Source organism: Rheinheimera sp. B2H12 (assembly GCF_059620065.1).
Map to the genome: position 1 here is coordinate 4667864 of NZ_CM184363.1, position 57671 is coordinate 4725534.

General features: G+C 51.3%; 48 protein-coding genes (2 of these 48 running past the window's edge). 19 read left to right on the forward strand and 29 right to left on the reverse strand.

The window, feature by feature from the left end:
• Together AC53GJ_RS19920 and AC53GJ_RS19925 are read left to right on the forward strand one after the other, a co-directional pair.
• A protein-coding gene (locus tag AC53GJ_RS19920; RefSeq protein ID WP_496730142.1) for a GNAT family N-acetyltransferase crosses the window boundary here: on the forward strand, positions 1–1306 show its 3' portion. It extends 887 nt beyond the left edge of the window; the window shows 1306 of its 2193 coding nt (coding positions 888–2193); its start codon lies off the left edge, out of view; its stop codon occupies positions 1304–1306.
• A 95-nt stretch (positions 1307–1401) separates the two neighbouring features.
• Complete coding sequence (locus AC53GJ_RS19925; RefSeq protein ID WP_496730143.1) at positions 1402–2541, forward strand: ABC transporter substrate-binding protein; 1140 nt, start codon at positions 1402–1404, stop codon at positions 2539–2541.
• Here AC53GJ_RS19925 and AC53GJ_RS19930 read toward each other — a convergent pair.
• The 3 genes from AC53GJ_RS19930 to rfbD form a co-directional block, all read right to left on the reverse strand.
• On the reverse strand, positions 2538–3794 hold the full coding sequence (locus tag AC53GJ_RS19930; RefSeq protein ID WP_496730144.1) for a M23 family metallopeptidase: 1257 nt from the start codon (positions 3792–3794) through the stop codon (positions 2538–2540). The genes AC53GJ_RS19925 and AC53GJ_RS19930 overlap by 4 nt on opposite strands.
• Before the next feature lie 129 nt (positions 3795–3923).
• On the reverse strand, positions 3924–4469 hold the full coding sequence (gene rfbC, locus AC53GJ_RS19935; protein ID WP_496730145.1) for a dTDP-4-dehydrorhamnose 3,5-epimerase: 546 nt from the start codon (positions 4467–4469) through the stop codon (positions 3924–3926).
• Between the two features lies 1 nt (position 4470).
• Entirely contained in the window at positions 4471–5397 is a 927-nt protein-coding gene (rfbD, locus tag AC53GJ_RS19940) for a dTDP-4-dehydrorhamnose reductase (protein WP_496730146.1), read from the reverse strand.
• A 227-nt stretch (positions 5398–5624) separates the two neighbouring features.
• Here rfbD and atcJ point away from each other — a divergent pair, with 227 nt between their 5' ends.
• From atcJ to AC53GJ_RS19965, 5 genes are all read left to right on the forward strand, one after another.
• The gene (gene atcJ, locus AC53GJ_RS19945; RefSeq protein ID WP_496730147.1) at positions 5625–5915 is read left to right on the forward strand and encodes a cold adaptation protein ActJcold adaptation protein ActJ; all 291 of its coding nucleotides are present in this window, start codon (positions 5625–5627) and stop codon (positions 5913–5915) included.
• 15 nt (positions 5916–5930) lie between these two features.
• On the forward strand, positions 5931–6491 hold the full coding sequence (atcA, locus tag AC53GJ_RS19950; protein ID WP_496730148.1) for a cold adaptation protein AtcA: 561 nt from the start codon (positions 5931–5933) through the stop codon (positions 6489–6491).
• A complete protein-coding gene (gene atcB / locus AC53GJ_RS19955; protein WP_496730149.1) occupies positions 6491–7252 on the forward strand; it encodes a cold adaptation protein AtcB in 762 nt (253 codons plus the stop codon). The genes atcA and atcB overlap by 1 nt, the downstream gene beginning before the upstream one ends.
• A gap of 38 nt (positions 7253–7290) precedes the next feature.
• The gene (gene atcC / locus AC53GJ_RS19960) at positions 7291–8187 is read left to right on the forward strand and encodes a cold adaptation protein AtcC (protein ID WP_496730150.1); all 897 of its coding nucleotides are present in this window, start codon (positions 7291–7293) and stop codon (positions 8185–8187) included.
• 290 nt (positions 8188–8477) lie between these two features.
• Positions 8478–10436, forward strand: a complete 1959-nt coding sequence (locus AC53GJ_RS19965; protein WP_496730151.1) for a hypothetical protein — start codon at positions 8478–8480, stop codon at positions 10434–10436.
• Between the two features lie 87 nt (positions 10437–10523).
• Here the strand turns inward: AC53GJ_RS19965 and AC53GJ_RS19970 are convergent, their stop codons facing one another.
• The 7 genes from AC53GJ_RS19970 to AC53GJ_RS20000 form a co-directional block, all read right to left on the reverse strand.
• Positions 10524–10826 (reverse strand): cell division protein ZapA, encoded by a 303-nt coding sequence (locus AC53GJ_RS19970; protein WP_496730152.1) that lies wholly within the window; start codon positions 10824–10826, stop codon positions 10524–10526.
• Between the two features lie 3 nt (positions 10827–10829).
• The gene (locus AC53GJ_RS19975; RefSeq protein WP_496730153.1) at positions 10830–11084 is read right to left on the reverse strand and encodes a hypothetical protein; all 255 of its coding nucleotides are present in this window, start codon (positions 11082–11084) and stop codon (positions 10830–10832) included.
• 245 nt (positions 11085–11329) lie between these two features.
• Entirely contained in the window at positions 11330–14365 is a 3036-nt protein-coding gene (locus AC53GJ_RS19980; protein ID WP_496730154.1) for an efflux RND transporter permease subunit, read from the reverse strand.
• Positions 14362–17436, reverse strand: coding sequence for a multidrug efflux RND transporter permease subunit (locus tag AC53GJ_RS19985; protein WP_496730155.1), 3075 nt, complete (start codon positions 17434–17436; stop codon positions 14362–14364). The genes AC53GJ_RS19980 and AC53GJ_RS19985 overlap by 4 nt, the downstream gene beginning before the upstream one ends.
• Positions 17437–17439: 3 nt before the next feature.
• Positions 17440–18675 (reverse strand): efflux RND transporter periplasmic adaptor subunit, encoded by a 1236-nt coding sequence (locus tag AC53GJ_RS19990; RefSeq protein WP_496730156.1) that lies wholly within the window; start codon positions 18673–18675, stop codon positions 17440–17442.
• A gap of 215 nt (positions 18676–18890) precedes the next feature.
• Positions 18891–20009: an HDOD domain-containing protein gene (locus AC53GJ_RS19995; RefSeq protein WP_496730157.1), complete on the reverse strand. Its 1119-nt coding sequence runs from the start codon at positions 20007–20009 to the stop codon at positions 18891–18893.
• Positions 20010–20176: 167 nt separating this feature from the next.
• Positions 20177–21601: a DUF3612 domain-containing protein gene (locus AC53GJ_RS20000; protein ID WP_496730158.1), complete on the reverse strand. Its 1425-nt coding sequence runs from the start codon at positions 21599–21601 to the stop codon at positions 20177–20179.
• Between the two features lie 233 nt (positions 21602–21834).
• Between AC53GJ_RS20000 and AC53GJ_RS20005 the strand changes: the two genes are divergently transcribed.
• Positions 21835–22359, forward strand: coding sequence for an aldolase/citrate lyase/malate synthase family protein (locus AC53GJ_RS20005; protein ID WP_496730159.1), 525 nt, complete (start codon positions 21835–21837; stop codon positions 22357–22359).
• An 85-nt stretch (positions 22360–22444) separates the two neighbouring features.
• Here AC53GJ_RS20005 and AC53GJ_RS20010 read toward each other — a convergent pair whose 3' ends face one another.
• A complete protein-coding gene (locus tag AC53GJ_RS20010; RefSeq protein WP_496730160.1) occupies positions 22445–24082 on the reverse strand; it encodes a S41 family peptidase in 1638 nt (545 codons plus the stop codon).
• A gap of 199 nt (positions 24083–24281) precedes the next feature.
• Entirely contained in the window at positions 24282–26120 is a 1839-nt protein-coding gene (locus AC53GJ_RS20015; protein ID WP_496730161.1) for a M4 family metallopeptidase, read from the reverse strand.
• A gap of 575 nt (positions 26121–26695) precedes the next feature.
• Here AC53GJ_RS20015 and AC53GJ_RS20020 point away from each other — a divergent pair.
• Positions 26696–27322: a trimeric intracellular cation channel family protein gene (locus tag AC53GJ_RS20020; RefSeq protein WP_496730162.1), complete on the forward strand. Its 627-nt coding sequence runs from the start codon at positions 26696–26698 to the stop codon at positions 27320–27322.
• A gap of 86 nt (positions 27323–27408) precedes the next feature.
• Here AC53GJ_RS20020 and AC53GJ_RS20025 read toward each other — a convergent pair whose 3' ends face one another.
• From AC53GJ_RS20025 to AC53GJ_RS20050, 6 genes are all read right to left on the reverse strand, one after another.
• Positions 27409–28152 (reverse strand): TerC family protein, encoded by a 744-nt coding sequence (locus AC53GJ_RS20025; protein WP_496730163.1) that lies wholly within the window; start codon positions 28150–28152, stop codon positions 27409–27411.
• A gap of 139 nt (positions 28153–28291) precedes the next feature.
• Entirely contained in the window at positions 28292–29899 is a 1608-nt protein-coding gene (locus AC53GJ_RS20030) for a FimV/HubP family polar landmark protein (protein WP_496730164.1), read from the reverse strand.
• Between the two features lie 35 nt (positions 29900–29934).
• Positions 29935–30750: an outer membrane lipoprotein-sorting protein gene (locus tag AC53GJ_RS20035; RefSeq protein WP_496730165.1), complete on the reverse strand. Its 816-nt coding sequence runs from the start codon at positions 30748–30750 to the stop codon at positions 29935–29937.
• Between the two features lie 2 nt (positions 30751–30752).
• Complete coding sequence (locus AC53GJ_RS20040; RefSeq protein WP_496730166.1) at positions 30753–33068, reverse strand: efflux RND transporter permease subunit; 2316 nt, start codon at positions 33066–33068, stop codon at positions 30753–30755.
• A gap of 2 nt (positions 33069–33070) precedes the next feature.
• Positions 33071–33835 carry a TetR/AcrR family transcriptional regulator gene (locus tag AC53GJ_RS20045; protein WP_496730167.1) on the reverse strand — a complete coding sequence of 255 codons (765 nt, stop codon included), beginning with the start codon at positions 33833–33835 and terminating at the stop codon, positions 33071–33073.
• A gap of 89 nt (positions 33836–33924) precedes the next feature.
• Positions 33925–35382, reverse strand: coding sequence for a TrkH family potassium uptake protein (locus tag AC53GJ_RS20050; protein WP_496730168.1), 1458 nt, complete (start codon positions 35380–35382; stop codon positions 33925–33927).
• A 170-nt stretch (positions 35383–35552) separates the two neighbouring features.
• Between AC53GJ_RS20050 and AC53GJ_RS20055 the strand changes: the two genes are divergently transcribed.
• Positions 35553–37055, forward strand: a complete 1503-nt coding sequence (locus AC53GJ_RS20055; RefSeq protein WP_496732828.1) for a YifB family Mg chelatase-like AAA ATPase — start codon at positions 35553–35555, stop codon at positions 37053–37055.
• A gap of 13 nt (positions 37056–37068) precedes the next feature.
• On the opposite strand, the gene AC53GJ_RS20060 is transcribed toward AC53GJ_RS20055, so the two are convergent.
• Entirely contained in the window at positions 37069–38361 is a 1293-nt protein-coding gene (locus AC53GJ_RS20060; protein ID WP_496730169.1) for a mechanosensitive ion channel family protein, read from the reverse strand.
• Positions 38362–38364: 3 nt separating this feature from the next.
• Entirely contained in the window at positions 38365–41616 is a 3252-nt protein-coding gene (locus AC53GJ_RS20065) for a DEAD/DEAH box helicase (RefSeq protein ID WP_496730170.1), read from the reverse strand.
• A 209-nt stretch (positions 41617–41825) separates the two neighbouring features.
• On the opposite strand from AC53GJ_RS20065, the gene AC53GJ_RS20070 reads away from it, so the two are divergent.
• Complete coding sequence (locus AC53GJ_RS20070; protein WP_496730171.1) at positions 41826–43931, forward strand: amidohydrolase family protein; 2106 nt, start codon at positions 41826–41828, stop codon at positions 43929–43931.
• 47 nt (positions 43932–43978) lie between these two features.
• Here AC53GJ_RS20070 and AC53GJ_RS20075 read toward each other — a convergent pair whose 3' ends face one another.
• Entirely contained in the window at positions 43979–45184 is a 1206-nt protein-coding gene (locus tag AC53GJ_RS20075) for a hypothetical protein (RefSeq protein WP_496730172.1), read from the reverse strand.
• Positions 45185–45351: 167 nt separating this feature from the next.
• Here AC53GJ_RS20075 and AC53GJ_RS20080 point away from each other — a divergent pair, with 167 nt between their 5' ends.
• Complete coding sequence (locus AC53GJ_RS20080; protein ID WP_496730173.1) at positions 45352–46266, forward strand: AraC family transcriptional regulator; 915 nt, start codon at positions 45352–45354, stop codon at positions 46264–46266.
• A gap of 50 nt (positions 46267–46316) precedes the next feature.
• Here the strand turns inward: AC53GJ_RS20080 and AC53GJ_RS20085 are convergent, their stop codons facing one another.
• The 5 genes from AC53GJ_RS20085 to AC53GJ_RS20105 all read right to left on the reverse strand — a co-directional run bounded on the left by AC53GJ_RS20085 (position 46317) and on the right by AC53GJ_RS20105 (position 50455).
• A complete protein-coding gene (locus AC53GJ_RS20085) occupies positions 46317–46937 on the reverse strand; it encodes a DUF642 domain-containing protein (protein WP_496730174.1) in 621 nt (206 codons plus the stop codon).
• Positions 46938–47072: 135 nt separating this feature from the next.
• A complete protein-coding gene (gene msrA, locus AC53GJ_RS20090; RefSeq protein WP_496730175.1) occupies positions 47073–48404 on the reverse strand; it encodes a peptide-methionine (S)-S-oxide reductase MsrA in 1332 nt (443 codons plus the stop codon).
• Positions 48405–48499: 95 nt separating this feature from the next.
• Positions 48500–48916, reverse strand: coding sequence for a DUF3429 domain-containing protein (locus tag AC53GJ_RS20095; RefSeq protein ID WP_496730176.1), 417 nt, complete (start codon positions 48914–48916; stop codon positions 48500–48502).
• Between the two features lie 114 nt (positions 48917–49030).
• Positions 49031–49894: a 4-hydroxybenzoate octaprenyltransferase gene (gene ubiA, locus AC53GJ_RS20100; protein ID WP_496730177.1), complete on the reverse strand. Its 864-nt coding sequence runs from the start codon at positions 49892–49894 to the stop codon at positions 49031–49033.
• Positions 49895–50455 carry a chorismate--pyruvate lyase family protein gene (locus AC53GJ_RS20105; protein ID WP_496730178.1) on the reverse strand — a complete coding sequence of 187 codons (561 nt, stop codon included), beginning with the start codon at positions 50453–50455 and terminating at the stop codon, positions 49895–49897. It abuts the gene before it with no gap.
• Positions 50456–50662: 207 nt separating this feature from the next.
• Here AC53GJ_RS20105 and AC53GJ_RS20110 point away from each other — a divergent pair, with 207 nt between their 5' ends.
• Positions 50663–51076, forward strand: a complete 414-nt coding sequence (locus AC53GJ_RS20110; protein ID WP_496730179.1) for a flagellar basal body-associated protein FliL — start codon at positions 50663–50665, stop codon at positions 51074–51076.
• A gap of 50 nt (positions 51077–51126) precedes the next feature.
• Here the strand turns inward: AC53GJ_RS20110 and AC53GJ_RS20115 are convergent, their stop codons facing one another.
• Together AC53GJ_RS20115 and glpE are read right to left on the reverse strand one after the other, a co-directional pair.
• Positions 51127–51966, reverse strand: a complete 840-nt coding sequence (locus AC53GJ_RS20115; RefSeq protein ID WP_496730180.1) for a rhomboid family intramembrane serine protease — start codon at positions 51964–51966, stop codon at positions 51127–51129.
• Positions 51967–51972: 6 nt separating this feature from the next.
• Positions 51973–52296: a thiosulfate sulfurtransferase GlpE gene (glpE, locus tag AC53GJ_RS20120; RefSeq protein ID WP_496730181.1), complete on the reverse strand. Its 324-nt coding sequence runs from the start codon at positions 52294–52296 to the stop codon at positions 51973–51975.
• 163 nt (positions 52297–52459) lie between these two features.
• On the opposite strand from glpE, the gene AC53GJ_RS20125 reads away from it, so the two are divergent.
• From AC53GJ_RS20125 to AC53GJ_RS20145, 5 genes are all read left to right on the forward strand, one after another.
• A complete protein-coding gene (locus tag AC53GJ_RS20125) occupies positions 52460–53050 on the forward strand; it encodes a LemA family protein (RefSeq protein ID WP_496730182.1) in 591 nt (196 codons plus the stop codon).
• A 5-nt stretch (positions 53051–53055) separates the two neighbouring features.
• Positions 53056–54909 (forward strand): M48 family metallopeptidase, encoded by a 1854-nt coding sequence (locus AC53GJ_RS20130; protein ID WP_496730183.1) that lies wholly within the window; start codon positions 53056–53058, stop codon positions 54907–54909.
• A 105-nt stretch (positions 54910–55014) separates the two neighbouring features.
• On the forward strand, positions 55015–55479 hold the full coding sequence (locus tag AC53GJ_RS20135) for a hypothetical protein (RefSeq protein ID WP_496730184.1): 465 nt from the start codon (positions 55015–55017) through the stop codon (positions 55477–55479).
• 69 nt (positions 55480–55548) lie between these two features.
• Positions 55549–55683 carry a DUF2256 domain-containing protein gene (locus tag AC53GJ_RS20140; RefSeq protein ID WP_496730185.1) on the forward strand — a complete coding sequence of 45 codons (135 nt, stop codon included), beginning with the start codon at positions 55549–55551 and terminating at the stop codon, positions 55681–55683.
• A gap of 145 nt (positions 55684–55828) precedes the next feature.
• Positions 55829–56701 (forward strand): HDOD domain-containing protein, encoded by an 873-nt coding sequence (locus AC53GJ_RS20145; protein ID WP_496730186.1) that lies wholly within the window; start codon positions 55829–55831, stop codon positions 56699–56701.
• A 45-nt stretch (positions 56702–56746) separates the two neighbouring features.
• On the opposite strand, the gene AC53GJ_RS20150 is transcribed toward AC53GJ_RS20145, so the two are convergent.
• On the reverse strand, positions 56747–57163 hold the full coding sequence (locus AC53GJ_RS20150) for a hypothetical protein (RefSeq protein WP_496730187.1): 417 nt from the start codon (positions 57161–57163) through the stop codon (positions 56747–56749).
• A gap of 353 nt (positions 57164–57516) precedes the next feature.
• On the opposite strand from AC53GJ_RS20150, the gene AC53GJ_RS20155 reads away from it, so the two are divergent.
• Positions 57517–57671, forward strand: the start of a protein-coding gene (locus AC53GJ_RS20155; RefSeq protein ID WP_496730188.1) for an MFS transporter. Its footprint extends 1363 nt past the window's final position; the window shows 155 of its 1518 coding nt (coding positions 1–155); it begins with the start codon at positions 57517–57519; its stop codon lies beyond the right edge, outside the window.

Sequence of the window (57671 nt, forward strand, 5' to 3'; positions counted from 1 at the left end):
GGCAGAAAAACCGGCGCTGGATTTATTGCTGATTGACGAAGCAGCCGCAGTGCCGGCACCCCAGTTACAAGCGCTGGTGCAGCATTACAGCCGAGTGGTATTAGCCAGTACCGAACATGGTTATGAAGGCACAGGTCGCAGTTTCCAGCTGAAGTTTCAGACGTTTTTACAACAACATTGTCCGGGCTGGCGTAAACTGGAACTGCAACAGCCGATCCGCTATCAGGCGGAAGACCCACTCGAGCAATTGATCTTTCAGCGTTTTTTACTAGCCTCTCACCAATTGCCAGCGCTGGAGCTGACCCCATCACAACCAGCAGCATTGCCACAACTTCGGCTGGTGAGTCAGCAGGAATTACTGCAACAACCCGCTTTATTACATCACTGTTTTGCCCTGCTCAGTCTGGCGCATTATCAGACCGATGTGCTGGATCTGGTGGCCTTACTGGAAAATCCGGCGCTGCAGTTATGGCTGCTGCAACAACAGCAGCAGATCCTGGGCTGTGCTGTGGTCAGTTGTGAAGGCGAGCTCTCTGGCGCGTTATGTCAGCAGATTTATCAGGGTGAGCGCCGGGTACAAGGGCATTTACTGGCACAGAGTTTATGTTTTCATCTGGCCAGTCCGGCGCTTGCCAGCTTAAGCATGGCCAGAGTGCAACGTATTGTGATCAGACCTGAGCTGCAACAGCAAGGCTTAGGTACTTTGTTGTTACAACAACTGCAGCAACATTACCGCCAACAGGGCTTTGCCTTGCTTGGCAGCAGTTTTGGCGCCACCACTGAGCTGTATCATTTTTGGCAGCGACAAGGCTTGTTGCTGCTAAAAGTCAGCCCGCAGCCGGATGCCAGCAGTGCACAAGTATCTATTTTAATGGCGCAGGCGTTGCAAGCTGACTATCAACCGGAGCTGACAGCACTCAGTCAGCAATGCCGGCAGCAGCTGTACTGGCAACTGGCGAGCAGTCAGCGCCAGCTCACCGCTGAACTGGCACTGTGCTGGACCTTGCCGCCAGTCAGCGCCCTGACTGGCGCCGAATTACAGCAATTGCAACTATTTGCCACCGGACAGCGGCCTTATCCGCAGGTCGAAGTGCTGTTACTGTATTGGCTGCACCAGAGTTACCAGCAGTTACCAAGCAGTGACGCCCAACTATGGCTGAGATTATTGTGGCAAAAACACAGTCTCAGCGAACTCTGTGACAGCGGCCTGGCCAGTGGTAAAACGGCACTGCTGCAACAACTCCGGCAAAGTGTCCGCAATTGGTTCTGTCTTGTCCAACCCGCAGCGACAGGACCAACAATTTGAACCCAAAAATGATACATGATCCAGATCAAAGTTCAGTTGGCGCAAAGGGGTTAGACTATACTGCGGTATATCTGTGCGGCAGGGTCTGGCGTTTCATGTTACATCTGATGTTGGGTTGCCTGGCATTACTGACTGCACTGACCATTCAGGCGGCTTTACCACCGCTGAAACTTGGCATGTCGGCACCACTGACCGGAACTGCCATTCGCTTAGGCCAGGACTATCAGGCTGGTGCACAATTGGTATTAAGCAGCATCAACCAGCAAGGTGGGATTGCTGGCCGTCAGTTGCTACTGATCTGTCTGGATGATGGCTACGAACCCCTCAGAACTGTTGCCAATACCAGAAGTCTGCTGTTTGACCATCAGGTGATGGCTTTATTTGGCTACATTGGTACACCGACTTCGAGTGCAGTCCTGCCGATGCTGCGACAACTGCAAATACCCTATCTGGCCACCTTCAGCGGCGCCGATTTGTTACGTCAGTCGCAAGATCAGTTTATTTTTAATTTCCGCGCCAGTTATGCCCAGGAAGCGGCAGCACAAATCCGTTATCTGGTCGATCAACAAAAATTACGTCGTATCGCTTTATTGATCCAGGCCGATGAATTTGGCGCCACACTGGAACAACATTTCCTGCAACAGTTGCAAGCTCGGGGTATCACCCCAGTGTTGACCAGTCGGTTTGCCCGCAATACCACGGATGTCAGCAAAGTTGTCGCAGAGTTACAACAAGCCGCGCCTGAGCTGGTGCTGACTGTCGGTACTTATCCGGTGCTGAGTAAAGTGATCCATAGTGCCAGTCAGCAAGGTTTTCGGCCGGTGTTTAGTGTGGTGTCTTTTACCGGTGTATCTGAACTGGCGAAGTTACTGCCAGCCGGCAGTCAGGTGCTGGCCTCTATGGTCGTGCCGGATCCGACCACTGATCAGTCAATGCTGAGCCAGGCTTACCGCACGGCAGCGCTGGCCGCTGGACAACAAGCCAACGATGTCGGACTGGAAGCATTTGCCGCTGCGTCACTCTTGGTGCAGGCACTGCAAAGTTGTGCGCCAGAACTCAGCCGCGGTTGTGTATTACGCCAATTGCCACAACAGCAGCTGTTTGATTTTCCATTGCAGTATGACGCTCAGCGGCATCAGGCTTCACAACAGATTTATCTGGTGCAGGTGACTGCCAAGCGGCTGCAGCCCATCCAGCCGTTGGCAGTACTGACCCAACCGCAACCGAAACCTTAGTGATTAAAATAACCAGCACATTTTTTGGTGCCGTTTTTCGTCAGATAATACCTGTTACAGTTGGTATCATAACTACTGCCGGTGGCGGTAATTTGCCAGCCTGAAACATATACACCATGTAAATGAGTCCAACTGCCGTTTTGTTTTAAGCTCCAGTGCTGATGAGGTCCGGTGGAGGCTCCGCCATTACAGAGCGCCTGCCCCTGGGTGTTGGCCGGATTGGCAATAGCCGTATTTTTCTGCACATTGGCACCGGTGTTGTATTGCACATTCATCAAGTGATAATAAGTGGTAGACCAGCCACCACTATGCACCACTTCGGCAAAACAAGAAGAGTGACGTTTAAAACTGCCTGCAGCCGAAGCCGATACCCATTTATTTGACTGATTACTACCCCAACCGCCGCCTTGGCTCATATCCAGCGACGACATCGGATAGTTACCACTGCCGGTGTTGGTATGAGCGCCCCCGACATGCCAGGATTGCCCGAGTGGAAAAGGAAACTGCAAAAAGCCATTGGCCGGCCCCGCCAGCGGCACTGCTTGTCCAGTACCGCTCTGGCTTGACTCAGTCCGGCGCAATGCCGCAGGCGCCGCGGCACGGAATTCCTGCTGGAATAATTCCTGATACAAAGCCGCAAAATCAGCGCTGGCCTGCTGCAACATGGCTTGCTGAGGTTGTGCGCTCAAACGACTACTGCCATCGGCTGGCACAAATAAAAAATCCAGCACCGAAGCTGCTGCAATACCCGCAAATTCACGGCTGCCATCAGCACCAGGTTCTGCATACAGCCGTCGCGCCAGTTGATCCGCCACATCCTGATACTGGCTGGCAAAATCAGTTTTCTGTGATAAACCGGCAAAGGGCCGCAGCAATTGCTTTTTCTGGGTCGGGGCGGCGCGTAATAAACCTGACTGCTGTTCGATTAACGTCAGCATCACTTTCGGACTGATGCTGCTATAACCAGACCAGTGCGATATCACTTCGGCATAAGGCAATAAATGCGGCGCCTGTACCGCCAGATAAGCATCCAGATCAAACTGAAACATTTCATCGTAACTGTAAATCAGGGTGGCAGCGTTGCCAGTGTCAGACCAGTTGGGGCTCGTTGTTTCGGCCTGCGATGCACTGACGGCAGGCTCTGTCGCCAGCACCGCCGGACTTGCCAGCAGCGCCAACAATGACAGGACCATCGGTAACGAAGCCATTGCCACAGGTTTGATGGAAGATTTCAACAAAGGAAGATGATTCATAGGGTCGCTCGCTTATTGTGGGTTAATCTGCCCCACCACTGTAGCTAACCTGCTGACGGATAAAATATGACCAGCAAAATATCAAAAATTTGTCAGCTTGGTGTCATTCATTTGTCAACTGAGTAAAAATTAACCAAAAGTTGGGCTGTCCGTCAATAATTTACCTTGTTGATCTTTCGCCGATAACAGCGGCGGTTTGCCATGGCAAGGCCAGGTAATAGCCAGCGTTGGCTCCTGCCAGTGAATACAATGTTCATCGCCAGGCAGATAATAATCGGTACATTTATACTGCACTTCAGCTTCAGCCGAACAGACATAAAAGCCATGCGCAAAACCAGGCGGGATCCATAACTGCTGATGTTGCTCAGCATGCAAATACAGCCCAAGCCACTGAGCAAATGTGGGCGAATTGCGACGTAAATCGACGACTACATCAAAGACCTCGCCACTATTGACCCGGATCAGTTTACCCTGTGGCCGCTGCCATTGGTAATGCAAACCACGCAAAACGCCCTGAACAGATCGACTGAGATTATCCTGCACCAGTTGATAATCACCACAATGACGGACAAACTCCTGCTGACGAAAAGTTTCCAGAAAAAAACCACGTTCATCGGCATAACGGCTTGGCGTAAATAACATCAGGCCTGGCAAAGCTAAAGGTTGGCAATGCATTTCAGGACTCCAGCCGGTATTGCGACAACACCTGCACTAACTGACTTTGCCAGTCGGGTAATTGCAGACCAAAATGTTGTTCGACTTTGCCAAGTGCTAATCTGGAATTAAATGGCCGCGCCGCAGCTTGCGGATACAATTGCCGATAACGCGCGGTTGAGACTGCTGCGACTTCGGCTTGCAGCGCCATGCCCTGTTGTTGTAACTGCTGCAAAATAGCACAGGCAAAACCATACCAACTGGTTTCGCCCTGGCAGGCCAGATGATACAAACCGCCAGCCTCGCTGCGACCAGACAGTAACTGGCGCAATATCAACACAGCTTGTTGCGCCACCACACGGGCAGGTGTGGGGGCACCAATCTGATCGTCCACCACTTGTAAGCCTTGATTGTTGAGCATCCGCGGCAACACCGCCTGTAAAAAATGCCGGCCATGACTGTCATACAACCAACTGGTGCGCAGGATCAGCGCTTTGTTGCATAGCGCCAGCACCGCCTGATCACCCGCCAGTTTACTCGCGCCATACACCGACAGCGGTGCAGTGTGATCCTGTTCGGACCAGGGCAGTCTCCCTGCACCTGAATAGACATAATCACTGGAAATATGCACCAGCCAGCACTGACGACGGGCCGCTAGTTGCGCCAGCGCTTCCGGCAAGCTGGCATTGAGCAAAAAAGCCTGTTCAGTGGCACTTTCGGCTAAATCGACAGCGGTAAAACCGGCAGCATTGACAATCACAGTTGGCGCCAGCGCCGCGACCCGGATGGCAGTCGCGGTGGTATCGGCAAAATCGACTTCAGCCCGGCTTAACGTCAGCACCTGACCCAAACCAGTTAAACTGCGCGCCAGTTCGGCGCCAAGTAAGCCATAAGGCGCCAGCAGCACAATGCGCTGTAAGGCAGCACGGGATGAGGTCGGACGTGGCATTGCTGACCTTTTGACTGAAGCAGCGTCAGCTATCTAGCAGCACCGCAGTGAATGAAAGGGGGTCATTTTTCACAATCTACCGGCAAAAGGCAAGACAGTTTCAGCCAGTTACAAATGCCTGACGTTTGCAGGCAGCGCAGCCTTGCAGTTTCTGCTATGATCGCCGCGTTATTTTCAGCAGTTTCCATTCGAACTTTTATTGCTGTGACCGGCCAGACAGGACCCTTATGATTAACTATTTTCGTGTGTTAGGTGTCAAAGCCAACGCTTCTGAAGACGAAATTAAAAAAGCCTATAAGCGGCTTTCCAACAAATACCATCCGGATAAATTACTGGCATTGTCCGACGATGAAAAAGAACAGGCTGGGTTGCAGTTACATCGGGTGAAAGAAGCCTATGATGTGTTATCTGATGCGAAAAAGCGCGCCGCTTTTATTAAAGATTTTAACAACGTGATAGTGACGGATCCGGCCGCAGCGATGAAAGAGCTGTGGGACCAATATTATCCGGCAATCTGACGACAGGACAGGCCAATGAGCAAAAAATTTGATTCAAACCGGTTACAGCAGTTAAAAACCGATGCCTTTGAAAACATCGAATCTTACAACGATCCGGACACGCCAAAAGCACTGGCAAATTTTACCAGCCAAATCAAGAAAGTACTGGAAGCCGATCCAGAAATGTTGCAATCAGTGCCCGAATATTTGCCGGTGGCTTTATATGGCCGGGTCAAGTTCACTCCGGAAGCCAAACTGAAATGGGCGCAATGGCTGAAAACCAATCAACAACCAGACTGGGATCAGTTTAAAACTTCAGTCGCCTTTAACAATGATGATCTGCCGCTGGTGAAAACAGTGCGGGCCTACAGTGAAAGTTTGCTGATTGAAGCATGCGCCGTGTTATATCTGTTGTCGTTTGAAAGTTCGACCCCGCAGCCACGTAGCAACAGCGATGAAGATGGCTATGAAGAAGACGAAGATCAGCATGATGAACGCGATCAGGTGGCGGATGATTATGAGGGCCGCGATGATGAAGACGAAGACGGTTATGATGATCAATATGATGAAATTACCTTTAAAGGGGAAGGTCGTTAATGAACAGTCTGATTGAAATTGCAGTGGCCGAAATCAAACAACTGGCCGTGGTGGAACCGAAACAGGCCAGCAAAAAATTCGAGCTGATGGCCAATACCATGTCTGATGCGCAACTGGTTGAAGTGATTGAAAATATTGATATTGTCACCTTAACGCAAATCAACAGCCAACATGATATCTCTTTCCCTTCTATTATTTCTGAACTGATGACGGCGGAAAAAATCCGCGACATCGTCTGTCAGCAGCCTTTGTACTGGGAAGAAAAAATCAAAAACAATGCCGATGAATTAAAACAGCATACCTTTGATTTTTTGACCTATTTGATCCGCACTCAGGACAGTGAAGATAAACAAGCCGAAATCTTAGAATGCATTGCCGAAGATCCGGCCGGTTTGTTTTATTTATCCATTCCGTTTATTGAACTCTATCGCGGCGAAATCGTCGAGGATGAGGATGAAGTGCATGATTTATTACATGAAGAAGAGCAAGATCTGGAAGAAGCGGTCAGTTATACCGAACGCCATCTGAATGAAGAAGTGCATGGCCTGGGTTTTGATGACCCACGCAGTTTACTGGCACTGATCAGACAACTGACACCTCAGGTCGAGCAATCGATTAAGAGTTTGATCCGTAATGAAAACTCCGGTTGGGAGCACATCATTAATAAATTTGCCACTGAGCTGGTGATGCAGGCAAAAGAGAAAAACCAGGCCACTGACGAATACGCAGAAGTGGATGATATGTTTAGTTTTCTCGACTAAGTCCGGCCAAACATCGCATAGGCAGCAAAGGAAATATCATGCAGTTAGTATTAAGGGAAGCCGGCCAGGGTCCGTTTTTGACCAAGGTGATCCACTATGGTCTGGCCCAGCAAAAAATCAGCGCGGTGCAGCTTGAGCAAATCAAGAGTAAAGCAGTGCTGATGAGTTTAAAGTTTGCCGATAAATTTTATAACAAATACAAAATGCATCTGCTGGAACAAGCGTCCCACGATATTATCGGGGTCGCCAGTTTGGGCCTGGCCGAGTTATCTGGCCAGGATCCGGATAAAGCCTTAGAGTTGCTGCTCAGTCCGGAAGGTATTGTCAAACCCTTTCAGAAAGGCTGGAGTATGCTCAGTCAGGTCAGTTGGACCAGTGCGGGCCGCAAGTCATTATATGGCGAAGTGGAAGCCCAACTGCTGTCAGATATTGCCAGTCCACCGGATGCCGAAGAATGGCAAGGACCTGGCAGTTACCAGCATGCTTTGCAGGAATGGCTACGCCGCCAGGCTATCACCGTGATGAAACAAACCTTTTTTTATCACACCCAACTGGATGAGTTTGAACATTTCAGTCTGGAAGGTATGTTGGCTGAAGTGGTGTTGTACCGGCTCTGTTGCAATGGAGACAAAGTGAAACAGGATTTAAAACAACGGCTGCGCCATGTGCAATTGCAAGACAGCTGGTTTGATGTTGAGTTCCTGTTACAACAAACTCAGCAGGTACTCAGCCTGCTGCCAGCCGGCTTTGCCAGCGCCGTCAGCACAGATCTGGGCAGCAACTTCGCGCCAGCTTTGCTGAAAACGCTGAATTTTGCCCGTAGTTATCAAAAATTGCTGGCCGAAAACGCCTCACCGGAGCGCCGCGATGCCTTTGAACATAAACAAGGTTTGCAGAATCCGTTATTAGGCTGGCCACAGTATCTGGAAATGTAACCTCAGCTATTGCAGCTGAATTTCAAATCATTTAACGAGCACCACCGGTTCGATCAAACCGCCAGTCGGACCGGTTTCAGCGCTTTGCAGCCGGCCTTTGTTAACAAACCCCCTGCCTTGAAAACTGTCAACATAACATGCCTTAAACTTTGCTAACTTCTGTCGAGAAAATCATATATTTTTCGACCGAAAATGCGTACTATTTTGCCGCAACCTGCTAACCAGGCTGCTACACAAGTCATTCAAAAATAAAAATTGCACCAGCAAATCAATGTTCTCATGGAGAGATAATGAAATTATCCCATATTGCACTAGCCACTTCTGCTTTACTGGCATTAAATGGCTGTTTAAAAGTCAAAGACAATAATAACAGTGAAATGGTTGCACAAGCTATTGATAAGCAGACAACTGCTCAACAACAACTTGCCGCTGAACAACAAAAAAAACAACAACTGACATTAAATGGTTTAGTGCGCGGTTATCAGGATTCCGTCGATTTAACCAATGCGCAAGTGCGTTTACTGATTGGCAATACTCTGACTGAACCGGTGAAAGTGGTCGATGGTAAATATAGCTTCAGTAATGTGCCGAAAGGCTCAAGCATTGCAGTTATCGTTGAAAATAAAGAAAAAAATGTTAACTTTGTCACTGAGGTCGTCACTTTATCCACCACCTCAGCGGTCACAGAAAATGCCGTGCAACAAGTCCCCCTGATCACCGTGGCTAAACCAGTTAGCTATAAATTCCAAGTGTTGGATCAGAAAACCAACTTGCCACTGGAATTACCGAAGGTCTATGCCAATACCAATGCAGCAACCTCTTCATTACTGCTGGATGACTATGTGCTGAAAGCAAGTTTTGACAAAGCCAGCGGCGACTATAGCATTACCTTACCCGGCAATTTCCAAAACATGATTTTGGCTGAGCTGGATCTGGATAAAGACGGTCTGAAGGACTATAAGTCTGAAGAAGGTACAAACGTGCTCTTTACCCGCAGCACTCTGAGCGATGGTTATATCTACCTGGAGCCTGTGGTGCAAAACTATCAGGAAGTCGCCTTTAAGATGGTGTTTGCGGACTCAGTGAGTTCGACCTTCCTGAACGTCCCTTTTATGCTGGTGAACAATAACAAACAACCTGTACAACGGATCGCTTCAACCGCCAATGACAGCTTTAACGGCAAAGTCAGATTTTATGGCTCAATTGTGCATGTGCAAATTCCACAATTTGATACAGAAACAAAACGTTATGAATCAACTTGGTTGACTATTACCAAACTTGATAATGAGCGTTTTGACATTAATGGTACTCAGTATAAAATTGCCAACGGCATCTTAAATCTGAGTGCGGTATTAAGCGGTGACGATAAATCAGTTGCAGCTAGTTTGCGTGTTGTGAATGCACCGCAACAAGTCGTGAATAATAGCTTAAATTACTTGTTTAACCTGCCAGTCGGGCTGGAAGCAAACAGCTTTACTCTGCAATCCTTAGGTGAAATTACCGTCACACCAGGTTCAGATCTGCCTGGGGCCCCAGCCAAAGGCACCACCAGAATCGCACCTGCTGCCAGCGCATCGGTCCCTTTTACCATGTTACATAATGACACTGTTGCCAGTCTGAATTTAACGGCTTTGATTAAACCTGGCCAGCAACAACGCCTCCACCTGAACGAAGCAGGAACCCTCGGCAATGCCCGCAACAAGCTAAGTGGTGCGCTGGAAACACTGACCAGTGACACTATGCTCATCGAATCGGCTGTCACGACAGAATTTAAACCTGAAGATATTCGCATCGATAATATGAACTACTTTAGCGGCGGCAACTTAGTAGTGCCGACCACCACTGCCGGTGTGATGAATAGCGCCTGGCTGAATAATTATGCGTGGCGATTTGCGGTGTTGTTGCCGGAATCTGCCTTGTCGTTGTCGCAACTGGAGTATAAGTTAAGCTATAACAACCGCCAACTTACGCGAAATGTGGTGTCACCAAGCGCGCATCAATACAAAGTTGCAGTGCCATTAGCGGAAAATGAACAGATCGCGATCCAAGGTAATGTCTGGGATGGCTATTTGGGGACGGAAAGTAAAGGCATGGCAACTGCCGGTCGTTTTTATCAGGAGATCGTTTATTTTTATGACAATCTGCCGGATCACACTGCTGCTGCACCGGTGCTGATGACGCTGGACTACAGCTATCTGACCAAAGCTGGTGTGAAAGTATCTGGTACAGTGCAACTGCCGGTATTGTAACCACAGTCTGATATTAATCAGCCCCTTTGAAATGCAAATGGCCCTGTGATACAGGGCCATCTTTTTATTTAATTTCAGCTGATACTGTCAGTTGTCTAACCAGGCCGACTCCGCCAATCGCTGTAATTGTTGTAACTTTTGCTGCAGCGCTTCTCTCTCCTGCGCCAGCATTTCCCGCTCGGTCAGCAGATCATAACTGAGATTTAGCGCGGCCAGCACTGCCGCTTGTTCGGCATTCAGTTGCCGGCTGCGTTCTTTCATCGCCGCAATCTGCTGATTCAGCAACACTGCAGCTTCTTCTAATCCTGCTTGCTGCTGTGCCGGTACCCGCAACTTATAATTGCGACCGGCGATGTCCAGCGCCAGTTCAATCATGGCAGGCGACTGCATCCCTTAACGGCCAGCCGGGATCAGCGCCAATAACGCGTCCAGTTGTTGCGCTGTGGCTTGTTGTTGTTCTTCCGCTTCCATCGCAGCCAGTTGCAGTGATTCCAGCTCGTCTTGTTTTTGCGCCAGTTGTTGCTGTAAAGCGGCCAGTTGTTGCTCAGCTTGCTGCTGCTGTTGCTGCAACTGCTGTTGTAACTGTTGGTTCTGGCTGATTAAACCTTGAATAGCACTTTCTAACTGACTGAATTGATTATTAAACATACAAAAAAATATCCGATAAATAGCAAAGCTGACAAAGGGCGCAGGATAGCAGCAATGCCGGTAAAAGACAGCCGCTTTCTGTCATTCATTTGCAACAACCCATGGGGTTGTTTTACGGTAACCATAGCCTTGCTTGTTGCGCCTTCAGCACAGATGAGATGCCCACTCTGTTGGGCATCGCAGGTGACCTGCAGGGTCGGCTGCAATAGCCAACACTGCAGATTATTGCCAATGACGCTGGCACTTTAAACCTTGCGCCGGAACCGACTCAGCAACAAATACACCACAGGTGTACTGTACAAAGTCAGCAACTGACTGATCAGTAAACCACCGACGATAGTAATACCCAGTGGCTGGCGTAACTCCGAGCCTTCGCCCAGCGCCAGTAACAAAGGCACAGCCCCCAACATAGCGGCGGTGTTGGTCATCAGAATAGGTCTGAGCCTGGCACTGGCCGCCTGCACTATCGCCTGTTGCGGTGTCAGTCCCTGCTGCCGCTCGGCCTGCAAGGCAAAATCAATCAGCAAAATGGCATTTTTCATCACAATACCAATCAGCAAAAATAACCCAAGCAGCGCAATCAGACTCATGGTGGAGCCGGTCAGGTACAAGGCGATCAAGGCCCCCACCGCAGCACAAGGCAAGGTGGATAAAATGGTCAGCGGCTGTAACAGACTTTCATATAAAATCCCCAGCACCAGATAGACCGCCAACACCACGCCAAGCATCAACCAATAGTTATCTTCGGTTTTAAACATCGCGTCGCGCTGATCTTCACCATTCACACTATGCACTGAACCAGGCAACATCAGTTTTGCCAGCAATTGATCAATAGCCGCAGCGGCCTGTTGCGCCGTGACGCCGGGAGCCAGACCGTAACCAATACCCATTGAGGCAAACTGACCATCGTGCCGCACCCTGTCACTGACCAGACCATAACCATAACTGGCGATACTGCTGAGCGGTACCCGATCGCCGGTCCGACTGATCAGCATCAGCTGTTTCAGTACTTCCGGTTGCGCGGTGTAACCAGGTGCCAATTCCATCACCACCCGGTATTGGTTCATTTCATCATATAAAGTTGCCACCTGACGCTGCGAAAAGGAGTTATTCAGCATAGTGGCAATGGTCCGCATATCGACGCCGAGCCGTTGGGCAGCTTCACGGTCAATTTGCAACACCACTTGCTGGGCATCTTCGCCACCTGGCGCGTCTACATCGACCAATTCTGCTAATTCTTTCATGCCCTCGGCGACTTTTTTACCCCACTCCCGCAGCGGCGCCAGCTCACCGGACAATAACAACAGTTCATAATCACTGCTGCCAAAAGGCGACGACAAGCGGATATCCTGATCCACGCTTAAGAACAGCATAGCACCCGGCACTTTGGGCGCATTGAGCCGGATGCGGTCAACAATTTGCTGCGCCGAAGCACCGCGCTCTGCCAGCGGTTTTAACCGCACCCGCATCCAGGAGTTACTCAGCCCCATAGCACCGCCACTGGCACCGGTGATATCGGCAATGGCAGGATCCTGCAGCAGATATTGCCGGAATACTTCAATCTTCGGCTGCATCACCTGATAGGAAAAACCATCATCACCGCGGACAAAACCGTTTAACTGGCCGGTATCCTGTTCCGGCAACATACCACCGGGTAATTGCAGATATAACCAGATATTACCGCCGAAAATCAGCGCCATCGCCAGCACCACCCAGCGTTTATGCGCCAGCACCAGCACCAGACTGCGCTGATAACGCCGTTGCAGCCTGGCAAAAAAGCCAGGTTGGGTCTTGTCCCGCGGCTCGGCCTGCAGTAACAAGGCAGACAAACTCGGTGTCAGTGTCAGCGAAATCGCTAAACTGATCAGCATGGCCCCCGCCAGGGTAATGGAAAACTCGCGGAACAGCCGCTCCACTAAGCCGCCCATAAACAGAATGGATAGAAACACCACAATCAGCGCCGAGTTCATCGCCAGCAGGGTAAAACCAACTTCACCGGCGCCCACTTTGGCGGCCTGCAGCGGCGTCAGGCCACGTTCAATATGGCGTTTGATGTTCTCCAGCACCACGATCGCATCGTCCACCACCAGGCCTGCAGCCACAATCAGTGCCATCACCGATAAATTATTCAGTGAAAAATCACACAGATACATCACGACAAAAGCACCGATCAAGGAGACCGGGATTGCCAATGTCGGGATCAGCGCGGTGCGGAAACTGCGCAGGAACAGCCAGACCACCAGCACCACCAGCAGCACCGACAACATCAGGCTGAACTGGGCCTCTGACAAAGTGGCGCGGATACCGGGCGATCTGTCCATCACCACGGCCAGATCGGCATCTGCTGGCATCAAAGCGCGCAATTGTGGTAATTGCTGATTAATCGCATCAATAGTGGCAACAATGTTGGCACCATTACGGCGGCTGATTTGCAGGATCACCGCGCTTTTTTCGTTATGAAAACCAGCGCTGTAGCGATTTTCCGTCGAATCGCTGATGGTGGCGACATCGGCCAGCCGGATCGGCGCGCCATTGACATACTTAATCAGCAAATCCTGATAATCACTGGCCCGACGCATGGTCTGACTGGTGGCCAGTTGCCAGCGCTGGGCATCATGTTCCACTAACCCCAGCGGCACTGTGGCATTGGCACCGCTGATCGCAGAGCGCACTTCATCCAGTGCCACGCCAAAATGACTCAGCATCGCCGGATTCAGTTGCACCCGCACGGCGGGCAAGGAAGCGCCAGTCACTTCAACTTCACCGACGCCCTGGATTTGCAGAATTTTTTGTGCCAGCACTGTCGACGCCGCATCATACAATACGCTGGCGGCCAGATTTTCTGAACTAAGCGCCAGCGCCATCACCGGTTGTTGCGATGGGTTAAATTTACGATAACTCGGATTGCCTGGCATGCCGGCCGGTAATTGCGCCCGTACTGCATTGATGGCCGCCTGCACATCGCGTGCGGCATCATCAACATTACGGTCCAATTCAAATTCCAGCCGCACTTGCGTCGAACCCTGATTACTGTTGGAACTGATGCGGTTAATGCCAGCAATACTACCGAGCGCCCGTTCCAGCGGCGTCGCCACTGTGGCCGCCATACTCTCCGGACTAGCACCCGGCAAACTGGCGGTGACCACAATCATCGGAAAATCGACAGCTGGCAACGGAGCCACCGGCAACAGCCGCCAGCACAGCAAGCCCAGCAGCAGAATAGCACTGGCGATCAGGCCGCTGGCGACCGGTTTTTCAATAAAAGGTTGCGCCAGATTCATCCTGCCACCATCTCAGTTGCGGCTGGTGCAGAGCGGCTGAAATGACGGTCAAACCACAAATACACCACAGGTGTGGTAAACAAGGTCAGAATTTGACTGACAATCAGGCCACCGACCATCACCAGCCCGAGCGGCTGGCGCAGTTCAGCGCCTGAACCACTGGCCAGCAACAACGGAATAGCGCCAAATAAAGCCGCCAGAGTGGTCATCAGAATAGGTCTGAATCTTAACAACGCGGCCTGATAAATGGCCTCACGCGGTGTTAAGCCCTGATTGCGCTGCGCTTCCAGCGCAAAGTCGACCATCATGATGCCGTTTTTCTTCACCAGACCGATCAACAGTACGATGCCAATCACCGCAATCAAATCCAGTGGTTGATCCAGCAGTAGCAGAGCCAGCAAAGCGCCCACGGTCGCCGACGGCAAGGTCGATAAAATGGTCAGCGGATGGATCAGGCTTTCATACAAAATGCCGAGCACTATATACATCGTCAGCACAGCCGCCAGCACCAGCCACAAAGTATTGCCAAGCGAAGCACGGAACGCTTCAGCTGCCCCTTGAAAACTCAGTTCAATTTCGGCCGGTAATTGTAACTCTTGCTGCACTTGTTCAATGGCGGCCACGGCTTCACCCAGCGAATAACCAGCGGCCAGGTTAAAAGACAAGGTCACAGACGGGAACTGGCCCTGATGGTTAATCAACAAGGTGGCAGGGCGCTGACTGACGGTGGCGACTGACGACAGCGGCACTGTAGCCCCTGCGCTGGTGGTCAGATACAGCTTGTCCAAAGCGCTGATGCCTTGCGCCTGCGCCGGATCCACTTCCAAAATGACCCGGTACTGATTGGCCTGGGTAAACAAGGTGGTGATCTGGCGTTGACTGTAAGCACTTTGCAACACAGCTCCAATCTGACTGGCGGTAATGCCAAGCCTGGATGCTGCGGTGCGGTCAATATCGATATAAGCCTGCAAACCCTGTTGCTGCAGATCATGCGCCACTTCCGACAAGGCCGGCTGAGCGCGCAGCGCCGCTAACACATCCGGTAACCAGGCCGCCAACACCTCGCTATCTGGCGTGGTCAGACTGAACTGGTACTGGGTGCGACTGACTTTATCTTCGATACTGAGCTCCTGCACCGGCTGGAACCAACCTTTAATACCACTCACTTGCGCCGAGCTCTGTTCCAATTGCCGGATAATCTCAGTGGCACTTTGTTCGCGCTGGGCATGAGGTTTCAGATTCAGCAAAATCCGGCCACTGTTGATACTGTTATTGCTGCCATCGACGCCAATAAATGAACTTAAGCTAGCCACCGCCGGATGCTCCAGCAATTGCGTCGCCAGTTGTTGCTGGCGCTGGGCCATCGCCTGAAACGAAATATCCTGCGGCGCTTCCGTCACCACCTGGATCACACCGCTGTCCTGCACCGGGAAGAAGCCTTTGGGCACCGCCAGATAGAGCACAGCCGTTAACGCCACAGTGCCCAGCATCACCAGCATCGCCAGTCGTTGATGACGCAACACCCATTGCAGCATCTGGCCATAACGGCGGATGATCTGTGCCATCCAGTCATGCTCTTCGTCATGGGCAGGCATCTTGTGCAGTAATTTGGCGCATAACATCGGCGTCAGCGTCAGCGACACCAGCAACGAAATCAAAATAGCCACCGCTAGGGTGACGGCAAATTCAAAAAACAGCCTGCCGACGACATCGGCCATAAACAGCAGTGGGATCAACACGGCAATCAGCGAAAATGTCAGGGAAATCAACGTGAAACCAATTTCCTGCGCGCCTTTTAATGCAGCCTGTAACGGGGAAGCCCCTTGCTCACGGTGCCGGGCCACGTTTTCCAGCATCACGATGGCATCATCCACCACAAAACCAGTGGCGATGGTCAGCGCCATCAGCGTCAGATTGTTGACCGAGAAATCCAGCAGATACATCACAGCAAAAGTGCCGACCAGACTCAGTGGTACCGCCAGACTTGGAATAATAGTGGCCGGAATAGTGCGTAAAAAGACAAAAGTCACCAGTACGACCAAACCAATGGCAAACAATAACTCCATCTGCACATCGTGCACTGAAGATCGGATACTCTGGGTGCGGTCTGTCAACACCTGCACCTGCACAGCTGCTGGCATAGTCGCCGTCAATTGGGGTAACAACTGCTGCACCCGATCCGCCACATCGATGACATTGGCGCCCGGTTGACGCTGGATATTCACCAGTACTGCCGGTTGCTGATTAGCCCAGGCCGCCAGAAAACGATCTTCTGCGCCATCACTGATGGTCGCCACATCCTGCAACCGGATCGGCGCGCCACTGCGCCAGGCCACAATCAGCTCCTGATATTCTTTGGCGCTTTTGATCTGATCATTGGCATCGAGCATGGTCGAACGGAATGGCCCATCAAAACTACCTTTTGGCTGATTGGTATTGGCCGCGGTAATGGCCGATCGCAATTGCTCCAGACTCAGTCCCAACTGCGCCAACGCTGCTGGATTGGCTTTCACCCGAATGGCTGGCCGCTGGCCACCCGCCAGACTGACCATGCCAACACCTGATACTTGCGCCAGTTTTTGCGCCATCCGGGTATCGACCAAATCATAGACCTGCGGCAGTGGTAAAGTGGCTGAACTGACCGCCAGCGTCAGAATAGGCGCATCTGCCGGATTCACTTTGCGATAAATTGGTGGCGCCGGTAAATCATTTGGCAATAACGAACCCGCGGTATTAATTGCCGCTTGCACTTCCTGCTCTGCCACGGCCATGTCGACCACCAGCGCAAACTGTAAAGTCAGCACCGAGGCGCCATTTGAACTGGCGGATGACATTTGTTTCAAACCGGGAATTTGCCCCAGCCGCCGTTCCAGCGGCGCAGTAATAGTACGGGCGACAATGTCGGAACTGGCACCAGGCTGAAAGGTAAATACCTGAATAATCGGGTAATCAACCTGGGGTAACGCCGCCACCGGCAACAAACGCCAGCTCAGGATCCCTGCCACCAGCAGCGCCAGCATCAATAAAGATGTTGCCACCGGCCGCAAAATAAAGGGTTTGGACATATTCATCGGTTATTCCTGCCCGCTGTCAGTCATCACCTGAACATCCCGGCCTGGTCTGAGCCGATCCAGACCTTCCAAAATCACCGCATCACCGGCTGCCAGACCCGCCTCCACCGCGACCAGGCCATTATCAACCGGGCCCAGTGTCAGCATTTTCAACTGTGCTTTGTTTTTACTATCAACGCTATAAACATAAGTGCCTTGCGAGCCATACTGCACGGCATCCTGTGGAATGGTGACGGCGCCATTTTGCACTGCCACATTCAGCCGCACATTAACAAACTGGTTCGGGAATAATTGTTCTTGCTCGTTAGCAAACAGCGCTTTGAGTTTTAACGTACCTGTGGCCAAATCGATCTGGTTATCTAAGGTCGTGAGTTCCCCACTGCTGATCAGCTGTTGCTCAGCACGATCCCAGGCTTCAACACTGAGTTTGGCGCCTGAACGCACCGCAGCACGCACCTGCTCAAGTTGAGTTTCCGGAATGGTGAACTGCACCGCGATCGGTGAACTCTGGGTAATAGTCACCAGACCTTCACTACTGTTGGCCTGCACCAGGTTGCCCGGATCTACTTTGCGTAAGCCCAGCCGGCCACTGATGGGCGCTTTGATTTGGGTATAAGACAGTTCTAACTTGGCAGCATCAATTTGCGCCTGATTGGATTTCAGCGTGCCTTTAAGCTGATTCACCAGCGATTGCTGCTGATTGTATTGCTGCGCTGAGATCGAGTTTTGTTGTTTTAATTTTTCATATAACGCCAGATCACTCTGGGCATTTTGCAATTGCGCCACATTTTGTTGTTGCTGACCTTCAGCCTGCGCCAGTTTGACTTGATAAGGGGCGGCATCAATTTGCGCCAGCAAATCACCGGCGGTCACTTTTTGCCCTTCCTGGAAAAACACTTGCTGTAAAGGTCCGCTGACCCGGCTTTGTAACACCACAGTATTGAGCGGCGTAACTGTGCCGATGGCTTTAATCTGTACTTTTAAATCTGTGGTGCCAGCTTTGACTACCCGCACCGGGACGGGTTGCATCCACGGATTGGCAGCAGCAGCAGCAGCCCCTGGCCCGCCAGGCTTGCGAGGACCTGCGCCCGGACCACGCGGTCCGCCCGCGGCTGCTTTCGCCTGAGCTGGCGTTGCCGCAGCTTCATTACTGGCTGTTGTGGTCAACCACCAAAATGCCCCTGCCAACGCAGTAAGGGTAAATCCGGTAATCAGGAGACGAGGAGATAACTTCGACATGTTCATATTCCCTGCAAATGCTCATGACAATCTAAGGTCGAGCAAAAATGTGAGTGGTTGATATCAATGATAATTTTCTTTTTTAATTCATTCTGGCGTGTTCGGTGTTGCAGCATAACCCTATCGCAGTTGCGCTGCGACCAGCGTCTGTCGCACGAGTGCCAACCTTCACAACTGTTGCCCGCGCACCGGGCAACAGTTGGCTGTCGGCGCCTTTAAACCTCTCCCACCAGCAGCATGGCGCTGGCAAACGGGGAATGGGCAATCGCTTGTTTATGTTCTTCCGGCAATAAACTCCATTGTTCTACCGTTAAACCAGCCAGAAACAGACAATTACTGGTCAAAGCTTCCAGGCTGTGATCATCTAGCCATTGGTGCTGATCCAGCATCGGTGCCAGCAAGGTTTGCGGAAAACTCCATAACGTCAGCAAATAGACGGCAATCGCCACATCTGGCGCAATCTCCAGCCGGCTTGGTTCCTGCTCTGTTGGCACCACAGGCCAGCCATTTTGTAATAACAGCAACTGACCAACCCCGCGAAACAGCACGGCCATAAAGACATGATCCTGCACTGTCCGTCCCAACTGACTATCGCGTGCCAGTTGACGGGCCTTGCCAGCGGTCTGCAACGACTGATCCAGCAATTGCTGATGCTCGCGCGCATGCAAACCCTGATTATTGCTCTTCAGCGATAACATCAGCGCCAGCGTCTGCACCAGCTGTAACCCCAGTCGGCTGACCGCAGTTTCCAGTGATAAGGTTTCACTGGCAAAGCCCATATAAGGCGAATTCACCAGTTGCATCAGCCGCGAGACAATCACCGGATCCCGTTCCAGCACGGCGGCCACTTTGCCAATGTCGACTGCCGGATCTTTCAGCACCTGCCGTAATTCAGCGCAAATGGATGGAAACACCGGATAATGCATAAAAGACGACAACAAGCGCCGGCTTAAGGCTGGCAATGGTAACTGTGGTAACCGGGCGGCACTGTCAAACAACTGGCACAGATGGTCATAATCAATAGAACGACCAATAAAACTGTGGAAATGGTCCAGATGGTCCAGCACCACATCCTCGTGCTCGGTATCTGTCACCACCACCCGCAGCGCCAGCGGCGCCATAAAACACACTAGGCGTTTTTGTTCCAGACTGGAGGTCACCGTTTGCGCATCGAGGAATAACAAATCAATGGCATCACTCTGCCGGGGCGCAGTGACATAACTGCCAATGGTCGGAAATATCCTTAATTGCCATTGCTGCGCCGCATCTTCACAATATTTACGGATAAAACTTAATAAAGCCGGATTTAAACTGACCGCGACGACCTGATACATAGGGCTCTCTCCCTTCCCCGAAACATGGATACTCTAACAGTAGCTCAATGGCTGCTGTACTCAATTTACATAACCTTTGCACTGCGGCGACCAAGCGCATTTTTTTGCCGACAGAATGCCAGTGACGATGCTTTGGCGGCTATTATTTGTGTCATTGTGTGTCTGCGTCAGCGACTGCCACAACGCTGATAACAAGCCGGATCACGTGGGCAATGATTACCGCGGGCACAAATCAACTGGGCTGGTTTTTGCAGACTGCGCGCCACCCAGTTGATGTTCAGAATATTCGCCACTGTACTTAATGTGCTTTTCATTGCCGCCGGAATTTGACCAGCGCCGCCCTGATTATTACATAAGGCTTTCAGTTCTTGTGCCATGGCATCAGCATCCATACCCTGCGCTGCAATCGCCGGATTTAAATCAATGCCGGCGCAGAGCACATGGGCATTGCCCGCCAGATCCAGCACCCGGGTCGACTCACAACAATAGATCCTGGGCTGGCCCTGCACTTCCAGCAAGGACAGCTGGGCTGAACTTTGCTGCCCCTGCACATCAAACATCCGGAATACCGCCCAGTGCTGGCAGGGATCTTCCACTTTGCGCATATTGCCCCAGGGCAGTGGAATGCCATTGCCGCGATACACCGCCTTTAATTTACCCGGCGTATAAGCATCAAAATAATGCCAGTGGCTATAAGGGGATACCGCCGTCATCCGCCGCATCGCGACCGATGCCGACACACCGGCCAGCAAATGACTGCTGATTTCATAGCCTTGCCGGTCCAGCAATTGCCGGAATGGTAGTTTCGGACACAACAACGCACCGGCAAAAAAGCTGGATTCAAAATCACGCCAGGCATGCAGTATATCCTGTGGCGCCATATCCGGTGAGTCATTACCATAACTGTCCGGTGCGCCACCCACCGACATCCCGCTTTTGACGCTATCTTTGGTATGTAACACAGCATGGCCTATATGCACTGCCAGTTCATATTTGAGCCGGGTCGGATGGTTTTTCAGTAAGCGGTTCAGTTGCAACGTATTCGGTGGCAGAAAAAACGAGGTCGCAACATTCTGACTGAGTACGCCCAGCTCATCCAGCACTTCCTTTGGTGCTTCATCAAACCAGTTGATCCGCAGCCCAAGCTGCTTAACGATCGCCAGCAAATCGTCCACGCCGAGCGGCATCCGTTTGCAGCCGACTTCTTCCGCCGCCCGCTCCAGCTCGGGAAAATGGTTTTGATGGTGTTCCTGATGTGCCCGGATCAACAACTGAGCAAACTGTTTGCCACTGATGCCGGTTTGCGACAACATTTCCGGAATGGCAATTTGCAGAATATCACTGGAAAATAAAAAACCAGGTTCCAGCGCCATGCCATGAATGCCACCGCGACTGCCTTTGGCCGGCGTGATATCCAGTTGCTGCTCTTCGCCATCCAGAAACCAATCCGGTTCTTTTTGAAACACCTGGGCTATCACGGTCAACATCTCAGCACTGGGCACTCTTTTACCCCGTTCGATCATCGACAGGTAAGACACTGACGGTGCATATTCCGGATCAATGCGGATACAGCGCGTTGACAAATCTTCCATAGTTAAGTTATTGCGTTTCCTCAGGTTTCTAATTTTAGTACCAAGGAAATGTGATTTTCTGAGTAAGCTTTTTTGAATAGTCATTTTGTAAAATTCACACTGTGAAGTTTTAATTGTCAAATTATGCACAAAAACAACATAGACTAGTTTCTAAGCAACAGCAATCACTGCTTGCCGACAACCAGCCCGCCACCCTACCGGGCAGATACAACAGAGTGAGCGAGGAAAGCACCATGACGATGACACAAAGCAACAGCCAACCGCTGGATCCATTTATCCATCAGGAAATCAGCGCTATCAATGCACTGAATGACCAGCATCTGCAGCAGATCCTGGATTATTCCAAAGGTTTTCTGGATAAAACATTTCCGCTGGCCACTGGCTCACATCAGGATGTTCGTAGTTATGTGGTGTATTACCAACACTTACTGGCGTTTATGGCCGATGGCAGTCAAACCGGTCTGGCTGATCCAACCCAGTTTGTCGCTTTATGTGGCTCGCGACAAAAACCGCAATCGATTTTATTACGCGGCGCTGGCCGTCATGTCGAGTTACTGTTTTGTAAGAGTGGCAGCCATGGCGCCAGAGACTGTGCCGGTATTGAAGATATTCAGCTGGAACTGACGCCAACCCAAGATGCCGTAGCGCCAGCGCGCTGGTTTAGTATGATCCGCGGGCAATTGAGTGAAAAAATGCCATCCGCCTGCAGGGCGCAAGCCTGTTATACCGGCAAAGATGGCAGTGATTATTTGCTGTAACCGGCTGGCCTGTCAGCCACAACCAGCACAGTTGCTCTGTTGCCTGACCGGCGTTTGCAATATGCAGACGCCGGCGGTGCAATATCTAGTGCGGTAAAGGTGGCAACTGTGGACTATAGATTTTATTTTCCAGCAGGATGGCGCGCTTGCGCGGGTCTAACTGCCACGGACCAATACCGCCATCAAACTGACGCTCGACTGTCGCCGCCATAGCTTCAGCCTGCACCGGACAGCTATTATTCACCATGTAATACAACGCAGTGCTGAGCAATCGCTCTTTACTGTCACCGATGGCTTTGCTGAAATCATCCGCCACCGCACAACCTTTGACATCAGCCTGATAAATTGGATTGGCAGTCGGCCGGAACCCATCGGCAAAATCACCAAAGTTTTTCGCATTCACGCCACTGAACTGAATGGTAAAATAAGTGGTGCCGCAGTTATCGGTCGGATAAAAACCATAAGGTTTACCACAGGTTTTACCCCCAATCTGCACCAACTCCATATCCACCCCGCGCAAGCCATTAATCAGCGCTTCACTGGCAGAACAGGTATCATCAGTGGTCAGAATAAAGACACGCCGTAATGACGTTAAATTTGGTAATTGTTGATCGGTGTACTGCCCTTTCTCATAGTCGATGGCCAAATGAATAAACGGCATCGGTGTCAGTGCTTGACCAGTTACAGGATCAACTGCGGGATATTTATCATTAAAGACTGTTTTTTCAAAAATTCGGTTCTGGATCACCTGCGGACCTGCCAGCATATACCCCAGTTGAGACGCCAGCGCCAATAAACCACCACCGTTATAACGCAGGTCCACCACCAACTCTTTGATATTGGCCGTATTAAACTGCTCAATAGCACTGATTAATTGCGGCTGAGCAGCAGAAACATAGCTATTAAATTGAAAATATCCCACTTTACCGGCGGCAGTATCCAACACTTTGACTTGCGGCACCGGCACATTCACCACATCAGTGGCGACAAAACTAAACACTTTGTTCGTGCCATCCGGTAAACGGAAGGTAAAGCTGTGGTATTCCCCAGCTCTGGCCGGAAATAAAGCGTCGTTAAAAGCAGTTAAGGCCGAGTTTGAGCTTTCATAAATAAAATCCAAGCCATTCACAGCCAGCAACTGAGCACCGCGTGGTAAGCCAGCCAGCGCAGCAGGAGAGTTGGGTTCGTTAAATGCAACGGTAAATTGACGAGGTGGTTTGTTGGAAGATACATACCAATGAATACCAAAGCCGGTACTCAGGCCCCCTTCCGTTTCTTTGTTATAGCTGGCGGTATCTTGCTGAAAATGGAAGTTGTCTTTGGCAGCGCCGGAATCGGTTTTAGCTGAGGTTTTTAATAATTCAAAATAATCTGCCACGGAAAAATTAGTCGGATTGACATCAGGCAACTCTTTGTACCAAAGATAAGTCCTATTACTCCAGCTGCGCAGCCACATTTTTTCATAAGCGGCATTGCCAGCTTTATCCGGATAAGGCTGATTATTGTTATAGGGATCGTTGCCAGTGCGCGGATTAGCACAGTAATTCTTTAGTAAAGCTTCAGCGGGAAACTGACCTTGCACCCAGCTAGTAACGCTGGGTTGTGGAGTCACAGTGCTGCCACCGCCAGTCACAGGCGCGGTATTGCCGCCACCACCGCCACAGGCCACCAACAAGAGGGAACTGCCTGCCAGCCAGATGCTGGCCAAAGATAATTGTTGCACCGAAAGACTCCTTCGCGATCAGATAACAAAACGGTTTATTTGCATGCTTTTAACATGACAATGGCAATTGGACAAGTCTGTCCGTCTCAGACGATTGGAATAAAGCAGGCAGGAGCTAAGGTGTCAAATCACCGTTCAGCAGCGCCGAAGATGATTTGACAATTCGCGACAGTGCGACCGCACTGCCGCCGGAGCAATATTACTGATAACTCCAGTTTTGCGTCACACCGGTAAAGCTGGTGTAGGCGCGCAGCCCAACATGCCAGACGCCAGCCGCTGGATTGCTGATGACACAACTTTCACTGTTACCACTTTTGTATGGCCGACAATTATAAGTGCTGGTAGTTGGCGCAGTGCCAGCGCGAACATACAAATCAGCATCACCTGTGCCACCACTGATGGTTACCGTCAGACTGACAGTACCGGCCGGGACTGTGATGGTATTGCGGGTCCAGTTGCCAGTCGTGGCCGCCAGATTGGCAATAGTACCTGAGTTGCCCGGATTGCCACCACCACCACAATCTGTGGTGGTCACCCCAACAGCAGTAAAGGCAGCTGCCACATCGGCTTTGTTATAGCCTTTATCGCCGGCGGCTTTACAAACACCATTGGCACCCGTGACATAAGTGCTATTGGCGGTCCAGTAGACCTGGTTAGCCACAGTGAAAATTTCAAAGGCTTTGCGGGTATTCCAGCCGGTTTTATTGGCAAGCAGATAAAAGGCTTTGTTAAACACCCCTGAGCTATGATGCACATCCATCCCGGCAACATAATTACTGGCATGTCCGATAGAACGGCCATCCCGGGTTGGATCATCCATATAACGCAGGGCGCCGGCACTTTTGAAAATATCAGCGCCGACCAACCAGTCATTACTGCCCTTCATAAAGTATTCAGCAGCTTCACCGGCCATATCAGAGAAAGCTTCGTTAATACCGCCTGACTGGTTACTGTAAATCAGGCCGGAATTAAACTCAGTAAAACCATGACTGACTTCATGCGCCGACACGTCCAGACTGACCAGCGGATGGAAGCGGCTGCCACCGTCGCCAAAGGTCATCTGGCTGCCATCCCAGAAGGCGTTTTCATAAGCATTACCATAATGCACCCGCATTCTGAGTTTGGAATTGAGCGGATTGACGCCAAACCAGCTCTGGTACATGTTAAAGACCACGCCACCGAAATAATGCGCGTCATTAAGCGGTGAATAAGCGCCGTTAATCGCCTTAAAGGTATTATTCGGGCAGGTAAACTGATGAATGCTGCCGCCAGAAGTGGCGCCATTCATATTAATGGTATCCACATTGGTGGTGGTCATCCGGCAATTGGCATCCACGGTCAGAAAACCATAATCGGTGCCGTATTGATACTGACCAGTTTTCTGATTGCCACCAGGGCCAGTCGCATTGGCATGCGCTATACCATCCCAGCTTTGCAGCACTTGACCGGTATTGGCATCAATAATTTTAAATGGTCGACTCGGCTGACCATTCACTTCAGTGACATAGTTGGTGACATAGACCAGTCTGGCCTGTTGCTGATCATCCAGATAAACCCAGAGCTTGGCGTTATCAGCTTGTACCGCTAAGGTTGCCAGCGCCGAAGTCTCGGCATCCGCTGACAAGGCACTGGATAATTCTGCGCTGCCGACCCGGCTTTGCCGCACCGCTTCCAGCGGCTTCAGCGCTGGCTGGGTTTGCACAATATCCAGTTCAATGCCTGTTACGGCAGTACCGCTGATATCGGTCAAACCCTTCGCCGTTGGCGTTGCGGCAGCACTGTGACCCCACACCGGGATGCCATAATAATACTGCTGATAGCGTACTTTCAGTTGACCATCCGCTCTTTTAATTTGTCGTTTGGCGATAAACTGTTGCGACAGTGCACTGTTGATACTTTGCAGGGATTGCGCTTGTTGCAACTGCGAGCCTGCCTGAGCTTGCAATAACTGACTGGCAGGCACCACATCCGCCGCCAGCACACTGCCACTGGCCACAATCACTGCACAACTGAGCGTCGATAAGACAAAATGTTTCATTGAGGTTAGCCTCTTGTTTTTTTGATTGAATGTTCCTGGGTTGCGGTGCTTTATCAGCACAGCACAGCAAACATAGCCGAACAAAAAAACAGCAAATGTCACATCACGGTAATATCATTACTTTATCAAGCGCTAATCCAAAGCTTGCAACATAGCTACATTTCAGTGCTATATAACATGTTTTCGCCGGACTTCATCGACATCATTCACAACTTATTTTATTGACTAAAAACCACAGATAAACTGGGCGGCTGGCAGTGCAGGGAAAAATACATTCACAGAGGGGATTTAAGCAGAGGGAACACATCCGGCAGTAACGTCGGGAGAATCCGCTCCGCAGGCGTTACTGCCGGACAGCAGCAAACTGAATACAGTCTGAACCGGCTGTTTTTTTAAACTAACAGCCTTTACCGCCGTTGCCAAGTCGGATCAGTCACTGCCTGGCAGATATCAAGCTTTTATCAGCAGTTTGTTGCGCAAGCATCAGCTACCAGCAAGCGGCAGACATTTTTAACAGGCAGGTATCCACTGACTGACTTCATCGTTATGATATTGATTTTGCGCAAGGAAAAAGCATGGAACTTTACTTTCACTGGTTTGATTTGATGGGCATCGCAGTGTTTGCAATTTCTGGCACCCTGGCGGCCTGGCGTAAACAAATGGATGGCTTTGGTGTACTGGTACTGGCCACTGTCACCGCGATTGGTGGTGGGACTATCCGTGATCTGATCCTGGATGTGCCGGTGATTTGGCTCAGTGAGAACAGTTATTTTTATGCCATATTTGCTGCTACCGCTATCACCATTTTACTGGTGCGCAAACGCCTGACCATCCCGAATAATACCCTGCAGATAGCGGATGCTATCGGGTTAGCGTTTTTTGTCATTATGGGCACGCAAAAAGCATTGGATCATGGCACCTCAGCTTTTGTCGCTATTATGATGGGGACTATCAGTGGCGTCTGCGGTGGCATGATCCGGGATGTATTGTGCCGGGAAATTCCACTGGTATTTCGCGGCGAATTGTACGCCGTTGCCTGTATTTTTGGTGGCTTGGTTTACACCGGTTCACTTAGTTTAGGCATGAGCAAAATGCCGGCGATGCTGTTGGCCATGACCGCTTTACTGGCATTGCGGTTGGCAGCCATCCGCTGGCATCTGACCATTCCGGTATTTGGCCGCAGCGGAAAAATAGACCCTTAACCAGTCAAGCAAACCGGTATCCACTTGCGCCAACCAGCAACACAAATAATAAAGCCGCATCACTGCGGCTTTATTATTGCGGCTGGTTATTCCATTTCTTTATGCAACTTCACCGGCTGCGATTTTTTCCGCATCTTGATATTGATCATCTCTACCACGACAGAGAACGCCATCGCAAAATAGATATAACCCTTAGGTACATGCACATCAAAACCTTCCACAATCAACATGGCACCGACCATGATCAGGAAAGACAGCGCCAGAATTTTAATCGAGGGATGGGCATCCACAAAGTCACCAATAGACTTGGCGGCAAACATCATCACCAGCACCGCTGAGACGATAGCAATCGCCATAATTTCAATGTTATTGACCAGACCAACTGCTGTGATCACTGAATCCAGCGAGAATACGATATCGAGGATCATAATCTGGATCAGGATCATCATCAGGTTGTTCGCCACTACTTTCGGGCCTGAGGCTTCTTCTGCCGCGCCTTCCAGGCTGTGGTGAATTTCCTGGGTGGATTTTGCCAGCAGGAATAAACCACCACCAATCAGAATCACATCGCGGCCGGAGATATCATTACCCAGCACACTAAACCAGGTTTCGGTTAACCCCATCACCCAGGAAATAGAGAACAACAACGCCAAACGGGCAAACATCGCCAGACCTAAACCCATCCGGCGGGCAAAAGCCCGTTGTTTTTCCGGTAAACGCCCCACCAGGATCGACAAAAAGATAATGTTATCGATACCCAGCACAATTTCCAGCGCGGCCAGCGTACCCAGTGCAATCCAGGCCTCTGGACTAGCAATCCATTCAAACATAATTTTTCACTCTGTTATTGAAACTGCTGTCAGTGTATCAGCAGACGATGACAGAAGCAGCGCAATTCAGAGCTGCCACCATTCAGCTGGTTATTTTCAAAGCAAAGAGTCCAGATATCAGCAACAACTCGTGATCCGGTTAAAAATAATAATCGATGCCAAGCTGGATAAAATCATCCCGCCGCAACCACCAGGTTGGCTGGTCCGCTGCCGTGGTATGGAAAAACCAGGCATCGACCCTGAGTCGGATATCATTGTTCCAGCGGGTCGAAGCTTCCAGCATGCCACTACGGCTACTGCCGTCCTGTAAATCCTGTACCACCCCAAACAATAGCTCAGTACCAGCTTCGTCATTCCAGGCCACACGAGCCCCGACAAACAGATCACGTTGGCCGGGTTGTAACGATAGCGCGCCACGGCTGTCATATTGGTATTCCAGCAGCCAGCCAACATCATAAACTGAGTCCCAGATGCCGACACTGGTATATTCAAAACCGGCCACTGCGGCTTGCCAGTGACGGCTAGTTAGCTCACGCTGCACCACTTCAAGTTTCCAGATCCAGTTATCGACAATCCACTGCCCTTCCAGTCCAAGCTGCGTCAGTTGCGGGTAATACGGCAATAATTGGTCGCCATCCGGTACCGGCAACGGCTCACGCGAGGTACCGGCAAAATAAGACAACGCCAGATCAAGCTGCTCTATCTGCCGGGCATAACGCACAGCATAATCCAGGTGCTGCCGGCCAGCAGTTGATTGATACAAACTGCGGTCGGTCGCGATCGGCAAGGGTAATCGCAAGCGGCCATCCAGCCCGGGTAAAGTGCGTTCACGAAAATAGGGCAATAAGAAAGTCTGCAAATTACCCCAGTCGCCGGTCAGATTCAGTTGCAGCATCGGCTGGCCGAGTTTAGATTCACCATCCGGTTGATCCACGCTATCAGTCTGGTTAATCACGTCGACCAAATGCAAGGACTCAGTGACGCCCCAGAACACTTGATCAATCCCCAGTTTGACTTCCCAGCCAGGACCGACCGTGCGCCAGAAGGCCTGACGGATATCCAGTAAGTGCCGCTCTGGATCACGCTGATCCCAGCGCAGATAGGGACTCAAAGCCCAACTATGGCGTTCATCGGCCGATTGCCAGTACCATTCCTGCAGAAAATTGATACTGGACTGACTCCGGCTTTGCCCTGCTAACCCTTGTTGTGGAAATAGCCGGCTTTCCAGCCCTAAGGTGCTGTCCGTTTGCAGTTGCTCAGTCCAGTGGCGGCTAGCTTGTCCGGCCAGTTGTTGGCCGCGGGTCTCGCTGCTGGCCGTTGCAACAGGCGCCGGAGGTGCTGCGGGGACGGTAGCAACCAATTGACCTGCCGGGCTGGCAGGCACTGCAGCCATCGTCTGTGGCTTTGTCTTGCTGACTGACAACGCCACTGCATCCGCTTCCACTTGCCGCCTGGCCGCATCCGCATCAATAGCTGCAATCCGGGCCGCCGAAGGCAATTGCAGCATAGCCCCGGCTTTGACGCGATGCACATTACCACCGATAAAAGCGGACGGATTTTGTTGTTGCAGCGCAATCATGGCCTGATACAAGCTATAAGGCGCATCAGCGCGTGCTGCTCTGGCCAGACTCCATAAACTGTCGGCTGCCGTCACAGGGCCAATGGTGGCCGGAGCAGCGCTGCTATTGGCAGTCAATACCAAGCTGTGCAGCAACAAAGCGCAGTACCACCATGGGCGTGACATCATCAGTCTCCTGTCAGTTGGCCAACAACTTGCGCTGCTTAGCGCGAACGTTGCAAGGCGTTGGTATCAAAATCGGCATCGGTACGGCCTTTGCCAAACTGAATGTCATGCATAATCAAATCAGTGCTTTTACCGGTCTGATGGTTTTTCATCTGCATCGTCAATGGCCGCCAGTATTTTTCCAGATACAACTGGTAGTCTTTAAACTCAAGTGTCTTTAACAGACTGTTTTTCTTATCATAAAACTCTATTTTCAACACTTTGTAGTCTTTCTGATCCAGCCAACTGATGAGCTTGCTATAGCCAGAAAACTCATCCGTCGGAATTTGCTCCACCACAAAACTGGCTTCACCATTGAGCACTTCATCGCGTAAATAAGTAAATTTAAACTTTTCCAGTTCGAAAGAACTGAGATCCTCATAAGAAAACTCACTGCCCATAAAAGGACCGGATTTATTGCGTGAAGCAATCCTTTTTACGCGTTTTAGCGCCGGTAAATATAACCACTGGTCATCTGGCTTGCCGACATAAGAGTGGTTTAAAAAGGCGGTGCCACGAACATCTTTCGGTTCATCAAAAATGGTCAGACCTTTATCGCCGTTGTTGGCGACTTCCAGATTCAGCGTCCGGATCGCCCTTTTACTCTCTTGACCTTGGGCGTTGCGTAAAATCATGCTGGTGAGGGCTTCGGAATCGCCCCAACCTTCATCGCGGATTTTACGCTCAGTGGCAATTTGTAAGCCTTTGCCAGCATCATCTGCCTGCAGCGGCGGTACTAGTAAAGCAGATGATAGTGCAGCCAGGCCGATGATCTGTAAAAATTTATTGGTTAACTTTATCCCGCTTAGCTTCATGTTCAAGCTCCCTTGGTTAAATCAGTACCGGCACTGTAGCTGCGCCGGTCAAACAGCAATAACAACGCTGGCAACACCAGAAAATCAATCAGCAACGCCAGCAGTAAAATAATTCCGGTCAGCAGTCCCATATCAGAATTTAACCGGAAGGTGGACAATAGCAACACGGCAAAACCCAATACCAGCACTACTGTCGTAATCACCAGCGCATGACCAACACTGTGAAAAGCATAGCGGATGGCTTGCTCGGCATCCCGGCCCTCGCGTCTGGCATGTTGATATTTGGCAAGAAAATGCACAGTATCATCGACAATAATCCCCAGACTCATAGACGCCACCACCGACAAGCCAAGATTAATTTCGCCGGACCACAGTTGCCACAGGCCAAAACCAGCAATGGCGGGCAGCATATTTGGCACCAGACTGATAAGCCCCAGCCGCCATGAGCGCAGACTCAGCACCAGCAATAATGAGATCAACAGCAATGCCAATGGCAGGCTTTGCAACATACTGGCCATATTACGCTCGCCAATATGGCCAAACATCAAGGCGGTACTGGACACTTCAACCTGATACTGCGGGTAATGTTGTGCCATCCAGCTCAGCACCTGCTGCTCCAGCACCAGCATTTCTTTACTGCCAAGATTACGCAGCGCAATCGCGACTTTAGTGGCGCTTTTGTCCTGATTCAGTTGGTTGGTTAAATCCAGGCCAAACGGCAATGACATCTCATACATCAATAAATACTGCGCTGCCAAATCACGACTCTGCGGCAACCGATAAAATGCCGGATCATCGCCATTCATATTTTTATTCAAGCGCTTAAATATATCGGCAATACTGCTGACATGAGTGACATCAGGTTGGCTGGCCATAAAATCGGCAAACTCAGCCACCGCCTGAATAAATGCCGGCTCATTCACGCCTGAGGCTTCACCACTTTGGATAGCCACATCCAGCATCGCCACGCCACCCAGTTTTTGTTCCAGAAAATCGGCGGACTGACGGTAGGCGGTGCTTTCGGCAAAATAGCGCACCGGTTCGTCATTGACGCGGTTTTGCAGCATCAGGTAACCACAGCCAAAAGTCAGCAGCGCTGCCAGCGGCAGAATTTTAGCATGCTGGCTAATCACCCAGCCGGCCAGCCGATCCATCGAGTTTTCCTGTTCCGTTTGTTCGGCATAACCATGGCTGATTGGCCATAACATCAGCAAAGCCGGCAACACCATAATCGTCAGGAACCAGGCCAACATCACGCCCAGCGCCGTCAGATTGCCCAAATCCCGTAAAATCGGCACTTCAGAAAAATTCAGCGTTAAAAAACCTATCGCGGTCGTAGCACTGGTGATAAACACCGGCATCGCATTGATCTGGACCGCTTTGGCAATGGCTGCAGGTTTGGCCAAGCCCTGACGTAACTGAAATTGGGTGGATGCGATCAGGTGGACACTGTCAGCCACCGCCAGTGTCATCACCAAAGTCGGCACGTTGACCGTGGCAGTGCTGAGGAAAATACCAAGCCAACCACTGATGCCCATAGTACTGGCGATAGTCATCACAATAATCACCACCACAGCCAGTGCCGCCAGCGCCGATCGCAACATGATCCCCAGCAGCACAATAATGGTCATAAACATCAAAGGCACTAATACGGCCGCATCATGTTGCGCTTCAGTGCTAAAAGCATGATTCAGCGCCATCACGCCACCGTGATAGAACCGCAGTTGCGGATATTCAGCTTGCAGCTGGGTCGTCAGTTGCTGCACTGAAATCACCACATCAGTGACTTCCTGCTGCTGGTTCTTTTCCGGTAGCTGCACTGTGATATTCACGGCGGCCAGCGTACCATCTGCCGAGATCAGCCGTTTCACTAACATCGGTTCATTGAGCACAATCTGCCGGATGCGGGCAATTTTGGCGGCATCCAGGCTGGCCGCATCCAGTAGCAAATCTTCCACTAACAAATCGTCTTGTTGCGCTTCGGTATGCTGATAGTTGGTGATGGAATCAACCCGCAGCGAATAAGGCGTTTGCCAGGCTGCATCGGTCAGTTTTTTCAGCGCCGTCAGCGCCTCGACGGTAAAAACATCACCCGAGGCCGGCGTTATTGCCACCAGCATATTGTCGCTTTTGTTAAACTGCGCCTGCATTTTTTCAAAAGCTTGCATCTGTGGATTGTCGGCAGAAAAGAAAATGCGGAAATCACCGCGAAAATAGAGGTTTTTCGCACCGATGCTGCACAGCACCACCAACATCAATACCCATAACAACGTCCAGCGGGGTGCCTCAATTGCCCGATTCAGGCCAGTTGCTTTCATGGTCATTCCTTCTGTTCAGGTGCTGCGTTGACAGTGCGACTTTGCGCTATCAGGGTGGTTTGCAATTGCTGGCTGATCCGCTGCCAGCTGTGTTGATAATCCCAGTGCTGGCTTAACGGCTGCCATTGCATGCCATCAAGCAGAATATGTAATCCAGCTTGCAATTGTTGCTCCGGCTGCAGACCACTAAATAAGCCCATTTGACGGCTAGGTTCAAACAATAAGTTACTGCCAAGGGCATAAGCCCAGTGTAAAAAGGACCAGCCATCGACGGCACTGGCAGCCGTTACGGGTAAAGCGCCCGCCGCCACCGCTTGCTGGATCACCGCAGCGCAGATGCCTGCCAGTTGCTGTTCCAGTTGCTGCCGCTGCACCAGCCGCGCAGCGGAAGTTTTTTCCAGCACCGCCGGCATGGTTGCCGTCAATAAACATAAAAACAAGGTAGGTTCAGTGCGGGCATAATGATAATAAGCGCAATGCAGCGCCAGCACCCGCTCGCGGCTGTGGCCTTCCAATGACTGAGCATGTTGCAGCACGACAAGCTGTTGCTGCAGGCTGCGGATACTCAGCGCACTGAACAGGTCTTCTTTGCTGCAAAAATGATTGTAAACAGTGCCTTTGGACACATCAGATAAAGCAGTAAGGCGGTCCATCGTCAGACCGGCAAAACCTTCTTGTTGCAGGATTTGTTGTGCCAGCGCTAATAGCTGCTGTTCACGGCTGGCCTTGAAGCGGGATCTGGCGGTAGGTGCTGGTAACTGAGTCATCTTAACGGCCATCCCTGCTGAACTTGACGATTCGTCATAATAGCGCAGCAGCCGCAGAATTCAAGCTGCTTTTTTCAGCATCCAAGGACTCAGTAACGCCAGTACATTGGAGTAAACAGCAACAATACTGTCAAAATTTCTAACCGGCCCAATAACATACCAAAACTAATTAACCACTTGGCACCATCAGGTAAGCTGCTGAAATTACCATCAGGACCAATCACAGGACCCAGACCAGGCCCCACATTACTAATGGCCGTTGCCGCACCGGTTAAGGCCGTGACAAAGTCCAGTTCAAACATCGACAATCCCAGCGCCAGCGCCGCGATGGAAGCAAAATAAATAAAACAAAACGCCAGCACCGAGCCCAATAGCTGGTCATTGACCGGTTTACTGCCATATTTTTGCACCCAGACCGCGTTGGGATGCACCAGCAGTTTAAATTGTTTAATCAGCAATAAACCGGCCAGCTGGGTGCGGAAAATTTTTAAACCGCCCGAAGTCGAACCAGAACAAGCACCGGAAAAGGTGATATAAAAAAACAAAATGACCGCCAGTCCACCCCAGGCGGAATAGTTTTCCGAAGCAAAACCGCAAGTAGTGATGACAGAGACAATATTAAAAGTGCTGTGTGTCAGTGCGTCCAGCCAGGGTCTGGCGTTGTGTTCGTGCTGATACCAGGTCAGCAATAAAGAACAAAACAGCACTATGGTCAAAAAAGCCCGTACTTGCGGATCCCGCAACAATAACCACTTATGACCACGCAAGGTACCGACCAGTAATACCAGGGGTAAAGCCGATAACAACATAAACAGACTGGCAATCCAGAGCAAATGGGGCCTGTCGTTAAAATGGCCGAAAGAGGCATCATAATTAGCAAAACCGCCGGTCGACACTGTCGCCATACCATGGGTGATGGCATCAAAGCCAGACATACCACCCAGGTAATACAACGACATACAGGCGGCGCTTAATAACAGATAAACCAGGCCGATATACATTGATAAACTGGAGCTACGCGGCAGAATCTTTTCTGAAATATCCGAATTTTCGGTTTTAAATAACTTCATCCCACCGATTTTCAGCGCTGGCAGAATCGCGATCGCCATCACGATAATACCCACCCCACCAATCCATTGCAGAATGGCGCGCCAGAACAACAAACCACGCGGCATCTGATCCAGACCTGTCAGTACTGTGGCACCTGTGGTGGTAATGGCGGAAACGGTTTCAAAAGCAGCATCGACATAACTGAGATTGGGCAGCACCAGCACAAAAGGTAAAGTCGAGAATAGACAAATAGCCAACCAGCACAAAGTAGTGAGCAAAAACAGATGGCGTTTAATCAACGCAAATTCATGCCGGCCTTTATACACCAGCATATAACCAACACTGGCGGTGGTGACTGCTGAAATCAGATAACTCCAGAAACTCTGCTCATCGTAAAATACCGCCACTGCTGTGGTAATCAGCATAGTGCCGGCCAATAACAGCAGCAGATACCCAATGACCCGATAAAATAAAAACCGGCTTGTTGCAGCGCGCACAGCATCTCACTTGGCTAAATTCAGGCGACAACCTGAAGCAATAAAACTTACCGCAGTGTAGCGAGTTCAGCCGGATTTAGAAAGTCAGCTGGAATTTCATGCCACAATTTGCATTATTTTCACCTTTTGCTAAACATAATGCTACTCACTTCCGGCGATGGCATAGCGGTATGGCACTGGCAATTGTTTATAGCAGAGCACGGCTTGGGCTGGCCGCGCCAGCCGTGACCGTGGAAGTGCATTTAAGTCAGGGCTTACCGGGCTTTCAGTTGGTCGGTTTACCGGAAACTTCAGTCAAAGAGGCACGCGACCGGGTCCGCAGTGCTTTGCTCAATAGCGGTTTTGAATTTCCGGATCGCAAAATCACCGTCAATCTGGCACCGGCTGATTTACCCAAAGAGGGCGGCAGATTTGATTTGCCAATCGCCATCGGCATTATTGTCGCCAGTGGCCAACTCCCGGCCGCCGCCATTGAAGGTTATGAATTTTACGGTGAACTGGCGCTGTCCGGTGCTATCCGGCCTATTGTCGGTGAAATCCCGCTGGTGCTGGCGTGTCAGGCGGCTGGCCGCCAGCCGGTGTTGCCGATGAGTAATGCCTGTCAGGCCCAGCAGATCCCGAATATGGCTCTGCATGGTGCTGACCATTTGCTGCAGGTGCACAGCTTTTTGCTGGCGCAACAAGCGCTGCCGGCGATTCCGGCATTACCAGACAGTCAGTGCGGCTATCCGCTGTGTTTATCTGACGTCAAAGGCCAACAACAAGCCAAAAGAGCACTGGAAATCGCAGCGGCCGGTCAGCATCATTTATTGCTGTTTGGCCCACCAGGGACCGGTAAATCGATGTTAGCGCAGCGGCTGCCGGCGCTGTTACCCCAACTATCGCTGGCTGAAGCACTGGAAAGTGCGGCCATTTATTCCATTGTGGCACTGAATAAACCACTCAGTCAGTGGCGACAACCGCCGTTCCGGCAACCGCATCATACCTGTTCTGCCATCGCACTGGTGGGCGGCGGTTCAGTGCCGAGGCCCGGCGAAATCTCGCTGGCCCATCAGGGAATATTATTTCTTGATGAATTACCGGAATATGAACGCAAAGTGCTGGAGGTATTACGCCAACCGCTGGAAACCGGCGCTGTTTGCATTTCCAGGGCTGGCCGCCAGGCCGAATTTCCGGCGCAATTTCAGTTGATTGCAGCGTTGAATCCAAGCCCGAGTGGTCATTATCAAGATGGTCGCGCCAGCCGCGAGCAGGTGCTGCGTTATCTGAGCCGGTTATCCGGGCCTTTGCTGGATCGGATTGAGCTGCAAATTGAAGTGCCATTATTACCCAAGGGGCTACTCAGTGCACAGCAACCAAGCGAAAGCAGTGTTGAAGTCGCCGGGCGGGTTGCAGCGGCGCGGCAACGACAACTGGCGCGCCAGGGCAAAAGCAACGCCCGGCTGCAACCGGCCGAGTTGTTGCTGCACTGCCCGTTATCCAGCGCCGACAGTGATTTTTTGGAGCAGGCACTGCAACAACTGAAACTATCAGCCCGCAGTTACCACAAACTGCTCAAAGTCGCCCGCACCATAGCCGATCTGAAACAACAATCCGAGATCAGCCGGGCTGAACTGCTGGAAGCCCTGAGTTACCGCGCCTTTGACCGCTTATTGCAGTATTTGCATGGTTAATATTGCCGGTCCTTTACTCCAGCAGCACCGCCGCCGCAGCGGCAGCTCCGGCGGTAGGATGTGCGCCAAGCTGGCGCACATCATAACCGGTCGGTTGTTGATAAATCCGCAGGTCAAATTCAGCCAGCACGGCATAAATATGGTCAAAGATATCGGCCTGCACCGCTTCATAATAGCCCCAGGCCGTATTGCTACAAAAGGCATACACCTCCAGCGGCACGCCATGCGGCGCTGGCGCCAGTTGCCGCACCATCTGCGTCATGTCCGGATGAATATCCGGGTGCTGGCGCAGATAAAATGTCAGATAAGCCCGCAGCGTACCGATATTGGTTAGACGCCGGCTGTCCAGCACACTGCCGGTGGCTTTCTTCTGGTTCGCCGCAGCAATTTCCGGCAGTTTTTCGGCAAAATAAGGCTGCAATAAACTGGAGGCTTGTAACCTGGCCACATCGGCATCCGTCAGAAAATGAATACTACTGGCATCCAGATAAAAAGCCCGTTTGATACGGCGGCCACCGGACTCACTCATACCACGCCAGTTTTTAAAAGAATCAGAAATCAGCGCATAAGCCGGAATGCTGGTGATGGTGTTGTCCCAGTTTCGCACCTTGACGGTGGTCAGGTTCATTTCCACCACAGCCCCATCGGCGCCATATTTCGGCATTTCCAGCCAGTCACCGACCATCAGCATCTTATTGGCCGATAACTGGATGCCAGCGACAAAACCTAAGATTGGATCTTTAAACACCAATAACAACACCGCCGTCATCGCGCCCAGACCACTGAGTAACAACACCGGCGATTTACCGGACAACATCGACAAGGCCACGATCAGCGCCAGCAAAGATCCCACCAGTTTCATACTCTGGAACACACCCCGGATTGGCGTTGAACGACCAAAACCGGTATCCCGCAACATAGCTTCGATGGTATCTAACAGCGAAAAGGCGCTCAACAGGCCAAATAACAACATCCAGAGCTGGGTCGCGGCCGTCAGTAACTGCAGCGCTTCACCCTTGGCATCCAGCCAGATGTGAGCCTGCAGAGATAAAATAAAGCCCTGCGCCGTTAACGCTAGCCGGCTTAATAGTTTGTGCTGGTAAATCGCCTGCCGCCACAAAGGTGCCGACTCAGCCGCCCGCTGTCGCAACAAACGCAACACGCCTTTATGCACCACCAGATGAATGCAGACGGCTGTCAGCACAATCAGCAATAATACAATCAGCGAATAAGCCAAGTCTGGCTCCAGCCAGGATTGGGCGCTGGTCCAGTGTTGCAGTTGTTGTTTCATCGTCAGAGTGCGCATTTGTTATTCCAACTCGGCAGGCAACTGAGCCGTTGCCGGTAACACTAAAGGTTCGGGTTCCTGTTCGCTGAACAGAGCCAGTAAATCCATCGCATTGCCCTGCCAGACCTGGCCTTTACCACCCGCAAACAACTGATCGGCCAAGCCTTGCTTAAACTGCTGTAACTTCTGAACTTTTTCTTCAACACTATGCCGGACTATCAGCTTGTAAACAAACACCGCCTTGTCCTGACCAATCCGGTGCGCCCGATCCGTCGCCTGATTCTCTGCCGCCGGATTCCACCAGGGATCATAATGGATCACAGTATCGGCGGCGGTCAGGTTTAAACCGGTGCCACCCGCTTTTAAGCTGATCAGAAACACTGAATTGCCACCAAACTGGAAAGCATCGATTTGTTCCTGCCGTTTTTTGGTCTGGCCGGTCAATTTGCTGTATGAAATGTTCAGATACTGCAGTTCTTGTTCAATCAGGTTCAGCATACTGGCAAACTGACTGAATAACAGGATCTTACGGCCTTCTTCCACCATTTCAGGCAGGTTATCGCGTAACCATTGCAGTTTGGCATTGTGTTTCACCATTTTCGCCTGCTCAATCGGCACCAAGCGGGCATCACAGCAGGCCTGGCGCAACTTCAGCAGCGCATCCAGAAACTCAATCTGACTGGCCGCCACCCCTTTGCGTAAAAACAATTCCCGCACTTTGGTTTCCATCACCAGCCGGATACTTTCATACAAGTTGCGTTGATCCGATTCCAGTTCCAGCAACTGCAGAATTTCGGTTTTTTCCGGTAATTCGGTCGCCACCTGATTTTTGGTACGACGCAGGATAAAAGGCGCAATTTTGCGTTTTAACGCCGCTGAACGTTCGGCATCTGCATGTTTTTCAATAGGTTTACGATACACTTGTTGGAAATGCTGTTCTGTGCCCAGCAAGCCTGGTAACACAAAATCAAACAGCGATTTTAATTCGCCTAAATGGTTTTCCAGCGGCGTGCCGGACAAGGCCAGTTTAAAATCGGCTTTGAGCAGTCGCACCGATTGCGCCGCCTGACTGCCTGAATTTTTAATATGCTGCGCTTCATCCAAAATTACCGCACTGAACTGCCAGCGCTGATATAAGGCGATATCCCGCACCAGCAACGGATAACTGGTGACAATGATGTCGTAGTCACTGAGTTGGTCAAACCAATGCTGCCGCTTCGGGCCATACAGCTGCAACACGCTTAATTGCGGGGTAAAACGACCCGCTTCCTGCTGCCAGTTACCAAGCAGACTGGTTGGACAGACAATCAGCACAGGTTGCTGCAAGCGCCCGGCTTCACGTTCACTTTGCAGATAACTCAAGGTTTGCAGGGTTTTGCCCAAGCCCATATCATCGGCCAGTACCCCGCCCAGGCCATAAGTGCGCAGGAAACTAAGCCAATTTAAACCTTGTTGCTGATAAGGCCGCAACTCTGCTTGTAAACCCACCGGTTTGCTCACCTCGCTGATGCCGTCAAAATGATGCAACTGACTGCTGAGCCGTTCCAGCCGGCCAGCATTCAGGTACTGAATTTCCGCCGCGCCCGGCGGCGGTAATAACGCCGCTTTATAATCGGGCAACTCCAATAACAACGGCGTTTTTTGCAAATTCAGCAATTCAACAATAGTATCGATCAGCGGCTGGATCAGACTGACCGGCAGCGCCAGCTTGCCTTGCGGCAGACTGAGCCAGATATGCTGCTGACTGGTCGGCAAGCCATATTGTCGCAGCCACTGGGTAATCAGCGGTAACAGCGGCACTTGCTGACCATCAATATCGACCTGAATGCCCAGCTCAAAGCCGCCTTTTTTGCCATCCTGCACTTGTAAATAGGCCGGTGGCGTCAGGATATTCAGATTAAAATCTTCCGCTTGTTCTATCCGCCAGCCATCTGCCGTCAGATCAGACAGCGACTGCAATAACGGTTGCCATAATTCCGGGTTTTCCGGCCCATCCCCGACACTCAACAACGAAGGTTCAGGATCATCCGGTTGCGACAGCTCCACCAGCCCAAGTGCCAGCAGTCGTTCCAGAGCAGCGGTTTCAACAGCACGCTGACGTTTAATAAACACAGTGCGGCCGGGGCTGCTAATTTCCGCCTGCGACTGGGATAAATCCAGCGGCAGCAGATGTTCGGCGTAGGCGAAACTGAGCCGGGCAGCAGCCACTTTACCTAAAGCGACCACCGGCCATTGCCGCAGTTGCAGCACAGGCACAGGGGTGATATCCAACCGTTCCAGCGCCACGCCCGTTGGTACAGGCAAGCTGACTTTACCAAATAATTTCTGCAACTTACTGACGCTATCCTGCACCACGTCCAGCGGCACCGGCGGCATCCGTGATAACAACTTCAGTTCACGTCCGGTTAAATCTGTGGTTAAAGGCCCGAGCACAAAATGGGTGCTGTCCAGATAACAAGGTGGATCGGTATAAACAATTTCCAGCTCAGCGTCGTCGCCTAAATCCCACATCAACTGATGGCCGGCTTTGCCTTCCAGCCATTTTAATTGCAACTGGCGCGGCTGCCCTTGCTGCAGAGGATGGCGGGCTTCGCCAAAAAAGCAACGGCCAGTAGCGAGCAGTTGTTGCAACAACTGATAACCCCAGCCATCTTCTAACAGCGATTGTTCACGGATATTTTGCGAGCGGAACAGATTAATCAGCCGGAAGTCCTGTTCTTCAATCCAGTACGGCAGCAAATAACCGGAAAATTCATGCGGCCCAATGGTTTGACCTTTGGTATAACCACCTTTTTTATTGGTTTTGACCCGGCGCGGATACAGTTGTAAGCCGGACTGACCATAACTGAGAATGTACAGCACCACATCTTTCAGTTTCTGCACACTGGGATCCGTTTGATGCAGCCGTTCCACATCATGAAACCACTGATTTAACTGCCGTAATGGTAATTGCTGCTTGCCAGCCTGTTGCTGTTCATACACTTGTTTTAACTTCAACAGCACCGCCAGCACATGTTTACAGCGTCCACCAACCGGGCAAGTGCAAACATCGGTCAGCCGCCATTCGGCACCATGCGGTTTCAGCGACAGGTACTGCCGGTAAGGCGTCAGCGCTTCGCCCCACACCTGGGCAGTGATCTGCGTCAGCTCTTCGTTATATTCAAGTTTAATCACTTTACCGGCCTGCCAGTAAGCACGGGCACGCTGAAAAGTACCAGGATCAAACCACAGCTGCAGGGTGGCAGCGCTGATAGGAAAAACCGCGTCGGACATTAGGTCTGCAATACATTCAGGTCAGGGGGTGACTATGCTACCGCAAAAGCCGGGCTGGCCAAAGTCTGCACAGGCCATTCCAGCGCAATTTGCTGGAAAAAACTGCATTCGGTGGTTTTTTTCTCTGCCGCCGGGCTGAAGATTGCCGCAGCGACGGTATTTTTGTTATGGTGCTGTAAACATCCTCTTCTGATCTAAGGACTTTTCTGATGCGCGTCCGTTATCTTTCGTTGCTGCTGGCCAGCCTCTGCTCACCGTTGCTGTCTGGCCTGGCTTGGGCGGCTGAACAACATAAATACAGTATTCTGGTCGACAACGGCGTCAAAGCTGGCGAGCAGATTGTCGATATTGCCGATGATGGCAGTATCAAAGTCCGTTATATCTTCAAAGACAACGGCCGCGGACCTGAATTAAACGAACAGATCACCCTGGCCGCTGACGGCACCATTGCCAGTTATCAGGCTAATGGCAACTCCACTTTTGGTTCAGTGATTGACGAAAAATTCCAGCGCCAGGGTCAGCAAGCCAGCTGGCAATCCGGCAAGCAGCAGGGGCAAACCAAATTGAGCGGACCGGCCTTGTATCTGCCCGTGGAAGGTTCAGCCGAGATCTCCAGCATAGCGCTGCAGGCCATTGCCAAAAACGGCGGCAATAGTATTGCACTGCTACCATCGGGCACGCTGCAACAACAAAAAGTCAGCGAACTGATGGTCGAAAAGAACGGTGAAAAACAGCAAGTGCAGTTATTGGTGCAAACCGGCGTCGGGCTGGAACCGAGCTTTTTGTGGGCCACCACCGATAGCAAACCCAGATTATTTGCCAATATCGCGCCGGGTTATGCCACGCTGATTGCCGACGGCTGGCAACAAAACGCGACCAAAATGGCCGCGATCCAGCAGCAGGCTGAAACGCAGTTATTACAGCAACTGGCACAGGATAAAACCACAGCGCTGCCTGGCCTGACGGTGCTGCGTAACGTGCGGATTTTTGACAGCCACAGCGCCAGCCTGACCAAGCCCAGTGATATATACTTGTTACGCGGTAAAATCACCGCTATTACCCCAACCGGTACTTTGCAAACCGAAGTTGCCCAAAGTATCGACGGCAAAGGCCGCATTGTATTGCCGGGTTTATTTGATATGCACGGCCATTTATCGCGTTGGGAAGGTCCGTTGCATCTGGCGGCCGGGGTCACCACCTTGCGGGATATGGGCAATGATAACCAGACCTTACAGGCGATTATCGATGAAACCCGCGCCGGCGATCTGCTGGCGCCAAGCGTGGTCCCGACCGGTTTTCTGGAAGGCGAAAGCCCCTATTCAGCCCGCAACGGCTTTGTGGTGAAGGATCTGGCCGGTGCTAAAGCGGCCATTGACTGGTATGCCGCCCATGGTTATCACCAGCTGAAAATTTACAACTCATTCCCCAAAACCATTTTAAAAGATACCGTCAGCTACGCCCACAGCCGTGGTTTAAGAGTCAGCGGCCATGTGCCGGCCTTTTTAAAGGCTGAGGATGTAGTCGCCGCCGGCTTTGATGAAATTCAGCATATTAATCAGTTACTGCTGAATTTCCTGGTCAAGCCCGACACGGACACCCGCACCCTGGAGCGGTTTTATCTGCCGGCCAAACAAGTGGCAGCCTTAGATCTGCAGAGTCAGCCGGTGCAGGATTATATTCAGTTGCTGAAAAGCCGCGCTGTGGTGGTTGATCCGACCTTAGCCACTTTTGATTTCCTGAAAAAAGTCGACGGCACTGTGGGCGACCCATGGCAAGCCATCGTCAGCCACCTGCCGCCCGATCTGCAGCGTACTTACAGCACAGCCGAGCTGGATATCCCTGATGCCGCCACTGCAGCTTTGTATGCCAAATCCTATGCGAAAATGGTGCAGTTTGTCGGTATGTTGTATCAGGCAGGCGTAGTGGTCGTCGCGGGCACTGACGAATTGGCTGGCTTCACCTTACAGGGTGAGCTGGAACTGCTGGTCAAAGCCGGTTTAACCCCGGCGCAGGCCTTGCAGGTGGCCACTCTGACTGCAGCTCAGGTCAGTCAGGTCGCCGACCAAAAGGGCAGTATCAGTGTCGGCAAAGATGCCGATCTGCTGTTACTGGAGGCAGATCCAACCCAAGACATCAGCAATATCCGGCAGTTGACATTGGTGATCACGCAGGGCAAAGCCATTTATCCAACGGATTTATACCAGGCCATTGGCATCAAGCCTTTTGTCAGCGCTAAACCTGCCATCATCAAAACGGCAGTCACCCCAGCGCAGCAGACTGGTCAGGCTGGCCGCAACCACAAGCATAAACATTAAGCTGCAGCGCCGGGGCTGCGGCCCCGGCTGCAAACAAGCCAATTGCACTATTCTGGTAAACGTTGTAAAAACTCTGGCGGCAGCAGCCAAACCTGCTCAGGCCGGGCTTCGTGGGGGCGCTGCCAATTTTTACTGACGGATAAGGCGAGTTGACCTGTTTCTATTGACGCCGCCACCGCACAAAGGGTCACGCCATCCAGCGCGATAGCGACCAAACCAGCAGCGGATAAACTAAATAACTGACTGCCGCATGCTGCCCAGGGTTGCTGTGCGACCAATAATTGTCGTGAGCCTAATTGCACCAGAGTCTTTAGCTGGTGCTTTTTATCTAACACGTAGGATTGTTGCTGCCAGCGTAGCTGCTGTTCGCTGAGATCAGTTAACAATAACAAACTCCGGCCATGCTGCTGTTGTAATGGACCGGTTTCCACCGCCAACAACAGCTGATTGCCATGCTGCGCGGCAGCCTGATAACGAACAAACTGCCCGTCTGTGGGTTCGGCGAACAAGATCCGGCGCTGGCAAAGCGCTAAATCCAGCAGCCAGATATCTGCCGCCACCCCGGTAGCATGAGGTTGGAAAATCGTTGTTTTGCCAGCGGTTAACCAAGGCGATTGCATGCCATTCACACCGCTACTGATCACCTGCTGTGACCAATCAGGGAAACAGTGCAGAATTTTTTGTTGCACCTCTAAGGCAGCTTCAGCTTCCACATCGTGAAACTCAGTTTCTTGCACCTGTGCAGTGGCAGACAGATAATGAAATGTATAGAGATCCTCATCGCCATCCGAAACCGACAGTGCTAAGCCACTGGCAGCCCAGGTCATCTCAATAGCAAAAGCACCGTAGACTGCAATACCTGCGGTGCTGGTGGCGGGGATCACCGACTTGGCTGGCAACGATAAATCAACCGGCATCACAACAGCTTCAGTCGCGACCAGCGGCTCAGGTGAGCGCTTAGCAGGCACGCTCCGCTGATTAGCTACTGCCAGTTGCTGGCCATCCGGTGAAAACGCCAGCAACACAGGCTCACCTGCCAGGCTGAATGACTGCACCAGTTGGCGCGGCACGACATAATACGGGGTAGCTGTTCGCACAGTTTCGACGTTAAACAAGCCGCGTTGTGGCTGGCCGGCGTTGGCAAGCAGCGGTGCAGCTACCCAGCAGAGCCCACATGCTGCAACAAAGCTGCGCCACCACAGCAAATGAGCAAAATTTACTGCGGTTGATCTTGGTCGGATCAGGATCTTCATTGTAACCTCCATGTTAATAACGTGGCGGATTATCAACCCTGTCCGAAACAGAGTCAATGTGGAAACGACAAGGTCCTAACGCAAAAAAATGTTGCAACAGCAATTTCGGTCAAGCCTCCGTCACTGGCTGTCATTATGATAAAGCAAATACCACACAGGAATTTCAAATGGCAAACAGAGTAGTAAGGCTCAGCCAGGTGCTCGGACTGATTGACCAGCAACTGCTTGACCAACAACTGGAGAATAACCTCAATCTGGAGAGCCTGTGTGCTGAAGTTGGCTTGTCGAAGTATCATTTTCATCGCTGGTGCTCACTTTGTTTTGGCATGCCGGTGATGACCTTACTCAGACAATTGCGGCTGAAACGGGCAGCTTATCAACTGGCCTACCGGCCACAGCTCTCCATTATTGAAATTTCGCTACAGGCAGGTTATGACAGCCATGCCGGCTTTAGCCGTGCCTTTGGCCGTGCTTTTGCGCAAAATCCCAGTCAGTTTCGTCAAAACCCCGACTGGCAATACTGGCAAACCCAGTATCAAAAAGTCAGACAGCTAAGGACACGTACTATGGGCAATACTCTCAGTTATCAGGTTGAACTGGTCGAAGTGCCGGCCCTACCGCTGGCTGTGATGAGTCATCGAGGCGCACCACAGTTATTGGGCCAGACGATTCGCCACTTTATTGCCTGGCGCCGGGCCAATCAGTTGCCGCCTGAGCGCAGCCGGACTTTTAACCTGTTGTATGACGATCCCAGTCAGGTCAGTGCGGACGAACATAGATTTGATCTGGCCTGCAGTCTGGCACATTGGCCAGCCGATCGGCCATTGCCGGCAGCCATCGCAGCCGATGCCCCGGCGGTGTTCCGCTTGACCCTAGCAGCAGGTTGCTGCGCCCGGATCCGGCATTATGGCAGTGATGATCGGATTGGACAGGCCGTGCAGTATTTATATCAGCAATGGTTACCGCAAAGCGGCCAGCAGTTAGGCGATTTTCCACTCTTTTTTGAACGGGTTAAATTTTTCCCCGACGTCAGCGAAAGCGAGATGATCACCGATATTTATTTACCACTGCGCGGCGAGTAAGGTTCGGCCTTTAGCCCGCAGGCTTCCGGCCTACTCACGGCAGGACTGACTTAACTGCGTTTGGTGGCGCAGCGACGCCAGAACAGACCGGCGGCAACCAGCATCAACAGAGGCCAGGCCGGGCTTTCCGGTACAGCTTGCAACACCGGGTTGGCCAGCACTTTGACGTCATCAAGGAAATTACCGACAGTGCCATTGTTCAGCGAGGTAAAACGCAAAGTTGTGGTGGTATCAGTGGCAACAAAACTGGTTTTAAATAAGCTCCAGCTGTTGGTTTTATGGTCATCCACAATTTGATTTAAATCCGCGACTGTGACGCGGAAAGATTCGTTTTCACTGGCGCGGGCGCGATACGCAAACGACAGATCATAACGGGTACCAGTCACAGTGGTAAAAGGCTGAAAAATAGACCAGGCGCCACTATTACCGCCATCGGCATTCAGCTCGGCATGGATCAGGCCATCAGCCGCTTTCACATTATATAATTGGTGCCATAACTCAATGTTACTGCCTTGCCAGCCGCTGACTTTGCTGCTGTTCATCACAGTCCAGCTGTTTTTCGGTAAGTTATTGGCTTCAAAGCTGCCATTGAGAATCAAATTGGCGTGGCTGGCGACAGGTGCCAGCAGCGCAACAAATATCAGGGATTTCAGACTGAATAACTGCATCATAGCTCCGGACTGCTGGGGCGGCGATATTGCCTGTGCCGGGCATTTTACAGGCCTGACACTGGTCTGAACAGTATTATTTTTAAGCAGCGGCAAATTTTTGCCGCTGCTCAGTCAAGTCGGGTAGTCAAACCGGCGTTAAGATGGATTAGCCGCAGTTCTGGGCACAAACTCCAACACTGTGGCATTAATACAAAAACGCCGTTGCCCGGCCGGACCGTCTTCAAACACATGGCCTAAATGAATCCCGGATTGTGCAGCCCGAATTTCGGTGCGTTGCATGCCATAACGGTGATCCGGTTTTTCCAGCACCGCGCCGGCGATTGCTTTAGTAAAAGACAACCAGCCCGTGCCGGAATCAAAACGATCGCGGGTGTCAAATAAAGCAGCACCGCTCAGTTTGTCAATAAAAACACCATCCGGGGTATTTTTGAAAATTTCATATTGCTGACAAAAACGGCCATCGGTGCCTTCATCAAAGGCGACATTAAATGCCTCTGATTCACCCAGTTTAAAGTGACCCAAAGCCCGGTAAAAATCGGCAGCCGACATCGCGCCTTGCCGGCCAAAGACTTCTTTGCCGTCCTGCAAAAACAGGATAGTCGGGGTGGCCCAGGTCGGTGTCTTCAGCGTCAGCCCCTGTAACTGCGATGCCAACCGGAACGTGAGCGGAATAGTACCGCGATAATCGTTCGCTACTTGTTGTTTAAACTGCTCGCAATAAGGACAGTAGTCAGCAGCATCAATCACCAGAATCTGTTTGCCTTGCAGTAAAGGCATATTGTCCGGCGCTGCTGTTGCCGTGTTGACACTAAAACGCACCCCCGTCGAATGATCAGGGCAATAACCCATTGGGTTTTTCGCCAGATAATCCTGATGATAGTCTTCGGCCGGATAAAAGCGCTCAAGGGCTGCGACTTTAGTCACAATAGGACCGTAACCAGCGGCCTGATCCAGCAATTGCTGATAAGCAGCCTTGACCCTGAGCGCTGTCTGTTGCTGTTGCGGCGTGCTGAACAAAATAGTCGAACGATACTGAGTGCCAATATCATTGCCCTGCCGGTTCAATTGGGTTGGATCATGTTGTTCAAAATAAAACTGTAAGATGCGTTCGGTACTGATGATTTGCGGATTAAAAGTGACCTTCACCACTTCAGCAAAATTATTCGGATCCTGCCGGTATTTAGGCTGCGTGATCACCGCGTAACTTGGCGCTAAACCACGACCATCGGCATAACCAGACACGGCATCTAGCACGCCCGGCAATGCCTGATAACGTTTTTCTACGCCCCAGAAACAACCAGCCCCCAACACAATAGATTCTAACTGCACAGTGCCTGCCATATCCGAAGGCACTGCCATGGCTGCCGTTTTCAGCTCCATCTGACTGCGGCCAGGTAGTGGCCACACTAACAGGGTTACCAGCAATATCGCTGTTGCAGTGCAACAAGCCAATATCCAATCTTTCATCAGTCACTCCGGAACATTCATTTGCCACCCGTGGGCTGTTCATCAAGACCGGTGAAGAGGGTTTTTACATTCAACCAGGTAAATCAAGACCTGGCTCAACTGAGCAACAACCACAACATCAGGCCATGGCATAACAGCACCACCCTGGTCAGCCGCTGGCGTAATTTCAGATAAGCCGGGTGGTACAGTTGATCCAGGCCAAACCAGCGCTCACCAAGTCGTAAAGCCAGAAACAACAACAATTCGATGCCAATCAACCAGACATCAGGTAATAAGCCGGCCAGAAAACTCAGCACCGGAATACTGACGGCAAAGACTGCCAGCGGCCGCAGCGGTGCTTGTTGCGACCAGACCGGCCACAACACACCAGCCATAAAGGCCAGAATAATTGCGCTGTAACGCTGAAATAATGCCGGCGCCTGCAGCTCAGGCCAGAGTGGAAATGCACTGAGCAGTGTCAGTAACAGAAAAGGAATTAAACCGGCATAACCTAACACTTGTAAGAATTTCATCTGGCGCTGTTCTCATCTGATGCTGCACGAAGGAAGACTGTTGTTGCTGTGTAGTGACTATACGGCAACAACAGCAGATTGGATCCGGCCGCAGTCTGGCGTAGCCGTTGTTGACTAAGGCAGACTAAGGGCGATACCGACAAAAATAATGGCGCCCACATAATGATTGTGCAAAAAGGCGCGGAAACAGCCATCGCGGCCTTGTCGGGCCAACCTATGTTGATAGAAAAAACACACCAGCGTCAGCAGCAAAGCGATACTAAAAGGCTGGCCCAAGCCTGCTATAGCTCCAGCCCATTCCAGTAACGCCAGCATCGACAGTTGTAACAACGCAATAGCCCACAGGGTATAACGACCAAAGAACCGGGCGCTGGATTTCACCCCAATCTTTTCGTCGTCAACCTGGTCGACCATGGCATAAAAGGTGTCATAGGCCACAGTCCAGCATAAATTGGCGCCATATAACAACCAGCACAATAATGGCAACTGCCCCTGCACCGCCATAAAACTCATCACCATTCCCCAACTGAATGCTGCGCCCAGCACCACTTGTGGCAGTTGGGTGACCCTTTTCATCAGCGGATAACAAGCCGCCAGTGCCAGTGCCACCGGTGCCAGCAACACCGTCTGCCAGTCCAGCCACAACAACAAACTGGCGGACAACAACACCAACACGGCAAACAACTGCAAAGCCTCAACCGGACTGACGAGTCCGGCTGCCAATGGGCGGTTTTTGGTGCGCTCCACAGCGCCATCAAAACCACGGTCGGCATAATCGTTGATGACACAACCGGCCGAGCGCATCAGCAATACCCCAATAGCAAACACGGCAATCAGCGGTAAATCCGGCAAACCACCACTGGCCAGCCATAAAGCCCAACCCGTTGGCCACAACAGCAAATAGGTCCCAATCGGCTTATCCAGCCTCATCAGTTGTTGATAATAAGACCAGTGGCTGGCCTGTAATTGCCATTTCATCTAAGTATCCAGAGTTGATAAAAACACTTCCTGCACCAGCAATTCATGTTGTTGCACAGCAAAATAGGAACGTCTGCCCCAACATGGCCAGTTGACATCGTCGACCGCCGCCAGCTGTAAACCGTCGTGAAAATAGGCCACTTCAATCGCACTGCGTTGTACATCAGCTTGCTGGAAAATAACTTCCCCCAACGGCTGGTTGCCCAACTGGCTTAGCTGTTGTAAAGCCAGCACTGTACTAAGCGGTAACCAGCTTTGCGCAAAGACACAAGGCTGGCCAGCCAGCAGTAATAACACTTCCCGTTTGATGCCAATGGCTTGTTGCCAGCGCACCGCCAGTGCCGCCGGTAAAGCGGTCTGTTGTTGTTGCAGCAGTTGCAGGTTGAACGCCGGATCATAAGCCTTCAGCCGGGCAGTCAGTGAACCCGGACATAGCAGCCAATCGTGCCAGCCTGAAGGGATCTGATGCTGCTGCGGCAAACTCCAGCCAGAAAAATCAAAAATATTATCTACTTGCGTCATGGTCATCACAACTGCAGCCCATTCTGAAGGCGGCATCATAACAACTTCATCGGTTTTTTTCAGCAATGCCAGCTGCGCACAGTTAAATCTGCTGCCCTGAATTGCGCTCGCAGCCAAATCAATACATATTCACTGCACTGAGCGACAAAATCCGGCTCTTTGGCCCTGTTAACAGGATAGCCAGCCGCCACGGCCTCAGGTACACTTGTTAACATAATCAATCTGGTTTCACTCAGTGTGGTATCAATGAAAAATTTTACAGCGCTTATTTTGTTGTTTTGCTCAAGCCTGGTGATGGCACAACAAGCCGCAGCGCCTGCCGCGCCGGCTAAAGCCAAAGTGGTGTACTACGGCTTTGATCCTGACATTGTCACCAACTATGTCACCACCGGCCAAAAGAGTTTAGGTTATGTCAGGGTGACAATGGAGCTGATGATTAAAGATGAGAAATTTCTGCCGCTGGTGGAACATCATGAGCCCATGATCCTCAATGCCATCGTCAGTGTGTTTGGCAAAGAACAGGAAGATTCCATCAAGTCTCTGACCGGCCGCGAAGAAATCCGGATTAAAATTTTGAATCAACTCAATGAGCTGATGAAAAAAGAAACCGGTGCTGCCGTGGTGCAGGATGTGTTGTTCACTAAATATTTGTATCAGTAATAGCCCCTGCCGCAGGCATCCAGCGCGGCAGGCAATCTAGCGCTACCAGTCTAATGGCGCTGTGTGGCTGCAACCGGTTGCAATAGCGCAAAGGCCATACCGGCAAGCAAACCACTTAAATGGGCCCAATTGGCGGTATTGACCCACAGCAGATCCATAAAGCCAAGCAGCAGGAAAAACAGCGCCAAACCAATATCCCAGCGACTTAGCCGCAGCGCTTGCGCCGGGAAACGCCAGCCGTAGATCCAGATAAAACCAAGCACAGCATAAACCACGCCAGACAAGCCGCCGAAATGCTCACCTTGTAGCAGAAACTGCGCACAGTTACTCAGTAATGCCGCCGACAACGACATCAGCAGTAAAGGACCCGCCCCCAGTTGCTGTTCAATCCGGCCGGCAAACAACCACCAGGCCAGCAGATTAAACATCAGATGCGCAGCAGAAAAATGTAACAACGCCGGGCTGAGCCAACGCCAGTCCAGCCAGGACTGCTGCCACTGCGCCGCACTAAAAAACTTCAGCGCCTGATAAGTGTCGCCGGGCCAGACTTGTTGCAGGATAAATACCAGCACACAAAGATAAGCCACCGCCTGAGTCCAGAGTCCGGCCGCTGCACGCATCTGGCGCCACAGCTGATGCAGGCCTGAATCCATCGGTTGCGCCAGCGGCACACCATGCTGCCAGGCGGCAGCATTATATTTCGCCGCATCCGGCGCACTGGCAAACTCCTGCAGCGCAGTCAGTACTTCAGCAGCGCAATGGTCAGCGCTGTATAAGGCGATTAATTGCGGTTCTAAAGTGACCAGACTGACTTCCCAACCGCAACTCAGACAATAATCAGCAAACACCCGCGCCTGAGCAGCCGAGTAGAGTTCCGCAACTTGTTGCATCAGTGCTTAATCCTGGCTGCTGACATGAGGAAAATTATGTCGCCAACCTTCAAAACCGCCATCCATACTGTAGACCTGCTCAAAACCTTGTTGCACCAGATACTGCGCCGCCCCCCGGCTTGAGTTGCCGTGATAACACACCACCACCACCGGCTGGCTGAATTCATGTTGCTGCATAAATTGCTGCAAAGTGCCATTGGTCAGATGAAAAGCGCCGGCAATATGGGCTGCCTGAAAACTTTGTTCATCCCGAATATCGGCAATCACCACCTCACCTTGCTGTAATTTCGTCACGGTGTCGGTGATTGAAATATGCTGAAAATCTGACATCTGCGTCTCCACTGCTGGCTTTTGAAAAGCGCATGGTAGCGCAAAGCGGTAAAAATAGCAGCCGCAGAAAAACTTGCATTCATCGCATCAGGCTATTAACTTCATATTAACGATGCCAGATTGTTCTGGTTACGCCACCATCAATTCAGCGGGAGTCAAACGTATGTTCAGTCTGATCACTTTATTAATCATTGGGTTAGTGCTGCTTTATAGCATCGCCATCTTTAACGAGCTGGTGAAACTGAAAAATCGTTTTCAAAATGCCTTTGCCCAAATTGAAGTCCAGTTGCAACGTCGTTATGACCTGATCCCGAATTTAGTCGAAACCGCCAAAGCTTATATGGCGCATGAGCGCGATACGCTGGAAGCCGTGATCCAGGCGCGAAATACCGCTGCCGGCAATCTGAAAGTCGCGGCCAACAATCCCGGGGATAGTGGTGCCATTCAGCAACTGGCCGGGGCGGAAGCTGCGTTACAAGGCGCCATGCAAAAATTCAGCCTGGTGATGGAGGCCTATCCAGAGCTGAAAGCCAGTCTGAATATGCAACAACTCAGCGAAGAGCTGACCAGTACCGAAAACAAAGTGGCTTTTGCCCGGCAGGCTTTTAATGACGCCGTCACCAGCTATAACAGTTACAAACAAAGTTTTCCACCTGTGCTGCTGGCCGGCGCTTTTGGCCATCAGCAGGATGCCCGGCTGCTGGAATTTGCCGACAGCGCCCAAATTCAAGCCGCACCTAAAGTTAGTTTCTAACGCCGATGGCGATCGATTTTTTTGCCGCCCAGGATCAGGCCCGCCGAAATACCCGCTGGCTGGTCGTACTGTTTGGGTTGGCCGTGCTTAGTTTATTGCTGCTGACGAATCTGCTGGTCTGCCTGACTTTTGCCATCATGATGGCTGCCGACGAGCCAACGCCGGTGCTGACTGAACTGGCCGCAACACCGCAGTGGTCAGATTTGCCTTGGCCAGTGATAGGCATAACCAGTGCCCTGGTGCTGTTCGTCATCACTGTGGTTATCCTGCTCAAGCAAGCTGAACTCAGACAAGGCGGTCAGGTGGTGGCACTGGCGTTGGGTGGACGGCGCCTGGATCACCCGCAGGCCGATGCCGCCCAGTTGCGTTTACTGAACGTGGTCGAAGAAATGGCCATCGCAGCTCAGTTACCAGTACCACCGGTATATCTATTGGCTGAACCAGGCATCAATGCCTTTGCCGCCGGTTTTAGCGCTGCCGATGCGGTGATTGGCGTCACTGAAGGTTGCTTGCAGCAACTCAACCGCGAACAGTTGCAAGGCGTCATCGCCCACGAATTTAGTCATATTCTCAATGGTGATATGCGGTTAAATATCCGGCTGCTGGCTTGGTTGCATGGCATTTTATTTGTCGGCCATGCCGGTTACTTTTTGCTGCGCAGCGGTGCCGGCAGCAATGGCAGCCGTAAAAGTAAGGACGGTGGCGCGCCATTATTATTGCTGGCGCTTGGTCTGATGCTGCTCGGATATCTTGGCTCTGTGTTTGGTAACCTGATTAAAGCAGCGGTGAGCCGGCAACGGGAATATCTGGCAGATGCCAGTGCTGTGCAATTTACCCGCAATCCACAAGGTTTGGCCGGCGCTTTGCAACAGATTGCCCACCATCAGCAACATGGTCGTATCCAGCACCCGAATGCGGATGAGCTGACCCACTTGTTTTTTGCCGAAGCACTGCAGCGCTGGACCCAACTGTTTGCCACCCATCCACCATTATCCAAACGGATTGCCAGATTGCAGACCGGTTTTGACCAAGCCCAGCCGACGACTGAGGTTGCAGCTGTTGCGGCCAGCTCGCACACATCGGCGCAGCTCTCTGGTGCCTGTGCAGTTGCGCTCCAGACCACAACAGTATCATTGGCAGAATGGGATGCGGCATTGCTTGATGGCTGTCGCCAGGTGCGTGCTGCACCGGCCCTATTATGTTGTTGTCTGTTGGTGCCGGACTCATTAGATTCTCTTTTCGATCAGCAGATTAGCTTGTTGCAGCAGCATGGTGGCGCTGATTTTGTCAGCCAGTGCCAGCAGTGGTTACCCCAAGTCAGGCCACTACAACCCTTAAAGAAACTGCAACTATTTCAACTGCTGATCCCGACCTTAAAACAACTCAGCGCCAGTCAGTTTGCCCAATTACGGCAATTGGCGGCCGCGCTCAGTACCATGGACGGTCAGCAGGATTTGCTGGAATGGTCGTTGCTGAACTGGTTGCATTATTGTGTGCAAAACCAATTTCAGGCCGACAGCAGCAGCCGGCAGACTTTAGCGACAGCGTCGGCGCCGATATTACAACTACTCAGTGTTTGTGCCAGCCAGAATCCAACCGCTGCGGCCGGGCAAAGTGCCTGGCTGGTTGGTTTGATCCTATTGCAACTGCCTGCCACAACGGCACGACCGGCGGCCAGTCTGAGCAGCTTACAAACCATGCTACCGCAATTGCTGCGTTGTCCACCAGCGCAGAAAAAACTGTTATGGCAGATGTTAAACGCTGCTGTGCGGGCCGATCAGCACCAGCTCGCCAATGAGCAGTTATTGTTGCAGGCGATGGCGATGTTGCTGCACATTCCGGTGCCTTGGCCGGCTTGATCTGTGCCTGCGTCATACCCTTGGGTCATGCCGGGCGTAATTTATCCTTTAGCTATCTCGTCAGCTTAGGTAGAATATGCGCCTGTTTCTAAGTCGGTGGACCCCATGTCTGAACAACGCTTGTTTTTAGTTTACGACGCAGCCTTTGATGATATGGATGCTGAAGGCTGTCCGGCCTTTGGTTATGTGTTGTTATTCAGTGAACAGGATATGCAGGAATATCAAAGTGGTGAAAATCCGCCGTTTCCAGCCGTATCGCTGTTATTTACCGATCATGCCGATGGCAGTATCAGTGGTGATTTACTTGGCTGGGCCCAACTGGATGCTCAGGTATTTCAAACCTTCCCGTTAGGTTACTTTTTCATGCTGATGGAGCAAGCGGCGCAAGTGGCCATTAATGCCTACCGCCAGGTCGGTCATGTGCCGGATAAACTGATTGCCCAGCATCTGCCAGAGGATGATTTAATTCAGTTTGATGTCCAGTTTGGTGATTTGCAGTTGTCCGACAGTGATGCCGAATTGCAGTTGCAACAGCAAATGATGGCAGGCCGGCCCTACCTGGATTCATAAAGTCACAGTGGACCGGATCCGGTTAGCTGCCGCCGCCGTAGATAGCGTTTTTGCCTGCAGGCAGTTTTAATGACACATCACAAACTCAATTTGCCGGAAAAAATTTGCCCGCGCTGTGGCCGGCCTTTTAGCTGGCGGAAAAAATGGCAACTGAATTGGCCGCAAGTGAAATTCTGTTCCGAGCGTTGCCGTCGCCAAAGCTAAGCACCTTGTCGCTTTGAACCGCTACAGACTATCTTTTAGGGTGCCCCCTACCCAAAAGCTTGGCGCTGGATATACTAGAACGATTTTCTGTGCTGGCCGCGCCAGCCCCATTTACACATTGCAGTCTGCTGCCGGAGTCTGGTGCATGGTTAAACCTATTGATATGTCTATGGTCGAAAACGCGTTGGCCGGTTTTACCATACCGCCGCAACCTGATGTGTTATTGCGGATCAAGCAGGAAATCGAACTGGAAGATCCGGATATCAATACCATAGCGACCTTAATCAATATGGATGTCGGTATTGCTGGTTTTACCCTCAAAGTCGTTAATTCCGCTTATTTCGGCTTAAGACGTAAAATCAGCTCGATTGAACATGCCTGTAAATATCTCGGATTGAACCGGGTGATCAAACTGGTCAGTAGTGTGGTGCTGAGATTTACTTTAAGTGACGGCCGCAGCGATCCTTTTACCCTGAAATTGTGGAACAGCGCGATGAATGTCGGCAGTGCCGCTATGCTGATTGCACAACAATTAAGGCTTGGCAGTGATTGTGTCGATGACTGTTATTCAATAGGCCTGTTTCACAACGCCGGTATTGCGCTGATCCAGGCGCAGTTTCCGGATTACGCCAAAGTGATGAAAGTGGGTCTGAGCAATCAACTGGCATTCTGTGATATCGAACAACGTTATTTCCATACCAACCATGAAACGCTGGGTTATCTGATTGCAGAAGCCTGGGGGCTGGCGCCGGAAATTGTTCAGGTGATTGCTTATCACCACTCCACCGAACAAATGTTGTTATCGACCGATTTATATGCCAAACGCTTGTTCGCCATTTTGAAACTGGCCGAGTATTTAACCGGCGAAGAAGCGGCTTTATTTGGTGTTGCCAACGAGCAGGAATGGCGACTGCATGGCGAGGCCATTCTGGATCTGCTGGAACTGGATGAAATGCAGTTACCGGATTTAGGCGATTATTTATTACAAAACGGCATTGAAAACCACTTCCACCGCTAACAGAACCATCCTCAGCACGGCAGTTTGCCGTGCTGAGTTCAGCTTTCAGGGCAACCGCCGCCACACTTCCCGTTCCACTAATTGACCCGCTTCATAACGTTCATTCAGCCAGCGGTCCTGCTGCAACTGAAATCTGAATTGAAACTGCTGGCCAATTAATGGCGCATACGAAGCAAATTCAGGCACTTCAATATATTGGTCTTGCAAAATGCGTACGCTGCCCGCTGCGGCGGCATAAAACTGGTTATTTTTATGGCTGACAAAACTAAAATGATTGCCGGCAACGACTTTAATACTTTGCATCCTGGCGGTGGCATATTCAATGGCCTGGCCATTCTGATAAACCACGCCGGACTCCAGGCGCCAACTCCCTTCTAACGGATGGGCTGCCGCAGTCGTAACCAATGGCATCAGGCTTAAGCCCAACAGACAAACCATCCTTTTCAGTTGCTGCAACAACATGCGGTTTCCTTTTGCTGATGGCTGACATCACTGTCGCAGCCAGTTTGGATTGATGAAAAAAACAGCTTACCCTGTGATCAGGTAGATTGCACTGCTTTTGGGCTACATCGCGATAGTCAGTCCAATCCGGCCGCAGATTGCACCAGCCTTGGGCAGTTGAATACGTATTCATCTTGTTGTTGCTGGCAATTCAAGTTATCAAAGCGGACACAACAACAAAGCTCAGCCACGCCGGTCCGGCACAAGCGCCGGGATCAGCCAAAGAGTTCATAATATAACCAGTAACTTAGCATCTGCTATGCTACAACTTTGCCTGCCACCTTCGCAGGCTTTGCAGACGGGGAATCATCATCATGCAGCAGGCAAAGCCTCAGCTCAGCTTTTGGCAAATCTGGAACATGTGTTTCGGCTTTTTAGGGATCCAATTCGGTTTTGCCTTGCAAAATGGCAACGTCAGCCGGATTTTTCAAACTTTAGGCGCCAGCATCGACGAAATTCCGATCTTATG

What these genes read in the sequence shown, in the direction of transcription:
- AC53GJ_RS19925 (WP_496730143.1), top strand. Translation starts at nt 1,402, where the DNA reads ATGTTACATCTGATGTTGGGTTGCCTGGCATTACTGACTGCACTGACC.
- AC53GJ_RS19930 (WP_496730144.1), bottom strand. Translation starts at nt 3,794, where the DNA reads ATGAATCATCTTCCTTTGTTGAAATCTTCCATCAAACCTGTGGCAATG.
- rfbC (WP_496730145.1), bottom strand. Translation starts at nt 4,469, where the DNA reads ATGCATTGCCAACCTTTAGCTTTGCCAGGCCTGATGTTATTTACGCCA.
- rfbD (WP_496730146.1), bottom strand. Translation starts at nt 5,397, where the DNA reads ATGCCACGTCCGACCTCATCCCGTGCTGCCTTACAGCGCATTGTGCTG.
- atcJ (WP_496730147.1), top strand. Translation starts at nt 5,625, where the DNA reads ATGATTAACTATTTTCGTGTGTTAGGTGTCAAAGCCAACGCTTCTGAA.
- atcA (WP_496730148.1), top strand. Translation starts at nt 5,931, where the DNA reads ATGAGCAAAAAATTTGATTCAAACCGGTTACAGCAGTTAAAAACCGAT.
- atcB (WP_496730149.1), top strand. Translation starts at nt 6,491, where the DNA reads ATGAACAGTCTGATTGAAATTGCAGTGGCCGAAATCAAACAACTGGCC.
- atcC (WP_496730150.1), top strand. Translation starts at nt 7,291, where the DNA reads ATGCAGTTAGTATTAAGGGAAGCCGGCCAGGGTCCGTTTTTGACCAAG.
- AC53GJ_RS19965 (WP_496730151.1), top strand. Translation starts at nt 8,478, where the DNA reads ATGAAATTATCCCATATTGCACTAGCCACTTCTGCTTTACTGGCATTA.
- AC53GJ_RS19970 (WP_496730152.1), bottom strand. Translation starts at nt 10,826, where the DNA reads ATGCAGTCGCCTGCCATGATTGAACTGGCGCTGGACATCGCCGGTCGC.
- AC53GJ_RS19975 (WP_496730153.1), bottom strand. Translation starts at nt 11,084, where the DNA reads ATGTTTAATAATCAATTCAGTCAGTTAGAAAGTGCTATTCAAGGTTTA.
- AC53GJ_RS19980 (WP_496730154.1), bottom strand. Translation starts at nt 14,365, where the DNA reads ATGAATCTGGCGCAACCTTTTATTGAAAAACCGGTCGCCAGCGGCCTG.
- AC53GJ_RS19985 (WP_496730155.1), bottom strand. Translation starts at nt 17,436, where the DNA reads ATGAATATGTCCAAACCCTTTATTTTGCGGCCGGTGGCAACATCTTTA.
- AC53GJ_RS19990 (WP_496730156.1), bottom strand. Translation starts at nt 18,675, where the DNA reads ATGTCGAAGTTATCTCCTCGTCTCCTGATTACCGGATTTACCCTTACT.
- AC53GJ_RS19995 (WP_496730157.1), bottom strand. Translation starts at nt 20,009, where the DNA reads ATGTATCAGGTCGTCGCGGTCAGTTTAAATCCGGCTTTATTAAGTTTT.
- AC53GJ_RS20000 (WP_496730158.1), bottom strand. Translation starts at nt 21,601, where the DNA reads ATGGAAGATTTGTCAACGCGCTGTATCCGCATTGATCCGGAATATGCA.
- AC53GJ_RS20005 (WP_496730159.1), top strand. Translation starts at nt 21,835, where the DNA reads ATGACGATGACACAAAGCAACAGCCAACCGCTGGATCCATTTATCCAT.
- AC53GJ_RS20015 (WP_496730161.1), bottom strand. Translation starts at nt 26,120, where the DNA reads ATGAAACATTTTGTCTTATCGACGCTCAGTTGTGCAGTGATTGTGGCC.
- AC53GJ_RS20020 (WP_496730162.1), top strand. Translation starts at nt 26,696, where the DNA reads ATGGAACTTTACTTTCACTGGTTTGATTTGATGGGCATCGCAGTGTTT.
- AC53GJ_RS20025 (WP_496730163.1), bottom strand. Translation starts at nt 28,152, where the DNA reads ATGTTTGAATGGATTGCTAGTCCAGAGGCCTGGATTGCACTGGGTACG.
- AC53GJ_RS20030 (WP_496730164.1), bottom strand. Translation starts at nt 29,899, where the DNA reads ATGATGTCACGCCCATGGTGGTACTGCGCTTTGTTGCTGCACAGCTTG.
- AC53GJ_RS20035 (WP_496730165.1), bottom strand. Translation starts at nt 30,750, where the DNA reads ATGAAGCTAAGCGGGATAAAGTTAACCAATAAATTTTTACAGATCATC.
- AC53GJ_RS20040 (WP_496730166.1), bottom strand. Translation starts at nt 33,068, where the DNA reads ATGAAAGCAACTGGCCTGAATCGGGCAATTGAGGCACCCCGCTGGACG.
- AC53GJ_RS20045 (WP_496730167.1), bottom strand. Translation starts at nt 33,835, where the DNA reads ATGACTCAGTTACCAGCACCTACCGCCAGATCCCGCTTCAAGGCCAGC.
- AC53GJ_RS20055 (WP_496732828.1), top strand. Translation starts at nt 35,553, where the DNA reads ATGGCACTGGCAATTGTTTATAGCAGAGCACGGCTTGGGCTGGCCGCG.
- AC53GJ_RS20060 (WP_496730169.1), bottom strand. Translation starts at nt 38,361, where the DNA reads ATGCGCACTCTGACGATGAAACAACAACTGCAACACTGGACCAGCGCC.
- AC53GJ_RS20065 (WP_496730170.1), bottom strand. Translation starts at nt 41,616, where the DNA reads ATGTCCGACGCGGTTTTTCCTATCAGCGCTGCCACCCTGCAGCTGTGG.
- AC53GJ_RS20070 (WP_496730171.1), top strand. Translation starts at nt 41,826, where the DNA reads ATGCGCGTCCGTTATCTTTCGTTGCTGCTGGCCAGCCTCTGCTCACCG.
- AC53GJ_RS20075 (WP_496730172.1), bottom strand. Translation starts at nt 45,184, where the DNA reads ATGAAGATCCTGATCCGACCAAGATCAACCGCAGTAAATTTTGCTCAT.
- AC53GJ_RS20080 (WP_496730173.1), top strand. Translation starts at nt 45,352, where the DNA reads ATGGCAAACAGAGTAGTAAGGCTCAGCCAGGTGCTCGGACTGATTGAC.
- AC53GJ_RS20085 (WP_496730174.1), bottom strand. Translation starts at nt 46,937, where the DNA reads ATGATGCAGTTATTCAGTCTGAAATCCCTGATATTTGTTGCGCTGCTG.
- msrA (WP_496730175.1), bottom strand. Translation starts at nt 48,404, where the DNA reads ATGAAAGATTGGATATTGGCTTGTTGCACTGCAACAGCGATATTGCTG.
- AC53GJ_RS20095 (WP_496730176.1), bottom strand. Translation starts at nt 48,916, where the DNA reads ATGAAATTCTTACAAGTGTTAGGTTATGCCGGTTTAATTCCTTTTCTG.
- ubiA (WP_496730177.1), bottom strand. Translation starts at nt 49,894, where the DNA reads ATGAAATGGCAATTACAGGCCAGCCACTGGTCTTATTATCAACAACTG.
- AC53GJ_RS20105 (WP_496730178.1), bottom strand. Translation starts at nt 50,455, where the DNA reads ATGATGCCGCCTTCAGAATGGGCTGCAGTTGTGATGACCATGACGCAA.
- AC53GJ_RS20110 (WP_496730179.1), top strand. Translation starts at nt 50,663, where the DNA reads ATGAAAAATTTTACAGCGCTTATTTTGTTGTTTTGCTCAAGCCTGGTG.
- AC53GJ_RS20115 (WP_496730180.1), bottom strand. Translation starts at nt 51,966, where the DNA reads ATGCAACAAGTTGCGGAACTCTACTCGGCTGCTCAGGCGCGGGTGTTT.
- glpE (WP_496730181.1), bottom strand. Translation starts at nt 52,296, where the DNA reads ATGTCAGATTTTCAGCATATTTCAATCACCGACACCGTGACGAAATTA.
- AC53GJ_RS20125 (WP_496730182.1), top strand. Translation starts at nt 52,460, where the DNA reads ATGTTCAGTCTGATCACTTTATTAATCATTGGGTTAGTGCTGCTTTAT.
- AC53GJ_RS20130 (WP_496730183.1), top strand. Translation starts at nt 53,056, where the DNA reads ATGGCGATCGATTTTTTTGCCGCCCAGGATCAGGCCCGCCGAAATACC.
- AC53GJ_RS20135 (WP_496730184.1), top strand. Translation starts at nt 55,015, where the DNA reads ATGTCTGAACAACGCTTGTTTTTAGTTTACGACGCAGCCTTTGATGAT.
- AC53GJ_RS20140 (WP_496730185.1), top strand. Translation starts at nt 55,549, where the DNA reads ATGACACATCACAAACTCAATTTGCCGGAAAAAATTTGCCCGCGCTGT.
- AC53GJ_RS20145 (WP_496730186.1), top strand. Translation starts at nt 55,829, where the DNA reads ATGGTTAAACCTATTGATATGTCTATGGTCGAAAACGCGTTGGCCGGT.
- AC53GJ_RS20150 (WP_496730187.1), bottom strand. Translation starts at nt 57,163, where the DNA reads ATGTTGTTGCAGCAACTGAAAAGGATGGTTTGTCTGTTGGGCTTAAGC.